We start from the raw sequence: 53,893 nt of genomic DNA on the forward strand, positions 1-53,893 counted from the left end.
AGGGTTCGGCGCTGGCGGCTCTCGAAGACTCCAACAAGGAGATTGGCGAGAACGCGGTTCGCAAGCTGATGGAAGAGGTTGACGCCTACATCCCGACGCCGGAGCGTCCGATCGACAAGCCGTTCCTGATGCCGATCGAAGACGTGTTCTCGATCTCGGGCCGCGGCACGGTCGTGACGGGGCGCGTCGAGCGCGGCATCGTCAAGGTCGGCGAGGAACTGGAAATCGTCGGCATCCGTCCGACGGCCAAGACGACTTGCACGGGCGTTGAGATGTTCCGCAAGCTGCTCGACCAGGGCCAGGCCGGCGACAACATCGGCGCGCTGCTGCGCGGCGTTGACCGTGAGGGCGTTGAGCGCGGCCAGGTTCTGGCCAAGCCGGGTTCGGTGAAGCCGCACAAGAAGTTCAAGGCGGAAGCCTACATCCTGACGAAGGAAGAGGGTGGCCGTCATACGCCGTTCTTCACGAACTACCGTCCGCAGTTCTACTTCCGCACGACGGACGTGACGGGCATCGTTTCGCTGCCGGCCGGCACCGAGATGGTGATGCCAGGCGACAACATCACCGTTGACGTCGAGCTGATCGTGCCGATCGCCATGGAAGAGAAGCTGCGCTTCGCTATCCGCGAAGGCGGCCGCACCGTCGGCGCCGGCATCGTCGCTTCCATCGTCGAGTAAGAAGAACAAGAGATCTGTCGCGGGCGGGAATACGCCCGCGCCGCGCCAGAACAAGGAATAGACGCATGAACGGACAGAATATCCGCATCCGACTTAAAGCGTTCGATCACCGCGTGCTCGATGCTTCGACGCGTGAAATCGTTTCGACGGCCAAGCGCACCGGCGCTAACGTCCGCGGCCCGATTCCGCTGCCGACCCGCATCGAGAAGTTCACGGTCAACCGTTCGCCGCACGTCGACAAGAAGAGCCGCGAACAGTTCGAGATGCGCACCCACAAGCGCCTGCTCGACATCGTGGACCCGACCCCGCAGACGGTTGATGCGCTGATGAAGCTCGATCTGGCCGCCGGCGTGGATGTCGAAATCAAGCTCTAAGAGCTGAACCATGAGCCGGCGGGGCAACCCGGCCCGCTCCTCTGAAGGAAGATGAACCGATGCGTTCAGGTGTAATTGCACAGAAGGTGGGAATGACCCGCATCTACAATGATGCCGGTGAGCATGTCCCCGTTACCGTTCTCCGCATGGAGAGCTGCCAGGTCGTCGCGCAGCGCACGCAGGAAAAGAATGGCTACACCGCCGTTCAGCTCGGCGTCGGGCTTGCCAAGGTCAAGAACACGTCGAAGGCCATGCGCGGTCATTTCGCCGCCGCCTCCGTGGAGCCCAAGGCCAAGGTTGCCGAGTTCCGCGTTTCGCCGGACAACCTGCTGGACGTCGGCGCAGAGCTGACCGTCGACCACTTCGTCGCCGGCCAGAAGGTCGACGTTACCGGCACTTCGACCGGTAAGGGTTTCCAGGGTGTCATCAAGCGCCACAACTTCGGTGGTGGTCGTGCGACCCACGGTAACTCGCTGTCGCACCGCGTGCACGGCTCGACCGGTCAGCGCCAGGACCCCGGCAAGGTGTTCAAGGGCAAGAAGATGGCCGGCCACATGGGTGCCACCCGCGTGACCACGCAGAACGTCGAGGTCGTTTCGACCGACGCCGATCGCGGCCTTATCCTCATTCGTGGCGCGGTTCCGGGCACCAAGGGCGCCTGGATCCTGGTTCGTGACGCCGCCAAGGTGGCGCTGCCTGCCAACGCGCCGAAGCCGGCCGCGATCCGCGCCGCCGCCAACAATCAGGCTCCGGCCACCGAGGGAGCGGAATAATGGACCTCAAGATCACCACTCTCGCCGGTAAGGACGCCGGCAAGGTGAAGCTCTCGGAAGAGATCTTCGGCCTTGAGCCGCGCGAGGATATCCTCGCTCGCGTCGTCCGCTGGCAGCTCGCCAAGAAGCAGCAGGGCACGCACCAGACCAAAGGTCGCGCCGACATCGCGCGCACCGGTGCGAAGATGTACAAGCAGAAGGGTACCGGCCGTGCCCGTCACTCTTCGGCACGTGCTCCGCAGTTCCGTGGCGGTGGTAAGGCCCATGGCCCGGTTGCCCGCAGCCATGAGCACGACCTGCCCAAGAAGGTCCGCGCGCTCGGTATCAAGCACGCGCTCTCGGCCAAGGCGAAGAGCTCGTCGCTCATCGTTGTCGACGATCTGAAGCTGGCCGAGGCCAAGACCAAGGCTCTGGTTGAGAACTTCGCGTCGCTCGGTCTGACCAACGCGCTGTTCATCGGCGGTGCGGAACTCGACCAGGGTTTCAAGCGGGCTGCTTCGAACATCCCGAACATCGACGTGCTGCCCATCCAGGGCATCAACGTCTACGACATTATGCGCCGCGGCACGCTGGTCCTTTCCAAGGCCGCCGTCGAGGCTCTCGAGGAGCGCTTCAAATGACCGACCTTCGTCATTACGACGTGATCGTCTCGCCGGCGATCACCGAAAAGTCGACCATGGCGTCCGAGCAGAACCAGGTGGTCTTCAACGTCGCCAAGAAGGCGTCGAAGCCGGAGATCAAGGCAGCAGTCGAGGCGCTGTTCGGCGTCAAGGTGACGGCTGTGAACACTCTGGTCCGCAAGGGCAAGGTGAAGCGCTTCCGCGGCACGATTGGCCGCCAGGGCGACGTCAAGCGAGCAGTGGTGACGCTGGCCGATGGCCAGTCGATCGACGTCGCGACGGGTCTCTGAGCTAGGCCGCGAGGACAACGACAATGGCACTGAAGAAATACAACCCGATAACGCCGAGCACCCGCCAGCTGGTCATCGTTGACCGCTCGGGCCTCCACAAGGGCAAGCCAGTCAAGGGCCTGACCGAGGGCCTGACCAAGTCGGGCGGCCGCAACAACTACGGTCGCATCACTGCCCGCTTCATCGGCGGTGGTCACAAGCGCACGTACCGCATCATCGACTTCAAGCGTCGCAAGTTCGACGTGGTCGGCACGGTCGAGCGCCTGGAATACGACCCGAACCGCACCGCCTTCATCGCCCTCATCAAGTATGAGGATGGCGAGCTGAACTACATCATCGCGCCGCAGCGCCTGCAGGCCGGTGACAAGGTTGTGGCTGGTGAATCGGTCGACGTGAAGCCTGGCAATGCGATGCCGCTCTCGGCCATGCCGGTGGGCACCATCGTGCACAACATCGAGCTGAAGCCCGGCAAGGGCGGCCAGGTTGCCCGTTCCGCTGGTGCATATGCCCAGCTCGTCGGTCGCGACCAGGGTATGGCGATCCTGCGCCTTAATTCGGGTGAGCAGCGCATCGTACACGGCTCTTGCTTTGCTACCGTCGGCGCCGTGTCGAACCCTGATCACGGCAACATCAACGACGGCAAGGCCGGTCGTTCGGTGTGGCGCGGCAAGCGTCCGCATAACCGCGGCGTTGCCATGAACCCGGTCGACCATCCGCATGGCGGTGGTGAAGGCCGTACCTCTGGTGGCCGTCATCCGGTCACCCCGTGGGGTAAGCCTACCAAGGGTAAGAAGACGCGGTCCAACAAGGCGACCGATAAGTTCATTGTGCGCTCGCGCCATCAGCGCAAGAGCTAAGAAGAGGTAACGCCAAGTGACTCGTTCGATTTGGAAAGGCCCCTTCGTCGACGGCTACCTTCTGAAGAAGGCAGACAAGGTTCGTGAAGGTGGTCGTAGTGAGGTGATCAAGATGTGGAGCCGCCGCTCCACCATCCTGCCGCAGTTTGTCGGCCTCACCTTCGGTGTCTACAACGGCCAGAAGCACGTCCCGGTCTCCGTGAACGAGGACATGGTCGGCCACAAGTTCGGTGAATTCGCTCCGACCCGGACCTATTACGGTCACGGCGCGGATAAGAAAGCGAAGAGGAAGTAAATCATGGGCAAGGCCAAAGCTCCGCGCAGGCTTGCTGATAACGAGGCTCGTGCCGTCCTGCGCACGATCCGTATCAGCCCGCAGAAGCTGAACCTGGTTGCTGCGTTGATCCGCGGCAAGAAGGTTGCGACTGCGCTCAACGATCTGGAATTCTCGCGCAAGCGGATTTCGGAGACCGTGAAGAAGACGCTGGAATCGGCGATCGCCAACGCGGAAAACAACCACGACCTCGATGTCGATGCGCTGATCGTGGCCGAGGCCTATGTCGGCAAGTCGATCGTCATGAAGCGTTTCCACGCTCGTGGTCGCGGTCGCGCCAGCCGTATCGAAAAGCCGTTTTCGCACCTCACGATCGTCGTGCGTGAGGTTGAAGAGAAAGGGGAGGCTGCATAATGGGCCAGAAAATCAATCCGATCGGTCTCCGTCTCGGCATCAACCGCACCTGGGATTCGCGCTGGTACGCGAACACCGGCGAGTACGGCAAGCTGCTGCACGAAGACCTGAAGATCCGCGAGTATCTTGAGAAGGAACTCAAGCAGGCCGCGATCTCCAAGATCGTCATCGAGCGTCCGCACAAGAAGTGCCGCGTGACCATTCACGCCGCTCGTCCAGGTCTGATCATCGGCAAGAAGGGCGCCGACATCGAAAAGCTGCGCAAGAAGCTGACCGAGATGACGCAGTCCGAGACGCATCTCAACATCGTTGAAGTGCGCAAGCCGGAGATCGACGCGACGCTGATCGCCCAGTCGATCGCCCAGCAGCTCGAGCGCCGCATTGCATTCCGTCGCGCCATGAAGCGCGCGGTGCAGTCGGCCATGCGTCTCGGTGCCGAGGGCATCCGCATCAACTGCGGTGGTCGTCTTGGCGGCGCCGAAATCGCCCGTATGGAATGGTATCGTGAAGGCCGCGTGCCGCTGCATACACTGCGCGCCGATGTCGACTACGGCACCGCTGAAGCTCAGACGGCTTATGGCATCTGCGGCGTCAAGGTATGGGTGTTCAAGGGCGAGATCCTGGAGCATGACCCGATGGCTTCGGAACGTCGTGCCACCGAAGGCGACCATTCGCAGGGCGGTGAGCGCTCCGAGCGCGGTCGTCGTCGCGAAAACGCCTGATAGGCAAGGGAATTTGGAGTTAGAACGATGCTGCAGCCAAAGCGCACAAAGTTCCGTAAGCAGTTCAAGGGCCGCATCCACGGCACCGCGAAGGGCGGCACCAATCTGGATTTCGGCGGCTTCGGACTGAAGGCGCTGGAGCCGAACCGCGTCACCGCGCGTGAGATCGAGGCGGCTCGCCGCGCGATCACCCGCGAGATGAAGCGCGCCGGCCGGGTCTGGATCCGTGTGTTCCCGGACGTTCCGGTGACCTCGAAGCCGACCGAAGTGCGCATGGGTAAAGGTAAGGGCGCGGTCGACTACTGGGCTTGCCGCGTCAAGCCGGGCCGCGTCATGTTCGAGATCGACGGTGTGTCGGAAGAGATCGCCCGCGAGGCTCTGCGCCTCGGTGCCGCCAAGCTCTCGGTTCGCACGCGCTTCGTGCAGCGCATTGCAGAATAAGAAAGGGCTAAGCGATGAAGGCCTCTGATGTACGTATGAAGACCGTCGACGAGCTCGACGCTGATCTTGCCGATCTGAAGAAGGAGCAGTTCAACCTGCGCTTTCAGAAGGCCACCGGCCAGCTCGAAAAGACCGCGCGCGTGAAGCAGGTCCGCAAGGACATCGCGCGCATCAAGACCATCGCTGCTGAAAAAGCAGCGGCCAAGAAGGCATAAGGACGAGAATCATGCCAAAGCGCATCCTGCAGGGCACCGTCGTCAGCGACAAGAACGAGAAGACGGTCGTCGTCAAGGTCGAGCGTCGCTTCACCCATCCGGTGATGAAGAAGACCGTGCGCATGTCGAAGAAGTACAAGGCGCATGACGAGAACAACACCCACAAGGTGGGCGACCAGGTGTCTATCCAGGAGTCGGCTCCGATCTCCAAGGATAAGCGCTGGGTCGTGATCGGTTCCGATCAGGCGTAACGAAACGAATTTTGGACAGACCGGGGAGGGGCTTTTAAGCCCGTCCCGATAGCGAAGAAGAAGGCGGCCAGTCATGATTCAGATGCAAACAAACCTCGACGTCGCGGACAACTCCGGCGCCCGTCGTGTCATGTGCATCAAGGTGCTGGGCGGTTCGAAGCGGAAGTATGCATCCGTTGGCGACATCATCGTGGTGTCGATCAAGGAAGCCATTCCGCGCGGCCGCGTGAAGAAGGGTGATGTGATGAAGGCGGTCGTGGTTCGCACGGCCAAGGACATCCGTCGTCCGGACGGCAGCGTGATCCGTTTCGACAAGAACGCAGCCGTTCTCGTCGATAACAAGAAAGAGCCGGTGGGCACCCGTATCTTCGGGCCGGTTCCGCGCGAACTTCGCGCGAAGAACCACATGAAGATCATCTCGCTCGCACCTGAAGTGCTGTAAGGAGCCGGAGAAATGCAAAAGATCCGTAAAGGCGACAAGGTCGTCGTGCTTTCCGGCAAGGATAAGGGCCGCTCCGGCGAAGTTCTGTCCGTTCAGCCGAAGGAAGACACCGCCATTGTTCGCGGTATCAACATCGTGGTCCGCCACCAGCGCCAGACCCAGGCCCAGCAGGGCGGTCTGATCCGCAAGGAAGCGCCGATCCATCTTTCGAACATCGCCGTTGCCGATCCCAAGGACGGCAAGCCGACCCGCGTCGGCTTCAAGCTCGAGAAGGACGGCAAGAAGGTACGAGTCGCCAAGCGCTCGGGAGAAGTCATCAATGGCTAAGGCAGCACAAACCGCGCAGAACACGCCGCGCCTGAAGCAGGTCTACAACGAGACCATCAAGAAGGCGCTGCTGGAGCAGTTCAAGTACGACAACGAGATGCAGATCCCGCGTCTCGACAAGATCGTGCTGAACATGGGTGTCGGCGAAGCTACCGCTGATTCCAAGAAGCCTTCCGTGGCTGCCGAGGACCTGGCGCTGATTGCCGGCCAGAAGCCGGTCGTCACCCGCGCCCGCAAGTCGATCGCCGGCTTCAAGGTTCGTGAGAACATGCCGATCGGCACCAAGGTGACGCTTCGCAAGGAGCGCATGTATGAATTCCTGGACCGCCTGGTCAACATCGCGCTGCCGCGCGTTCGCGACTTCCGCGGCCTGAATCCGAAGAGCTTCGATGGCCGCGGCAACTACGCCATGGGCATCAAGGAGCACATCGTGTTCCCGGAGATCAACTACGACAAGGTCGATCAGATCTGGGGCATGGACATCATCGTTTGTACGACTGCGAAGACGGACGACGAAGCCAGGGCGCTGCTCAAGGCTTTCAACTTCCCCTTCCGCCAGTAACGGCAGCGAGCAAAGGAAAAATCTGAAATGGCAAAGACCAGCTCAGTCGAGAAGAACAACCGGCGCCGCAAGCTTGTGGACCAGTACGCTGCCAAGCGTAAGGCCCTCAAGGAAATCGTCATGGATCAGTCCAAGCCGATGGACGAGCGCTTCCGCGCCCAGCTGAAGCTCTCGGCCCTGCCGCGCAACTCGGCCAAGATCCGTATCCGTAACCGCTGCGAAGTCACGGGCCGTCCGCGCGCCTTCTATCGCAAGCTCAAGGTCTCGCGTATCGCGCTTCGCGATCTTGGCAACAACGGCCAGATCCCTGGCCTGGTCAAGTCGAGCTGGTAAGGAGGACATGATATGTCATTGAGCGATCCTCTCGGCGATATGCTGACCCGCATCCGCAATGCCTATGGCCGTAAGAAGTCGACCGTGTCGACCCCGGCCTCGCGTCTGCGTGCCCGTGTTCTCGATGTGCTGAAGTCGGAAGGTTACATCCGCGACTACAGCCAGACCGACTTCGACAACGGCAAGTCGGAAATCGAGATCGAACTGAAGTACTTCGACGGCAATCCGGTCGTGCGCGACATCTCTCGCGTTTCGAAGCCGGGCCGCCGCGTCTACGTTTCGGCCAAGTCGATCCCGCAGGTCGCCAACGGCCTCGGCATCGCCATCCTTTCGACCCCGAAAGGCGTTATGGCCGATCACGAAGCACGCGAGCAGAACGTCGGCGGTGAAGTCCTCTGCCAGATCTTCTGATCGGCGAGTTGAGATAGGAAGGACGAGAGAAAATGTCTCGTATTGGTAAGAAACCCGTCTCCGTACCGGCCGGCGTGACCGCTTCTGTCAACGGCCAGACCGTGACGGCCAAGGGTCCGAAGGGCGAACTGAAGTTCGTGGTCAACGACGAAGTTCTGGTCAAGCTGGACGAAGGCCAGATCGCCGTCGAGCCGCGCGATCAGTCGAAGGACGCCCGCTCCAAGTGGGGCATGTCGCGTACTCAGATCGTCAATATCCTGACCGGCGTGAAGGACGGCTTCGAGAAGAAGCTCGAGATCACCGGCGTCGGTTACCGTGCTGCCATGCAGGGCAAGAACCTGCAGCTCGCGCTCGGCTTCTCGCACGACGTGGTCTATGAGACCCCGCAGGGCATCACGATCACTGTGCCGAAGCCGACCGAAATCACCGTTTCGGGCATCGACAAGCAGCAGGTCGGCCAGGTCGCGGCCGAGATCCGCGAATATCGCGGTCCTGAACCCTACAAGGGCAAGGGCGTGCGTTATGCTGGCGAGAAGATCGTCCGCAAGGAAGGCAAGAAGAAGTAATCGGCTCGGCCCTGAACGGATTGTTCGGACAGGGCCGGACCAGAGAAATGCAACGCCACGGGGTGTTGCCGCGGGAGGAGAGAAACCTACCGCACAGGGCAACCCCCGTCTTACAAGGCAGGAATCACGACTATGGCAACCAAGGAAGCCACTCTGCGCCGCTCGGCGCGTATCCGTCGCCAGATCAAGGCAGTCGCCAACGGTCGCCCGCGTCTTTCGGTGCACCGCACCTCGAAGAACATCTATGTTCAGGTGATCGACGACGCCAAGGGGCAGACCATTGCAGCCGCCTCGACCCTGGAGAAGGACTTCAAGGCCGGCAAGAAGACGGGTGCCGATACCGCGGCTGCCGCTGCCGTCGGCAAGCTGGTCGCCGAGCGTGCGATCAAGGCTGGCGTCAAGGACGTCGTCTTCGATCGTGGCTCGTACATCTATCATGGTCGCGTCAAGGCGCTGGCCGAAGCCGCCCGCGAAGGTGGCCTGAACTTCTAAGCCTGAGCCTTTCCGAATGCCGGCTTCAAAAAGGGGCTGACATTTCGGAACGGATCGTGCAGAAGGCGCAAGTTTTTCGCCGCCGGCGACCTCGAAAAGGGGCGCCGGCATTTCAGCAACCCGTGCTTCCGGAAAAGAACAAGGACTAGGATATGGCACAGGAACGTAGGGAAGGCGGCCGCGAACGTGGCCGTGACCGCGAAGAGCGCGACGACGGCATCGTCGACAAGCTCGTACACATCAACCGCGTCGCCAAGGTGGTCAAGGGTGGCCGTCGCTTCGGCTTCGCCGCGCTCGTCGTCGTCGGCGACCAGAAGGGCCGCGTCGGCTTCGGCCACGGCAAGGCGCGCGAAGTGCCTGAAGCGATCCGCAAGGCGACCGAATCGGCCAAGCGCGACATGATCTTCGTCCCGCTGCGTTCGGGCCGTACCTTGCACCACGATGTCGAGGGACGTTGGGGCGCCGGCAAGGTTCTGCTGCGCACCGCCAAGCAGGGTACCGGCATCATCGCAGGCGGCCCGATGCGCGCTGTCTTCGAAACGCTCGGCATGCACGACGTCGTCGCCAAGTCGATGGGCTCGTCGAACCCGTACAACATGGTTCGCGCCACCTTCGACGCCCTGAAGCGCCAGATGCATCCGAAGGATGTGGCTGCTGCGCGTGGCATCAAGTATTCGACCCTTCAGGCCCGCCGCGGCAATGCCGTTGCGGCTGATGAATAGTCGATAGCTTAGAGGGACCACCAACATGGCCAAGAAAGCTACCAAGACCGTCACCGTTGAGCAGATCGGTTCGCCGATCCGTCGGCCGAAGGAACAGCGCGCGACGCTGGTCGGCCTCGGCCTCAACAAGATGCACCGCAAGAGCACGCTCGAAGATACGCCTTCCGTGCGTGGCATGATCGCGGCCGTCCAGCATCTCGTCCGCGTTGTGGACGAGAAGTAAGCCGCAGGAGAACGACCATGAAACTCAACGAACTGCGTGACAAGGACGGCGCGACCAAGGCTCGCAAGCGTCTCGGACGCGGCATCGGCTCGGGCTCCGGCAAGACCGCCGGCCGCGGCGTGAAGGGTCAGAAGGCCCGTTCCGGCGTTGCCATCAACGGCTTCGAGGGTGGCCAGATGCCGCTCTACCGCCGTCTGCCGAAGCGTGGCTTCAACAACATCTTCGCCAAGAGCTTCGCTACCGTGTCGCTCGCCCGCATTCAGACGGCGATCGATGCGAAGAAGCTTGACGCCAAGGAAACCGTGACCGGTGAGGCACTCGTCAAGGCCGGCGTCATCCGCCGCCTCAAGGACGGCGTGCGCGTCCTCTCCGACGGCGAACTCAAGGCCAAGCTCACCTTCGACGTGGCCGGCGCTTCGAAAGCCGCCGTCGAGAAGATCGAGAAGGCCGGCGGTTCGGTGAAGCTGCCCGAAAAGGCATCTGCCGAATAATATCTCAGACAAGCGGCCGCGCTCGACGCGGCCGCTTGCATCTTGGCACCGCCGAGCCTATGTCCGGTGCTCGGTGATAGGCGCTGCCCGAAGCGGGCGCTCCCGCGTCATCTGGCGGAGAAATTTCCATGGCTTCGGCTGCTGAACAACTAGCATCCAATCTCAATTTCGCGGCCTTTGCCAAGGCCGAGGATCTCAAGAAGCGCATCTGGTTTACGATCGGCGCTCTCCTCGTCTATCGCCTTGGCACTTACATCCCGCTTCCAGGCATCGATCCGGCCGCTTTCTCGCAGGCCTTCCAGTCGCAGTCCAAGGGCGTGCTGGGCATGTTCAACATGTTCGCCGGCGGTGCCGTGCAGCGCATGGCGATTTTTGCGCTGGGCATCATGCCTTACATCTCCGCTTCCATCATCATGCAGCTGATGACCTCGGTCATTCCGTCGCTGGAAGCGCTGAAGAAGGAAGGCGAGCAGGGCCGCAAGATCATCAATCAGTATACCCGCTACGGCACCGTGCTGCTTGCCATCGTGCAGGCCTACGGCATTTCGGCGGGACTTGAGAACGGCAACGGCATCGTTACGGATCCGGGCATGTTCTTCCGCATCTCCACCGTTATCACCCTGGTGGGCGGCACAATGTTCCTGATGTGGCTGGGCGAGCAGATCACTGCCCGCGGCATCGGCAACGGCATCTCGCTGATCATCTTCGCCGGCATCGTCGCCGGCCTGCCAAGCGCCATTTCCGGCACGCTGGAACTCGGCCGCACCGGCGCGCTGTCGACACCGCTGATTCTAGCCATCATCGTGCTGGCCATCGTGGTCATCGCGCTGATCGTGTTCTTCGAACGTGCCCAGCGCCGGCTTCTGATCCAGTATCCGAAGCGTCAGGTCGGCAACCGCATGTTCCAGGGCGATACTTCGCATCTGCCGCTGAAGCTCAACACTTCAGGCGTCATTCCGCCGATCTTCGCCTCGTCACTGCTGCTGCTGCCGGCGACCGTCGCGGGCTTTTCGAGCACGACCAACCTGCCGGGCTGGGCGAACGCTCTCCTGGCCTCGCTCGGTCACGGCCAGCCGCTCTACATGGCGTTCTATGCTGCAATGATCGTGTTCTTCGCTTTCTTCTACACGGCGATCGTCTTCAACCCGAAAGACACCGCCGACCAGCTGAAGAAGCATTCCGGTTTTATTCCCGGTTATCGCCCAGGCGAGCGCACCGCCGAATATATCGACTATGTGCTCACCCGCATCACGGTGATCGGCGCCATCTATCTGGTTGTCATCTGCCTGTTGCCGGAGTTCCTGATTTCGGCCACTGGCGTACCGTTCTACCTTGGTGGCACTTCGCTTCTGATCGTTGTCAGTGTAACGCTCGACACCGTTGCGCAGATTCAGGGTCACCTGATCGCGCATCAGTACGAGGGTCTGATCAAGAAGTCGAAGCTGCGCGGAGGTAAGAGGGGTAGATGAGGTTGATATTGCTTGGCCCGCCTGGTGCGGGCAAGGGGACGCAAGCGCAGCGACTGGTCGAAAAACACGGCATTCCGCAACTCTCCACCGGAGATATGTTGCGTGCTGCGGTCAAAGCTGAAACACCGGTCGGTCTCAAGGCGAAAGCAGTCATGGATGCCGGTGAACTGGTGTCCGACGCTATCGTCAATGCGATCGTTGCCGAGCGCATCGATCAGGCTGATTGCGCCAAGGGGTTCATTCTTGACGGTTATCCGCGCACACTGGCCCAGGCGGATGCGGTGGAAACGATGCTGGCCGAGCGCAAGCTCAAGCTGGATGCCGTCATCGAACTCGTTGTCGACGACAAGGTTCTGGTCGGCCGAATCGTCAAGCGCGCGCAGGAAGCGGCGGCAGCCGGGCAGCCGGTGCGCAAGGACGACAACCCGGAAGTTTTTGAAGAGCGTCTGCGCGAATACTACAAGAAGACCGCACCGCTCATCGGCTACTACCATGCCAAGGGTATGCTGAAAGGCGTCGACGGCATGGCTGATATCGACGCCGTGACCGGGCAGATTGAAACCGTTCTGGCTGCTGCTGTCCAGAAATGAACAATTCAGCTTGACTGGGCCGGGCTGCTGGAGTATGGCGGCCCGTCTCCCTATCAGGCATGAGCTTTGCTTGTCCGTGAGGACAAGGCAGCCGCTTTGAACAGGAACTCCCGCAAGGGCCGGCCTCCACCGGACGCGGGTTCACGTAAAAAGCGCCGGTTCGACGTTGTCGTCCGGCCCAAATGGAGAAAGAGAAGTTATGGCCCGTATAGCCGGCGTCAATATTCCGACCAACAAGCGCGTCGTCATCGCGCTTCAGTATATTCACGGCATTGGCAAGAAGTTTGCCCAGGAGATCGTCGACAAAGTCGGCATCCCCGCCGAGCGCCGCGTCAACCAGTTGACCGACGCCGAAGTGCTGCAGATCCGCGAGGCGATCGACCGCGATTACCAGGTCGAGGGCGATCTGCGTCGCGAAGTTTCGATGAACATCAAGCGTCTGATGGACCTCGGCTGCTACCGCGGCCTGCGTCACCGTCGTTCGCTGCCGGTGCGCGGTCAGCGCACGCACACCAACGCCCGCACCCGCAAGGGCCCGGCGAAGGCGATTGCCGGCAAGAAGAAGTAATTGAGCGAATAGCGAATGGCGAATAGGGAAACCTACTCGCTATTCTCTATCCACTACTCGCTCCGGTGTAGCCGCTGGCATTACGGCGGTGTAGAGATCAACTGAAAGGACTACCATGGCCAAGGAAGCCGCACGCGTCCGTCGCCGCGAACGCAAGAATATTTCGTCGGGTGTCGCTCATGTCAACTCGACCTTCAACAACACCATGATCACCATTTCCGACGCGCAGGGCAACGCGATTGCCTGGTCGTCGGCTGGCGCCCAGGGCTTCAAGGGTTCGCGCAAGTCGACCCCGTTCGCTGCCCAGATGGCTGCCGAAGACGTTGCCAAGAAGGCGCAGGAACACGGCATGCGCATGCTCGAAGTCGAAGTTTGCGGTCCGGGCTCGGGTCGTGAATCGGCTCTTCGCGCGCTGCAGGCCGCCGGTTTCACCATCACCTCGATCCGTGATGTGACGCCGATCCCGCACAATGGCTGCCGCCCGCGCAAGAAGCGTCGCGTCTAACAGCTTTTTCGAACACCGTCGGGAACGCCTCGTGCGTTCCCGAATGGTTTCCAGGTCGCCCGCCACGATTGGATGGTGGTGGGGAAACGGAAGGACAGAAAATGATCCAGAAGAACTGGCAGGAACTGATCAAGCCCAACAAGATCGACTTCTCGTCGAAGGGCAAGACGCTGACGACGCTGGTCGCCGAGCCGCTTGAGCGCGGCTTTGGCCTGACCTTGGGCAACGCGCTGCGCCGCGTGCTGCTTTCGTCGCTGCGTGGCGCGGCCGTCACCGCCGTGCAGATCGACGGCGTTCTGCATGAATTCTCGTCCATCGGCGGTGTGCGCGAGGACGTGACCGACATCGTTCTCAACATCAAGGAAATCGCCATCAAGATGGAAGGCGATGGTCCCAAGCGCATGGTCGTGCGCAAGCAGGGCCCGGGTGCCGTCACCGCTGGCGACATCCAGACTGTGGGCGATGTCGAGATCCTGAACCCCGACCATGTCATCTGCACCCTCGACGAGGGCGCCGAGATCCGCATGGAGTTCACGGTCGACACCGGCAAGGGCTATGTCCCGGCCGAACGCAACCGTGCCGAAGACGCGCCGATTGGCCTTATCCCGGTCGATTCGCTCTATTCGCCGGTCAAGAAGGTCTCCTACAAGGTCGAGAACACCCGCCACGGCGAGGAGCTCGACAAGGACAAGCTGACCATGACGCTCGAGACCGACGGTTCGGTCACGGGTGAGGACGCAGTGGCTTTCGCCGCTCGCATCCTGCAGGATCAGCTGTCGCTGTTCGTCAACTTCGACGAGCCGCAGAAGGAGGTTGCGACCGAAGCCGTCACCGAACTCGCCTTCAACCCGTCGCTCCTCAAGAAGGTCGACGAACTGGAGCTTTCGGTGCGTTCGGCCAACTGCCTGAAGAACGACAACATCGTCTACATCGGCGACCTCATCCAGAAGACGGAAGCGGAAATGCTTCGCACGCCGAACTTCGGTCGCAAGTCGCTGAACGAGATCAAGGAAGTTCTGGCTGCGATGGGCCTGCACCTCGGTATGGAAGTACCGGACTGGCCGCCGGAAAACATCGAAGACCTCGCCAAGCGTTACGAAGACCAATATTGAGCATGAATTCCAAGGATCGGCGGCGTGAGCCGCTCGATCCGACGGTCATGCGGAAAACCATCAGAGGCCGTGGCCTCTTGAACAACTGAAGAAGGAAAAGAGCCATGCGCCACGGTTTCAAAGGCCGTCGCTTCGCCCGCAGCGTAAGCCACCGCAAGTCGATGTTCGCCAATCTCGCCGTGTCTCTGATCGAGCACGAGCAGATCGTCACCACCCTGCCGAAGGCGAAGGACCTGCGTCCGATCGTCGAGAAGCTGGTCACGCTCGGCAAGCGCGGCGACCTGCATGCCCGCCGTCAGGTCATTGCCCAGATCGGCAACGAGCCGGTCGTGAAGCGCCTGTTCGACACGATTGCGCCGCGCTATGCGGAACGCAACGGCGGCTACCTGCGCATCATGAAGGCAGGCTTCCGCAAGGGCGACAACGCCGCCATGGCGGTCATCGAGTTCGTCGACCGCGATACCTCGGCCAAGGGCGCTGCTGACCGCGCTCGCGTCGAGACGGAAGCGACCGAGACCGAAGCGGCCTAAGCCTTTCGGACTTTCTTGAAAGACATTCAGGGGCCCCGAGGGGTCCCTTTTTGTTGCGCAAATCCCACATGAGCTGCGGCCGACGCATCGGTGCGAAAATCGAAATCGATTTTTTTAAGCACGATGCGCGGTTTGAGAGCGTTAGAGCGTCCTTGTGTGAGGCGTGGCGCTCTAAGGGAAAGGTCGCAGAAATGCTCCCGAATATTCTTCGCGTCGTCGTGTTCCTCATCGGACTGATTACCGGCGGCACTGTCGTCGCCGAGGCCAAGGAGGCACCATCCATGTTGATCGAAGCGATCACCAGCGGTGACATTTCGGCACTGAAGGCCGCGATGACAGCGGACACAGACCTGGAACAACGCGACGGCAAGGGTCGCACGGCGCTGCTGATTGCCACCCATGCCGACAATGCCGAAGCGGCAAAGTTGCTCATCGAGGCGGGCGCCGACGTCAATGCCAAGGACGACATCCACGACACGCCGTTTCTTTATGCGGGTGCCGAGGGCAGAAACGACATCCTGAAGGCCATTCTCGCCTCCGGCAAGGCCAATCTGAAGGACACCAACCGCTTCGGCGGTACCGCCTTGATCCCTGCCGCGGATCATGGCTATCCGGAAACCGTCGCGATCCTGCTTGGGACCGATATCGACGTCGACCACGTCAACGATCTCGGCTGGACGGCGTTGATGGAGGCCGTGATCCTGGGGGACGGAGGTCCCGTGCAGCAGCAGATCGTCGACCTTCTGCTCAGTGCCGGCGCCAAGGATATCCCTGATCATGATGGCGTGAGCACGCTCGATCACGCCCGGCAGCGCGGTTACGATGCCATCGCTCAGAGGATTGCCGAGGGCGTACGCTGACTGTCGGGTCGGCCATCCCGACGAACGGGGATGGTCACCGAACCGTAGCCCGGCTGTCATCTGCCGGTCATGGCTTTCCAACAAAACGGTGAGGGCGGGTCTCGGGAGAGATCTATCACCGTTTGAAGGACCGACGACCATGACCACTCTCATCAGGCGTTCGCTGCTGGCTACGGCAGCGCTTTCCGCGCTTCTCATTTCCGGAACTGTTCACGGACAAGATGCCGCCGATGCCTACCTGCAGCGCGGCGCCAAGGGCGACATCACCCAGCGGGGTGGCGCACGGCGTCTGACCGGTGAGGCTACTGCAGAACTTCAGAAGTACATCCAGGGTGGCGAGGTGAAGAACGTCATTCTGCTCATCGGCGACGGCATGGGCGATTCCGAGATCACGGTGGCGCGCAACGTTGCCGAAGGCGCAGGAGGCTTCTTCAAAGGCATCGACGCTTTGCCTGTCACCGGCCAGTACACGCACTATTCGATCGACAAGAAGAGCGGCAAGCCAAGCTACGTCACCGATTCCGCAGCTTCGGGTTCGGCCTGGGCGACAGGCACCAAGTCCTACAACGGCGCCATCTCGGTCGACATCCAGGAGAAGCCGCACAAGACATTGATCGAACTCGCCAAGGCTGCCGGCATCGGCACCGGCAACGTGTCCACCGCCGAGATCCAGGATGCCACGCCGGCCGTGCAGGTTGCCCACGTCACGCAGCGCAAATGCTACGGCCCGGCTGCGACTGCTGAAAAGTGCCCGGCCAACGCACTGGAAAATGGCGGCCTCGGCTCGATCTCGGAGCAGTTGTTGAACACACGCGCCGATGTGGTGCTGGGTGGCGGCGCCAAGAGCTTCGGCGAAACGGCTAAGGCCGGCGACTGGAAAGACAAGACCCTGCTCGATCAGGCCAAGGAGCGCGGCTTCCAGCTTGTTACCAATGCCGACGAGCTCAAGGCCCTGACCGTGGCAAACAACGACAAGCCGGTGCTCGGCCTCTTCTCGGAAGGCAATATGCCGGTACGCTGGAAGGGGCCGAAGGCGACCCACCACGGCAACATCGATCAGCCGGCTGTGACCTGTGAGCCGAATGCCGAGCGCGCTGCCACCGTTCCGACACTGGCTGCAATGACGACCAAGGCGATCGATCTGCTCAAGACCAACGACAATGGCTTCTTCCTGCAGGTCGAGGGCGCTTCGATCGACAAGCAGGACCATGCAGCCAATCCGTGCGGCCAGATCGGCGAGACGGTCGATCTCGACGAAGCCGTGCAGGTCGCACTCGACTTTGCCAAGGCCGATGGCAAGACGCTGGTTATCGTCACCGCAGATCACGCCCACACCAGCCAGATCATCCCGAACGAGACCAAGTCACCGGGCCTCACGCAGGCACTCAACACCAAGGACGGCACGGTCCTCACCATCAACTACGGCACGTCGGAAGACGAGGAGGACCAGGAACACACCGGCGCGCAGCTGCGCGTCGCGGCCTTTGGTCCGCATGCGGCCAACTTCGCCGGCCTGACCGACCAGACCGACATGTTCTTCACGATCCGTGACGCGTTGAAGTTGGCTGATTGACAGGGCCTTGCCCTTTTCCCGCAATACGGGGAGAGGGCACTGACGGCACCTGTCGCAAAGCGCAGGCAGAATTGCGATCTTCGTAAATTTCAAGACGAAATGATTCTGGCTCAACGTGCTGGCGGTTTTCATGACGAAAACCGCCAGTTTTTTATGCCTGTGAGGATTTGGCCGGGTCGCCGAGAAGGCGCATTCGAAGGCATTTTGGCGGCCTTTTACCGAGCGGGGAAAATGGGTGAGGGCGACGCTGTTGGATTCCGCTTCCGCGCTTCCTACTTTGTCGGAAACCCTCTAGCCTCGCGCGCAATCAGAATCGTTAGCCAAGGCCCGCCATGCGCTGCCCCTATTGCCAGTCCGAAGACACGCAGGTGAAGGATTCGCGTCCTGCCGAAGATGGCGCTGCCATCCGCCGGCGCCGCGTTTGTCCCGACTGCGGCGGCCGCTTCACCACATTCGAACGTGTGCAGCTACGTGACCTCGTCGTCATCAAGAAATCCGGCCGCAAGGTGCCATTCGATCGTGACAAGCTGGCCCGCTCGGTCGAGACGGCGGTGCGCAAGCGCAATGTCGATCCCGACCGCATCGACCGCGCCGTCACCGGCATCGTGCGTCAGCTGGAAAGTTCGGGCGAAACAGAAATCCCGTCGGCGGAAGTTGGCCGTCTGGTGATGGATGCGCTGAAGTCGCTGGACGACGTCGCCTATGTCCGCTTCGCCTCGGTCTATCGCAATTTCCGCGAGGCCAAGGATTTCCACGAAGTGCTGGGCGAGCTGAAGGGCGACGAGGACGCTGGATAGGTCGTGATTTCGCATAGCAGTCCAGAACAGCAGGCTCTCGACCGCCGTTTCATGGCCGCGGCGATCCGGCTGTCGCGGCGCAACCTTGGCCGTACTGCCACCAATCCCTCCGTTGGCACCATTATCGTGCGCGACGATGGCGGTGGCCCGATGATCGTCGGTACCGGCGTCACCGCGGTCGGCGGACGCCCGCATGCAGAAACCGAGGCACTGGCCGAGGCTGGCCCGCTGGCCAAGGGCGCTACTGCTTATGTGACACTGGAACCCTGCGCCCACCATGGCCGCACGCCGCCTTGCGCGAATGCGCTGGCAGCCGCCGGCATCAGGCGGGTGGTCGGTTCCGCGAGCGATCCTGACCCGCGCGTGTCCGGCAAGGGCTATGCCATCCTGCGCGACGCCGGCGTCGAGGTCGTCGAGCGTGTTCTTGCCAAAGAGGCGGCCGAGCAGATGGCGGGGTACCTGATCCGCTCCCTCAGGAAGCGGCCGGAAGTGATTCTGAAACTTGCCCTTTCCGCCGACGGTATGATCGGCCGCAAGGGCGCTGGCCAGGTCTCGATCACCGGTGATGCCGCGCGCCGCGAGGTGCACCTGATCCGTGTGGAAGCGGATGCGGTTCTGATCGGCATCGGCACGGCACTTGAGGATGATCCTGCGCTTACTGTTCGCCTGCCGGGGCTGGAAGGACGTTCGCCAGCGCGAATCGTGCTCGATCGTCACATCCGTTTGCCTGAAACAGCCAAGCTGGTGGCCGAGGTGGATCGTGTGCCGCTCTACATCGCAGCCTGCGCCGAAGCCGATCCTCAGCGCAAGGCGGCGTTGGAGCGGCGCGGCGTGCGCTTCATCGGCACCGAAACGGTAGACGGCCGTATCGCCTTGCCGGAGCTGATGGAGGACTTGGCCGCGCTTGGCATGGCGAGTTTGCTGGTCGAAGGTGGTGCGGAAGTCGCAAGGGCTTTTCTCGACGAAGAACTGGTCGACCGTATCATCCTGTTCACCGGGCCGGAGGCAATCGGCGACGGCGGGATCGCTTCACCCATCGATGCCACCGGCATTCCGGCTAGCTTCCGCAAGTTGCGCGAGATCAGCTTCGGCGAGGATCACTGCGCCGAATGGGTAAGGGATATTTTCTGATGTTCACTGGCATTGTGACAGATATTGGCACCGTGGCTGCGGTGAGCCCCCGCAAGGAAGGCGTCGGTCTGCGCATCGACACCAGCTATGATCCTACCACCATCGACATCGGTGCCTCGATCTCCTGCGGCGGGGTATGCCTGACTGTGACCGCGCTGCCGGAGCAGGGCTCCAACGCCCGCTGGTTCGAAGTCGAGGCCTGGGAAGAGGCATTGAGGCTGACCACCGCGTCCGATTGGAAGGCCGGTAGCCGCATCAACCTGGAGCGCGCGCTGAAGATCGGTGATGAGCTGGGTGGCCACATCGTGTCCGGCCATGTCGACGGCACCGCACTGATTGTGGCACGCGAAGACGAGGGAGAGGCCGTGCGCTTCACGCTCGAGGCGCCGCGCGAACTGGCCAGATTCATCGCTCCAAAGGGTTCGGTTGCGCTGGACGGCACCTCGCTGACGGTGAACAAGGTGGAAGGCACACATTTCGACGTGCTTTTGATCCACCATTCGCTGCAGGTGACCACCTGGGCGGACCGGCAGGTTGGCGATCGCATCAACATCGAGATCGACACCATGGCGCGTTATGCGGCGCGGCTGGCGGAGGCTGCGAAAGAGGGACTTTAGGGCCACCTTAGGGGGCGCGATGTCTGAGTTCCGGTTTGAGGCGACGGTGGTTCATTGGCGGGGACCGTCTCCATTTTTCTTTGCGCCGGTACCGCCGCAGTGCGGTGACGAGATAAAACGGCTTTCGACGTTCGTGACCTACGGCTGGGGGATGATACCGGTCGAGGCAACGATCAACGGTGTCACGTTCTCGACATCGCTGTTCCCGAAGAACGAGAGCTACCTTTTGCCGCTGAAAGCGAAGGTGCGGCAAAAGCTCAACCTGACGGCAGGCGATACGATTTCCGTCGAGATGAGAGTTCAGCCGGCGCAGCGTTGATAGCCGGTGCGCGGCTCCATCGCCTTCAGATGGCCGTTCATGGATGCGGTTGCTTCGTGGCCCGTGGTCACGGATCTGGAATCGTACCGGCCAGCACCTGCGAATAGGCCGCCGCATCGATGTTGCCGCCTGACACCACGCAGACAACATTGCCCTTGATCTGGTCGCTGGCCAAGGCAACGGCCAGCGAGGCGGCGCCTGCGCCTTCCGCAACGACCTTCGCTTTCGAGAAGAGCAGCCGCATTGCATCCGTGATCTGGTCGAGGCTGACGGCAACAGCGCCGTCAATCAGTTCGCTCACCACTGGCCACAGCTGCGGCACGAGCGAAGGGCCGCCGATGCTCTTCACGAAGGACGGCTTCGTCTCGATCTCCACGATATTTCCCGCGGCAAGCGCTGCGGTGACGGGAGCGGCACTCTCGTCCTCGGCGGCAACAATCATTGCCTGCGGACGCAGCGCCTTGACCGCGCTGGCGACTCCGGTCGTCAGGCTGCCGCCGCCAAAGGGCATCACCACGACATCGATTTCGGGCAAATCCTCGACGATTTCCAGGCCGATGATGCCGTTCCCGCTCAGCACGGCCTGGTCCGTCACGGGATTGATCAGAAGTTCGTCGAGTTCAGGCTGCTCTGCCTCGACGATGTAGCGCCACCACGTTTCCATGGAGATGAAGCGCACGTCGCCGCCGAGCTTGCGCACGCCATCGATCTTGGTCTGCGGCGCTCCCGAATACATGTAGGCAGCCATCGGCACGCCGAGTCGGTTGGCAGCCCACGCCATGCCGTAGGCCATGTTACCGGAGCTTGCCGTCGCGACGCCGTCGCGCAAGTTTGCAATGTCGCGCGACAGCAGCGCATTCAGCGCTGGCCGCAGCTTGAAGGCACCGATGGGAGAGAGCGTTTCCAGCTTGAGGAATATGCGCCGATCCGGCAAGCCAAGATCGAGATGAACCAGTGGCGTGCGGGGCATGTAGCCGGCCAGCCGGCTTCGCGCCGTTTCGATCTCTTCCAGCCTGGGGCGTCGTGGACTTGTCGTCTCGAAGCTTCCCGATCCCGGTTTCATGCAACGTCCTCGTTCACCACGCGCTTCCACTATGGATTATATTTTATCCTTAAAGGAATCAAAGGTTCGACACGACCGATTGTGTCGAGGCGGTGGTGCCGGTAAACGCGGTGTGTCGGCAGGGCCCCTCAAACGTCGCTTGCGCCCGCCGCCGCTTCGGCCTAAGTCACCGACAATTCCGGAGACCTTCATGGCTGGCACATCCCAACACGGCAAGGCGTTCATTCGGCCAAAGAAAAACGCCCACCTTCTCATCATCGAGGCGCGGTTCCACGACGACCTCGCCGACGCGTTGCTTGACGGCGCGGTGAGCGCGCTCGACGAAGCGAGCGCGACCTACGACGTCGTGACTGTTCCCGGTTCACTTGAAATCCCGGGCGTCATCGCCTTCGCGCTCGACGGCATGGCCGAGGACGGCAGAATCTATGACGGCTTTGTTGCGCTCGGCACCGTCATCCGCGGCGACACCTATCATTTCGACATCGTGGCGAACGAGTCGAGCCGCGCGCTGATGGACCTCTCGGTGCAGGAATCGATCGCGATCGGCAATGGCATCCTGACCACCGAAAATGAAGAGCAGGCCTGGGTACGCGCCAAGAAGAGCGAAGGCGACAAAGGCGGTTTCGCTGCACGCGCGGCGCTGACCATGATCGCGCTCAAGGAAAAACTGGGGGCGCAATCGTGACCGAACCATCGGGTTCCGCCCCACGCCAGGCCAACAAACGCGGTGCCGCGCGCCTCGCGGCCGTGCAGGCGCTCTACCAGATGGATGTCGCGGGCTCCGGCCTGCTCGAAATCACAGCCGAATATGAGGCGTTCCGGCTTGGCAAGGAGGTCGACGGCGCTCTGTACCGCGAAGCCGACGCGCAGTGGTTCAGGGCCATCCTGGCTGGCGTGGTCGAGAACCAGAAGACGGTTGACCCGGTTATTCGCCAGTCCCTGACCGAGGATTGGCCGCTGTCGCGGCTGGATTCCACGCTGCGCGCCATCCTGCGTGCCGGCGTCTACGAGCTGATGAAGCGCGAGGATGTGCCCGTCGCGGTGATCGTCTCTGAGTATGTCGATATCGCCAAGGCTTTCTATTCCGAGGAAGAGCCGAAGCTGGTCAATGCGGTGCTTGATCGTGTTGCACGCCGTGTGCGCGGCGAGGGCAGGGGAAAGGACGCACGATGAGCGTTGTGACGGTCGCCGCGGAAAACGAGGCGCGCCGTACCGCCTTCATCTTGTCCGCTGCCCAGGCGGTGCTGGGGTCGGCTGGACCGATCTGCTTCGCACTCGGCGCGCTGGCCGGTGAATTTCTGCTGGGGCCCGACAAGTCGCTCGCCACCGCGCCACTCACCGGGTTCTCCCTTGGCCTGGCGGTGGGAGCATTGCCTTCGGCAGCACTGATCCGTCGGCTCGGTCACCGCGACGGCTTCCTTGTCGGCACCGGCGTGACGGCACTGGGCGGCTTGATTGCCACCCTGGCGCTGTTCCAGTCGAGTTTCTGGACATTCGTGTTCGGCCTGCTGGTCATCGGCGTGGGCGCTGCCTTCGTGCAGCAATTCCGCTTTGCAGCGGCCGACAACGCACCGCTGGAATTCAAGGCGCGCGCTATTTCCTTCGTTCTGGCGGGTGGCATCATCACCGCCATTCTTGGCCCGCAGGTTGTGATCTTCACCAAGGATCTGCTGGCGCCTGTCCCGTTTGCCGGCGCCTTCGCGTCGATCCTCGGCCTGTCGGCCTTAGGGGGCGCAATTCTGCTCTTCCTGCGTACGCGAGAGCCGTCCGAGGTTGGACACGCTGACACCCATGGTGGCAGGCCGCTGGCCGAGATTGTCAGCCAGCCGCGCTTCTTCATCGCGCTCTTATGTGCCGTCGGTTCCTATACGCTGATGACCTTCGTCATGACCGGGGCGCCGCTCGCCATGGTCGGCTGCGGCTTTTCTTCCGACCAGGCGACGCTCGGCATCTCTTGGCACGTCATGGCCATGTTCGGACCAAGCTTCTTCACTGGCCGTCTCATCCATCGTTTCGGCGCACCTGCGATTGTCGCGGTTGGCTTCGCACTGCTTATCGTCTGCGCCTTGGTTGCGTTGTCTGGTATTCAGCTATGGCAATTCTGGTCGGCGCTGATCCTGCTCGGTCTCGGTTGGAATTTCGGCTTCATCGGCGCCACCGCGATGGTCACTGAAAGCTATCGACCCGAGGAAAAGGGCACGATCCAGGGCTTCCACGACCTCATTCTGTTTGGTTCCGTGGCGTTTGCCTCGCTGATGTCGGGGGCGGTCTACAACGCCTGGGGCTGGGCGATGCTGGCTTGGGTCGTCTTTCCGGTTTCGCTCGTGTGCCTTGTGGCGCTCGGTGCGCTGCGCATAACGGCAGTGCGCCGAGCCGCCTGAGCCGCGCTTTTCATCCTCTGGATGATTTCCGGATGGATGAACTTCAATCTCCCAATGCATTGCGCGCGGCATAGAGCTCCGCGGTGAAGTCGGTGATGAGTGCCGAATTGATGCCGTCCGGTGGGCGTAGGATGAGCGCACGGAAATAGACGGCAGGTTCGAACGGCCTGGCCACGATGCCGGCGATCATGCCATCGGCGATGACGGACGGGTTGACCAGTCCGACGCCCATACCCTTCGCGGCGAGGATGGCGATGGTGAGGCCGTAGGGGGTTTCGATAAGGACGCGAGGCTTCACGCCGTGCTCGGCGAAGATCTTGTCCATGGCAAGCCGTACCGTGTCCTCGGGGGACAAAGCCAGAAAGCCCTCCTCGGCAAGGTCGGCGGGCGTGATGACGAGTTTGCGGGACAACCGGTGGTTCTTCGGCATGATGCAGACGGCACGCGGTGTGGTGAAGACGCTGTGCAGCACGCCGCTGGTATCCACTTCGTCGGCGGCGAGCCCGATGTCGAAACTGCCGGAAGCTACAAGATCACGCACGACATGGGAGGTGCGCACTTGATAGCTGATGCGCACCTGCGGATGTTTTTTCGAGAAGGCAACAATGGCGCGTGGCACCAGCCCGTGCCCCAACGCCGATAGGCTGGCAACGCGGATCGTTCCGGTACCAACTTCCTTGATCTGAGCAGCACGCAGCTTGAGCCGATCGAGCCCCACCAGATTGGCTTTCACCTCGGCGTGGAAAAGCTCGCCTTCGCGCGTTGGGACAAGCCTGCCGCGAATGCGATCGAACAGGCGAAAGCCGAGTTCGGCCTCCAGCTTGGCGAGCGAGCGGCTGATCGCCGGCTGCGAGGTGTCGAGCAGTGTCGCGGCTGCTCCTGCGCCGCCTGTGATCATGATCGCATTGAAGACGTCGACATCACGCAGGTTCATGGCAATCCATATCAAGAATGGATGAACTCTATCGTTCCGGTCATAGAAGGCAATGGGTGAGCCGATTAAGGTTTAGCCATGACCCGACAGGACGACACAGCCCATATTCATCCGCCGAAGCGTTCGCAGGAACCGTTCCAGGCGTTGGCCATGCCGGTGGAACGGGCCTCGACCGTTGTTTTTGACGATCTGGCGGCCTTCCAAAATCGCACCGAACGCCTGTACGACGGTTTCAGCTACGGGCTTTATGGCACGCCGACCAGCCGCCAGCTGGAGGATCATCTTGCCGCGCTGGAGGGTGCCAGCCGCGCGCTTGTCGTGCCCTCCGGCATGGCAGCCATAACGTTGGCGACGATGGCTACCTGTAAGGGCGGAGATCGTGTGCTGATGCCTGAGACCCTCTATGCACCAGCTCGCGACATGGCTTTGCGCTTTCTTGGACCACTGGGTATTGAAGCTCTCTCCTACGATCCTCGGCTTGATGCACGCCTTGGTGAATTGATCGACGAGAGAACGCGGTTGGTGTGGGTCGAGTCACCCGGCTCGGCCACTTTCGAAGTTCAGGATGTACCCGCAATCGTAGCTGAAGCTCACAAAGCTGGTGCACTCGTTGCCGCCGACAACACCTGGGCCTCGCATCTGCTGTTCAGGCCGCTCGATCACGACGTCGACATTTCCATGCAGGCGCTTTCCAAACATGCCGGTGGTCATGGCGATCTGTTGATGGGCTCGGTCGCGGTACGCGACGAAGCGCTCTTCAGGCGTCTGAAAGATGCCGCACGTTTCCTGGGCTATGGCGTTTCGCCCGAAGACTGTGCCCTGTGCGAGCGCGGCCTGATGACCATGCCGGTCCGCATGCGACAGGCCGATGCCACGGCACGGGAAATCCTGGCCTGGTTGGCATCCCGGTCTGAAGTCGTCCAGATACTGCATCCGTCTCAGCCCAAACACCCCGGCCATGCAGCCTGGAAGCGGAACTTCAGCGGTGCTGCAGGCGTATTTTCCTTCGTGTTGCGCCCTGATCTGGCGCCTTTTCAAGCGGAAGCACTCCGCCGCATGCGTCTCTTCAAGCTCGGCGCGAGCTGGGGTGGGGTGCATTCGCTGATCGCGGTCAACGATCCGCGCAAGGGCAGAGTCAGCCTGGATTGGTTGAAGCCCGGTCCAGTCTGGCGACTGTCGATCGGTCTCGAAACAGCAAGCGACCTTCTGATCGACCTTGCCCAAGCTTTCGATCTGTTTGCGGAGCAGCAACCGGGAACAGTGACGCCCGACAAAGCAGCTGAATGACAACAACAACGCAAGAACAAGGGGAATGAACATGGATGCAAACAGCTTCAAACGATTTGCCGCGATGGCCCTCGGTCTGGCTGGGCTTGTGGTGAGTGCACAAGGCGCCGGCGCGCAAAGCGTCGTCGGCAAGATCAAGGAACGCGACTATCTGAGCTGTGGCGCCAGCCAAGGTGTACCTGGGCTCTCACGGCCTGACGAGAAGGGTTACTATCGTGGTTTCGATTCCGACATCTGCCGCGCCTTCGCGGCTGCAATCCTCGGCGACAAGGAAAAGATCCGCTACGTGCCGCTGAATGCCGGCCAGCGTTTCCCGGCACTGCAGACCGGTGAGATCGATGTGCTATCGCGCACCTCCACCATCACCTACAGCCGTGACTCGGTGGTGCGCTTCGTGTGGATTACGCTCTACGACACTGATGGCGTCCTTGTGCGAAAGGCCGACAACATCACCGAACCAAAACTCCTGGACGGCAAGACGATCTGTCTGCAGAGCGGTGGCTCACTGACTGAAAAGGCCATCGAGGAAACCGAGGAGGAATTCGGGATCACCACCAAGAAAGTTTATTACGACACGACCGTCCAGGCTCGTGACGCTTTCTTTGGGGGACGCTGCGATTCCTATGTTACCGACGGCACAGCAGCTGCTGGCCAAAGGGCTTCAGTCGCTAAGAACCCTGACGATTACGACATTCTCAAGATCGGCAGTGCAGCCGAACCCAATGGCGTTGCCGTGGCGCGGGGCGATGACAAGCTCTTCGACATCGTGCGCTGGACGGTGAATGCCCTGCTGTGGGCGGAGCTCAACGGCATCACGTCGCAGAACATCGATGAAAAGCTCGCCTCAGGCGCGCCGGACATCACGCGTGTCCTGGGCGGCGAGGCCGGTTTCGGCAAGGCGATGGGGCTGGACGACAAGTGGGCCTACAACGTTATCAAGCAGGTGGGGAACTATGCCGAGATCTGGGACCGTAACCTCGGCAAGGACAGTCCATTGAAGGTCGACCGTGGCCTGAACAAGCTCTGGAAGGATGGCGGTCTCAACTATCCCTATCCTTGGGAGTGAACCTTGACACGAGGGGGGCGCACTTTCGCGCTCCCCCTGACTTCCAAACGGTTGAAACTGCGAGGCCCGCATGCTGAGCGATGCCAAGACCCGGTCAACGATCATTCAGGCTGCGCTGATGCTGGCTTTCGTTGCCTTCGTTGTCTTGCTGGTCGACACGACCTTCGACAATCTGAAGGCGAGGGGCATTCCGATCGGCTTCGATTTCCTAACGACACCATCTCGGATCGTCATTTCCGAGGCGATTCTCACCTACAAATCGCGTGATCCCTACTATTGGGCGATTGTCGTGGGACTAGCCAATACGGTTTTCATTTCCGTTCTGGTCATCCTCTTCTCGTCTGTGCTCGGTCTCATCGTTGGCGTCACCCGATTGAGCAGCAATCCTCTGGCAGCAGGCACTTGCCGGGTCTGGGTCGAACTGGCACGCAACTCACCGCCGATCGTGCTCCTCATCTTCCTGTATTCCTTGTGGTGGAAGGTGTTGCCGCCTGTTGGCGAGGCGCTCAACCCATTGCCGGGCGTTTATGCATCCATGCGCGGGTTCGTGGTGCCGGCTGTCAGCGTTGATATAGGCACGCCAGGCTTGGTGATCGTTTTGGCGGCTTTGGCGTTGTTGATCACAACACGGATCGCAACGCGTAAGGGCGTGTCATTGCCTTGGATGATGCCGATCGTCCTGGCTCTAGGAGGAGCAGGGCTTTGGTTCGCCGATGTGCGCTTTGCCGTCGACTGGCCGACCTTGGCGGGCTCGAACTTCAAGGGTGGTAAGGAACTCACGCCGGAGCTCAGCACGATCCTTGTCGGGTTGACCATCTACACCACCGGTTTCGTCGCGGAGATCGTGCGCGGCGGGATCCTGTCAGTCGGCCGCGGTCAGTGGGATGCCGGAAATTCGCTGGGCCTGCCGCGTGGCAAGATCTTGCGGCTTATCGTCATTCCGCAAATGCTGCGCGTGATCGTGCCTCCGCTCAACAGCCAGTACATCAACGTTGTCAAGAATTCGACATTGGCGATTGCGGTTGGCTATCCGGATTTCCTTGCGGTGATGAATACGATCATCAGCAAATCCAGCCATTCCATCGAGGGCGTGTTCATCATCCTCGGCGTCTATCTCGCCCTGAACCTCAGCCTGTCGAGCGCGGCCAACTGGTACAATCGCCGCATCGCCATCGTGGAGCGATAACCATGAAGGCCATATCTCTCCCCATGCCTGCAGACACCCAGCCGAGCCGTGCTCGCTTTACGGCCTTGCAACGCACCGGCAAGCTCCTGTTCGGAACGCCGCTCAACGCCGTGTTGACCGTAATCTTCGTCCTGTTGCTGGCCGCTATGGTGCCGCCGATACTGCGCTGGATGGTGATCGAGGCAGTCTGGTTCGATCCCGATCCCAATGCCTGCAGGACAGCAACGGGCGCTTGCTGGAGCTTCATCTATGCGAAGTCGGGACAGCTTCTGTTCGGCATCTATCCGGTCGACGAACGTTGGCGGCCGGCATTCGTCTGTCTGCTAATCCTGTCTCTGCTCGGCTGGTCCGTGCGGCCAGCGAGCTGGGCACCGCGAATGCTCGCGCTGTGGGTGGTCGCGTTCGCGATGATCTTCTGGCTGATGGGAGGCGGCTTCGGCCTTGTCGAGGTGCCAACCTCGTCTTGGGGTGGTTTGCCGGTAACATTAATCCTTACCGTCGTCGCCATCGGTACCGCCTTTCCGATCGGCATCCTGCTTGCTTTGGCCAGGCGCTCGACAATGCCAGCAGTCCGAATTGGCGCTGTTGCGCTCATCGAATCCGTGCGCGGTCTGCCGCTGCTTTCGATCCTGTTTGTTGCATCGATCATGATGCCTCTGTTCCTGCCGGAAGCGCTCCTGCCCGATAAGTTCGTGCGTGCGCTCGTGGCACTCACCATCTTTGCCGCAGCCTATCTCGCCGAGGTGATCCGCGGCGGCCTGCAAGCGATCTCGAAGGGCCAGTATGAGGCTGCGGCTGCACTTGGTCTGCCATTCTGGCGTACGCAATATCTCGTCATCCTGCCGCAAGCGATCAGGGTGGTGATCCCCGCGCTCGCCAACACCATCATCGTCATGATCAAGAACACCAGTCTGGTCTTGGTGGTAGGTCTCTTCGATCTGATCAGCTCAGGCAAGGCCGCACTCGCCGACCCGGAATGGCCATCGCCCGCCGCCGAAACCTTCCTCTTCATCGGCGCGATCTTCTTTGCGCTGTCCTTCTCCTTCGCCCGTTTTGCCGACTTCCTGGAGCGGCGCGGCCCGATTTCGCACTAGGAAACAACAAATGTCATTGACCGCTACTGCCATCAGTCAAGAACGGACCTTGGCTATTGTTGCCGAACCGGCGGCCGTCGAAATCGTCGGCATGCACAAGTGGTACGGCGAATTCCATGTGCTGAAGGACATCAACCTGAAGGTGATGCGCGGCGAGCGCATCGTCATCTGCGGTCCTTCGGGCTCCGGCAAGTCGACCATGATCCGCTGCATCAACCGGCTGGAGGAGCACCAGAAGGGCAAGATCATCGTCGACGGCAAGGAGCTGACCAACGACCTGAAGAAGATCGACGAGGTGCGCCGCGAGGTCGGCATGGTGTTCCAGCACTTCAACCTGTTCCCGCACCTGACCATCCTGGAGAACTGCACGCTGGCGCCGATCTGGGTGCGCAAGATCCCGAAGAAGCAGGCGGAAGAGGCCGCCATGCACTTCCTGAAGCGCGTCAAGATCCCCGAGCAGGCGCACAAATATCCAGGCCAGCTGTCGGGTGGCCAGCAGCAGCGGGTGGCGATCGCGCGTTCGCTGTGCATGAACCCGCGCATCATGCTGTTCGATGAGCCGACGTCTGCGCTGGATCCGGAAATGATCAAGGAAGTTCTGGAGACGATGGTGGGTCTTGCCGAAGAAGGCATGACGATGCTGTGCGTGACCCACGAGATGGGCTTCGCCCGCAAGGTCGCCAACCGCGTCATCTTCATGGATCAGGGCCAGATCGTGGAAGAGAACACGCCGGTCGAGTTCTTCGACCACCCGCGCCACGAGCGCACCAAGCTCTTCCTCAGCCAGATATTGGGCTGAGCCAGACGACTACACATCAAAATCGCAAGGTAAATCGCGCAGCGGCCAATTTCAGTGGGAACCGGCCGTAGGCAGCATACATGTGACGTGAATATTGATTGTCAGCATAGGCGGGAGTTGAACGCCTATTTGCGGATAAAAATATTGCGCTACCCCTCCATCTTATGAAACCGTATGCCCCGACTGCCCGTCTGGGTCGTGCGATAGCAAGGACCGTCATCGGTTTCATCAGAGGGATTTGCCGCCATGTCTTCAACCAGATTTTTAGCCGGTGCGTTCGTTGCGCTCGGCCTTTCGGTCGCTTCAGCGAATGCCGCCGACGTCGTCGTCTCCTCCAAGATCGATACCGAGGGCGGAGTGCTTGGCAACATCATCCAGTCGGTCTTGAACGCCAACGACATCAAGACTGTCGACCGCATCCAGCTTGGCGCCACCCCGGTGGTACGCAAGGCGATCATCGCCGGCGAAATCGACATCTATCCGGAATATACCGGCAATGCCGCCTTCTTCTTCGAGAAAGGCGACGATCCGCTCTGGAAGGATGCCGCAAAGGGCTATGCCGAGGCCAAGAAGCTTGACTACGACGCCAACAAGATCGTCTGGTTGACGCCATCACCGGCCAACAATACCTGGGCGATCGCACTGCGGAAGGATGTCGCCGACGCCAACAAGCTGGTTTCGTTCTCCGACTTCGGCAAATACGTATCGGGCGGCGGCAAGGTCGTGCTGGCCGCGTCTTCCGAGTTCGTCAATTCTGCGGCCGCCTTGCCGGCTTTCCAGACTACCTACGGCTTTACGCTGAAGCCGGACCAACTCATCACCCTATCGGGCGGCGATACGGCAGCGACCATTGCGGCCGCCGCCAACCAGACCAACGGCGCCAATGCGGCTATGGTCTATGGCACCGACGGCGGCATCCAGCCGTCCGGTCTTGTCGTGCTGACCGACGACAAGAATGTGCAGCCGGTCTATCAGCCGACCCCGATCATTCGCGAGGCTGTGCTGAAGGAAAACCCGAAAATCGAGGAAGTGCTCAAGCCGGTGTTCGAGAAGCTCGATCTCGTGACGCTGCAGGAACTCAACGGCCGCGTCCAGGTCGGCGGCGAGCCGGCAAAGGCGGTCGCGGAAGATTTCCTGAAGAAGAACGGCTTCCTCAAGTAGCGAGCGGTTCCGGCGCGCCTTCTGGGCGCGCCGAACCTGAAGGGCCAGGATCGTGGGCATTCGCTTCGACAAGCTGGGCGTGGTGATTGCCGCGATTGCCGCCTATGCGGCCTTTCTCGCGCCCTTCGCCACGTTTCGAGCCAATCGTATCGTGCCGGGCGAGGGACGTTTTATCCTCGACGCGCTTCCGGTCGTCAGCGGACCGTTGCTGCTGGCGCTTGTCATCGCAGCCATCGTCGTGGCGCTGTTGAAGACGCCCCTGGCCTTGCGTCTGATTGCAAGTGTTGTCCTGCTGGTGGCCCTCGCGCTGGCCATCGGCGCGGCTGGCAGCTTCCTCACGCCGCCCGGCAACACGTTCGCCCGGATTTCACCAGCCTCCGGCTTCTGGTTGCTGATTTTCGCCTTCACGCTGCTTCTGGCCGATGTACTGGCGCGGCTGGAGCTGTCGCCGTTTGTGCGCCTCGCCGTTCTTTTGGTTGCCGCGGTGGTGGTCGGCGCCCTTTTGGCATCCGGCGTGTGGGACAGCCTCTCCATTCTCAAGGAATACACAAACCGGGCTGATAGCTTCTGGGCCGAGGCGCGCAAGCATGTGACGCTGGCCCTGGGGTCGCTGGTGGCTGCCGTGGTCATCGGCTTGCCGCTCGGCATTCTCTGCCACAGGGTCGAGGCGCTGCGGGCAGGGGTGCTCAACGTGCTCAACATCATCCAGACCATTCCCTCGATCGCGCTGTTCGGCATGCTGATCGGTCCGCTTGGCTGGGTGGCACTGCATGTGCCAGGGGCGTCCGAGCTCGGCATCCGCGGCATCGGCACCGCGCCGGCTTTCGTCGCGCTGTTTCTCTATTCGCTGCTGCCGGTGGTCGCGAATACGGTGGTGGGCCTGGCCGGCGTGCCGAAGGCCGCCAACGAGGCGGCACGCGGAATGGGCATGACGGACCGACAACGCTTGTTCGGCGTCGAGTTCCCGCTTGCCTTCCCCGTGATCCTGACCGGCATCCGCATCGTTCTGGTGCAGAATATCGGCCTTGCCACCATTGCAGCCCTCATCGGCGGTGGCGGTTTCGGCGTCTTCGTCTTCCAGGGTGTCGGCCAGACGGCGATGGATCTTGTGTTGCTCGGCGCTGTGCCGACGGTCGCCCTGGCCTTCGTGGCGGGCATCGTGCTCGACGCCATCATCGAACTCACCGCAACAGCCAGGCGCAAGGAAGCGATCGCATGATCGAGATCGAACACATCACCAAGCGCTACGACAAGCAGACCGTGGTCAACGATGTGTCGATGGTGATTGAACCGCACACGATTGCGGCGATCGTCGGCACCTCTGGATCCGGCAAGACGACGCTGCTTCGCATGGTCAATCGGCTGGTGGAGCCGACAGCCGGCACGATCAAGCTGGATGGTGTCGACAACCATTCGCTGCCCGGCTACGAGCTGCGCCGTTCCATAGGCTACGCCATCCAAGGCCATGGTCTTTTCCCCCACCGCACCGTGGCGCAGAACATCGCCACGGTGCCGCTGCTGCTCGGTTGGGACAAGGAACGCATCGATGAGCGCGTCGACGAACTGCTGAAGCTTTTCCAGCTCGATCCTGCCGATTTCAGCCAGCGCTACCCGCACGAACTATCCGGCGGCCAGCAGCAGCGCGTCGGTGTCGCGCGTGCGCTCGCCGCCAAACCGAACGTGCTTTTGATGGACGAGCCGTTCGGCGCGCTCGATCCGATCATTCGAACCAAGGCGCAGGAGGATCTGCTCGCCATCCAGAAACATTTCGGCACCACCATCATCCTGGTCACGCACGACATGGAGGAGGCGGTGCATCTGGGCCACAAGATCGCCGTGATGGATGGCGGCAAGCTGGTGCAATACGCAAAACCCGCCGAGATTCTCGCAAAACCGGCCAGTTCCTTCGTCGAAACACTGGTCGGTTCATCCGAGCGGCCGTTTCGGCTGCTGTCGCTCGGTCGCGTCGGCGATGCGGTGGAGAAGGGCAGTGCAGAGGGCGAAGCCATTCCGGCAGACGCCAGCCAGCGCGATGCGCTGGCTGAACTGCTCTGGTCCGGCCGACCGGCGTTGCCGGTCAAAGGCGCCGACGGCAAGGCGCTCGGCCGCGTCACCGTCGACGGCCTGGTAAAACTCGCGGCGAGGCCGGCATGAAGACGTTCCTGCCGGCGGCATTGCGTGTGATCCTGCTGGTTTTCCTGGTGGCGTTCATCGTCAATCCAGCTTGGTTCGAGCCGCTGTTCAAGCCGCTGACAGAAAACAATGCGCCAGCGATTTACAATCAGGGCAGCCTGCTGTCGTTGACCCTGCAGCATCTGGGTACCGTGGCGGTGGCCACGATCGCGGCGATCATCGTCGCCATCGGCCTTGCCATCCTGGTGACCCGGCCCTTCGGCGCCGAGTTCCTGCCGCTGTCGCGCTCGCTGGTCAATATCGGCCAGACTTTCCCACCGGTGGCAGTGCTGGCATTGGCCGTACCTGCGGTCGGCTTCGGGGAAAAACCGACATTGATCGCGCTTTTCCTCTACGGGCTGCTGCCGATCTTCGAGAACGCGCTGACCGGACTCACAACGCTGCCCTCCAACATCGTGGAGGCGGCGCGAGGTGCCGGCATGACCAATCGCCAGAAGCTGCTCAGAGTGGAACTGCCGCTCAGCCTGCCGGTCATTCTGGCTGGCATCCGTCTATCGGTCGTGATCAGCCTGGCAACTGCCACCATAGGGTCCACCGTCGCAGCCAAGACGCTGGGCGAAGTCATCATCGCCGGATTGATCTCCAACAATCTTGCCTTCGTCGTCCAGGGTGGTCTCATCGTGGCTGGCCTTGCCGTCTTCATCTATGACGGACTGATGGCCCTGGAACGTGTCGCTGCAAGACGGATGGGCCAAGCTGCCCACTGATTATCGCCGGCCGATGGGGATTGCCGCTCAGCGCCTCGGAGAGGCCGCCGGATAGTCGAGGGTGATTTCCAAATTTGTGCTGTTTGCGGCAGCGACCCACCGACGCCGGATGATTGAAAAATCATGGCGCACGCCCTTGCCGGCCTCCAGCGATACAAGATCGCCGTTGGCACAGCCTTCCGGTAGCCGCAACAGATCGAGCGCTGTTGCCAGATCATGGTCTCTCACATGACGGTCCGCGCTTGCGGTCAGGACTATCGTCGTGGTGCGCATTGCGTGATCGGCGGGACTCGGTGATCCTGCTTTACCGTGACCAGAATCATCGAAAGCAGAAGGGGCTTTTGCCATGACGTCACGTCTTTCCAAGATCACCATGTGCCTGTGTCTGGCGGCCTTCGCCTTCCTCGTCGCCTTTGGCAACATCACCGACTATGGCTCGAACTTTGCCTTTGTCCAGCACGTGCTCTCCATGGATACAACCTTTCCGGGCAACGCGCTGATGTACCGCTCGATCACCAATCCCACCCTTTGGACTGCGGGTTATTGGCTGATCATCTTCGGCGAGGCGCTGACCTGCCTGCTGTTCCTGATCGCCGCATGGAATTTATGGAGCGCTCGCAGGGGGAGCGGCCAGGCATTCAACAGCGCCAAGAAATTCGCCATCATCGCCACCACCATGGGGTTCCTGGTCTGGTATTTCGGGTTCATGGTGATTGGCGGGGAGTGGTTTGCGATGTGGCAGTCACAGACTTGGAACGGGCAGGAGGCTGCCTTCAAGTTCTACATGACCATGCTTGTCGTTCTGATCTTCATCATGCAACCAGACGGCGATCTCCAGCAGTAATGGCGTAGTCGAACGCACTCGCCAATCTCGCCTGAATAGTCACGGCGTGGCGGGTGACATGCGGGTACGGCCCATAAGGGCGCGGTAAACTGTCGCAGGCAAATGCGGGCAAATGTCGCACGCCGGCTTGACGGTCGAGACCGTGGCTTTGCATAAATCGATCGAGGGGTCGGGATTCCGCTCGGGAATCTCGGTTCGAACGGCCTGGGGAGGAGGTCTGCCGGGCCATAGATCGAGGAATAATCCGCAAATGACCATGCTTTATGTCGTCATCCTCTGCGGCGTGCTTTCGGTCGTCTACGCCATCTGGGCTACACAGTCCGTGCTGGCGGCCGACCAGGGCAACGCGCGTATGCAGGAAATCGCCGCGGCCATCCGCGAGGGTGCGCAAGCCTATCTGGCGCGCCAATACACCACCATTGCCATCGTCGGGGTCGTCGTGTTCCTGCTGGCCTGGTGGCTGCTGTCGGGTACCGCCGCCATCGGCTTCCTGATCGGTGCCGTGCTTTCGGGCGCGGCAGGCTTCATAGGCATGCACGTTTCGGTGCGCGCCAATGTGCGCACGGCGCAGGCCGCGTCGAACAGCCTGGGTGCGGGCCTCGACATCGCCTTCAAGTCGGGCGCCATCACCGGCATGCTGGTTGCCGGTTTGGCGCTGCTCGGCGTCTCCGTCTACTACTGGGTACTGACCGGCCCGCTGGGCTTGGCACCCGGCGACCGTACCGTCATCGATTCGCTGGTGGCCCTGGGCTTCGGTGCCTCGCTGATCTCGATCTTCGCGCGTCTCGGCGGCGGCATCTTCACCAAGGGTGCCGATGTCGGCGGCGATCTCGTCGGCAAGGTGGAAGCCGGCATCCCGGAGGATGATCCGCGCAATCCTGCCACCATCGCCGACAATGTCGGTGACAATGTCGGCGACTGCGCCGGCATGGCTGCCGACCTGTTCGAAACCTACGCGGTGACCGTGGTTGCCACCATGGTGCTCGCAGCGATCTTCTTTGCCGGAACCGATGTGCTGTCGAGCATGATGCTTTATCCGCTGGTCATCTGCGGTGCCTGCATCATCACCTCTATCGTCGGCACCTTCTTCGTGAAGCTCGGCGCCAACAGCTCAATCATGGGTGCGCTCTACAAGGGCCTGATCGTCACCGGCATTCTGTCGATCGTCGGTCTTGGCGCTGCCACGTCGATGACCATAGGCTGGGGTCCGATCGGCACCGGTGCGCATGTCGTGACCGGCACGAACCTGTTCATCTGCGGCCTGATCGGCTTGCTGGTGACGGCGCTGATCGTGGTGATCACCGAATACTACACCGGCACCGACAAACGTCCGGTCAATTCGATCGCCCAGGCCTCGGTCACCGGCCATGGCACCAACGTCATCCAGGGGCTCGCGGTTTCGCTGGAATCGACGGCATTGCCAGCCATCGTCATCGTCGGCGGCATCATCGCCACCTTCCAGCTGGCAGGCCTGTTCGGCACGGCGATCGCCGTCACCACCATGCTCGGCCTTGCCGGCATGATCGTGGCGCTCGACGCCTTCGGTCCGGTCACCGACAATGCCGGCGGCATTGCCGAAATGTCCGGCTTGCCCAAGGAAGTGCGTCAATCCACCGACGCGCTCGACGCTGTCGGCAACACCACCAAGGCCGTGACCAAAGGCTACGCCATCGGTTCGGCCGGCCTCGGTGCTCTGGTGCTGTTCGCGGCCTATTCCAACGACCTGCAGTATTTCGCGGCCAATTCCGCGCAATACCCTTACTTCTCCGATCTCGGCACGGTCTCTTTCGACCTGTCGAATCCCTATGTCGTTGCGGGTCTGATCTTCGGCGGCCTGATCCCATATTTGTTCGGCGGCATCGCCATGACAGCGGTGGGACGCGCGGCGGGTTCGATCGTGGAAGAGGTGCGCCGCCAGTTTCGCGAGGATCCGGGCATCATGAAGGGCACGTCCAAGCCCAACTATGCGCGGGCAGTCGATCTTTTGACCCGGGCGGCGATCAAGGAAATGATCATTCCGTCACTGCTGCCGGTGTTGGCGCCGTTGATTGTCTATTACGGTGTTCTCCTGATCTCGGGCTCCAAGGCTTCGGCTTTTGCTGCCCTCGGCGCCTCGCTGCTCGGCGTCATCGTCAACGGTCTGTTCGTCGCCATTTCGATGACCTCGGGTGGTGGTGCCTGGGACAACGCCAAGAAGTCGTTCGAGGATGGCTTCACCGACAAGGACGGCGTCAAGCACCTGAAGGGCTCGGAGGCGCACAAAGCCTCCGTCACCGGCGATACGGTTGGCGATCCCTACAAGGACACCGCCGGTCCGGCCGTAAACCCTGCCATCAAGATCACCAACATCGTGGCGTTGCTGCTGCTGGCTGTACTGGCGCACAGCTAGTGCCTGTCGGCTGAACAAGAAACCCGCGGGAGCGATCCCGCGGGTTTTGCTTTTGAGGACTATCCTACAGGCTGCGCCAACCCGTTGTGAGGTTAGAGCGCGGCTGCCGGATTGGGCTTGAGCTTGCCGGCACCGGAGATGATCTGGCCGAGGAAGTTCTGGTCCTTGCCGCCGGTCGGCGTCGTGCGCGAAATGAAGTCGAACACCCGGCCGTCCTTCAGGCCGTAATTGGCAAGTCGGGCGACGCGGCCGTCCTGGCCGAAATAGACCGCCAGCACTTTCTGGTCGACGACGCTTGGATTTGCGAAGGCAACCGCGCGGCGGCGGGTCTGCGAGATGTAGTAGAAGACCTCGTTGTCGAAGGTCGCGGTGGTCGACGGCGTGCCGAGCGCCAGCAGCACCTGCTCGCGGCTCGAGCCGACGGGAACCGAATCCAATGTTTGCTGGTCGACGATGTAACCCTGGGTGAGGGTTTCGCCGGGGGTGAGATCCCCGAACATCTTCGACGAATTGCAGCCGGTCAGCGCCGCTGCGATGACAAGCATCGAGGCGACGGAAGCAGAACCTGCCAAGGCGGTCGACTTGAATTTCAATGCGCGCAACGACAACTCCATAGTCCGCTCTCGGGCACCGGCTTGCGCGAGGCGGCAAAACCGGTAAACCAGCTTAGCCGCCGATGCAACAATTGTGCCTTAACAAACAGGTCCCCGGGAGACCGTCCCCAATGTTTCAGCGCCTGTTCGGCCGCGAACGCCATGCCAACCGCGCTATTGTCGAGGCGCTGTACGGACAAATCGTGGCAGCGGCGCGGCAAACTTTCTTTTATTCGCACTGGAATGTGCCCGATACGCCACTCGGCCGTTTCGAGATGCTGTCGCTGCATATGTTCCTGTTCCAACACCGGCTGCATGGCGAGAGCGGCGTACCGGCTGAGCTCGCACAGACGCTGATCGACGAGTTCTTCACCGATGTCGACCATTCGCTGCGCGAACTCGGCATCAGTGACGTTGGTGTTCCGAAACGCATGAAGAAACTGGCCAAGATGTATTATGGCCGCACTGCCGCCTATGCCGATGCGCTGGACCGTGACGACAAAGGCGATCTCGCCACAGCCCTGTCCCGCAATGTCCGCCCCGATGTCGCGGAATGGCCGGAGGCGCCCGACATGGCTGCCTATGTGCTGCGTGCCAGGGAGGCGCTTGCCGCGCAGTCGTCGAAAGCGATCTGTCTCGGCGAGCTTGCCTTTCCGGCTGCCGCTGGTTGAAGGATGACTGCGATGAAACACCAAGAGGAACCACGGAGTTCGGTTTCGTTCGAGGCGCACGTCTCGCGCCTGCCGCAAAAGGGTATGCCGGTGCGCATCGAGGCCGATGCAGCCCAGCGCGAGGCCCTCGCCAGGGAGCATGAGCTTGTCTCCGTCGAACGCTATGTGGCGGATCTCGTGGTCACGCCATGGAAGCGCCACGGCGTGAAAGTGAAGGGCCGCGTCGAGGGCGATATCACCCAGGCCTGTGTGGTGACGCTGGAGCCGGTGACAGCTCATATCGACGAGGAAGTCGAGGGTCTGTTCCTGCCCGAGGATTCGAAACTGGGCCGCCAGGGGTTCGAGGGCGGCGGCGAGATATTGCTCGACGCCGATGGTCCCGACGGCCCGGAAACCTTTACCGGCGATACGATCGACGTCGGCGCACTGGCCGAGCAGTTCTTCGGCCTGGCGATCGATCCTTATCCGCGCAAACCCGGCGTGTCTCTGGAAGCTGCGCCGGAAGAGGCGGAACCCGAAAGTGAATTCCAGAAAAAGCTGAAATCCCTGCTCGGAAAATCCTGAAAGCCAGGGATCGACGACAAAAGCCGGTTGTGCGGTGACTCAAAACCGCTATTTTCGCCGGAAAGTCACGATGGTCCCAAGCCAACCCACGAGATGAACAACGCGTGATAAAAATCTCCATTGATGCCATGGGCGGCGACCACGGTCCCGGCGTGGTCATTCCGGCGCTCCAGACTGTCGCCACCCGCCGCCCGGACATCCGTTTCGTCATCTATGGCCGCGAAGAGATGGTGCGGCCGGAACTGGCGAAATTTCCCGGTCTTGCCGAGAAGAGTGAATTCTTCCATTGCGAGGTTGCCGTCCGTATGGACGACAAGCCAAGCCAGGCATTGCGCCATGGCCGCTGGAAATCCTCGATGTGGAAGGCGATCGAAGCGGTAAAGGCCAACTCCGCCGATGCCTGTGTGTCCGCCGGCAACACCGGCGCGCTGATGGCGATGTCGAAATTCTGCCTGCGCACGATGGCAACCATCGATCGGCCGGCGATCGCCGCCATCTGGCCGACAATGCGTGGCGAGAGCGTGGTGCTGGATGTCGGTGCCACGATCGGTGCGGACGCCCACCAACTGGTCGATTTCGCCATTCTTGGCACCGGCATGGCGCGTGCGGTTTTCGGTGTGGAGCGGCCGACTGTCGGCCTGCTCAATGTCGGCGTCGAGGAGATCAAGGGCCAGGAAGTGGTCAAGGAGGCCGGACGCATGCTGCGCGAGGCCAATATGAACTCGCTTGTCTATCATGGTTTCGTCGAGGGCGACGATATCGGCAAGGGCACCGTCGATGTCGTGGTGACGGAAGGCTTCGCCGGCAACATCGCGTTGAAGACGGCCGAGGGTACTGCACGCCAGATCGGCGGTTACCTGCGCGCGGCCATGGGCCGGACATTGATGGCACGGATCGGCTATCTGTTTGCGAAAGGCGCTTTCGACCTTTTGCGTGAAAAGATGGATGTCAGCCGTTCCAACGGCGGTGTCTTCCTCGGATTGGACGGCGTCGTGGTAAAAAGCCACGGCGGTGCCGATTCGGCAGGGTTTGCAGCGGCGGTGGAACTGGCCTACGACATGGTGCGCAACCGGTTGCTGGATCGCATCGAAGCGGATCTCGATCTGTTCCATGCCCGCAACCCGCAGTCTCCGGCACTCAGAAAGTCTGACGTCGCGGTCGACGAAGAAGGATAGAACAGCTTGATCAGATCAGTCGTGCGCGGCACGGGCCAGGCGTTGCCCCGCCGTATCATGAAGAATGCCGATTTCGAGGGCATGGTCGAAACGTCGGACGAGTGGATCGCCCAACGTACCGGCATCCGCCAGCGTCACATCGCTTCCGATGACGAAACGACGGCTTCCCTCGGCGAGGCAGCGGCGAGGGCGGCACTTGCCGATGCCGGTCTCACACCTGACGATATCGACCTGATCGTTCTTGCGACCTCTACTCCCAACAATACGTTTCCCGCGACCGCAGTCGAGATCCAGCAGCGGCTCGGCATGCGCCATGGCTATGCCTTCGACATGCAGGCGGTCTGCTCCGGCTTCGTCTATGCCGTCACCACTGCCGATGCGTATATCCGCGCAGGGCTGGCCAAGCGGGTGCTGGTGATCGGCTCGGAGACCTTCTCGCGCATTCTGGATTGGAACGACCGCTCGACCTGTGTTCTGTTCGGTGACGGTGCAGGCGCCATAGTGATGGAGACCACCGAAGCGGCGGGTACCATTGCCGATCGCGGTGTTCTGGCCGCCAGCCTTCGCTCCGACGGCACGCACAAGGAAAAGCTCTATGTCGATGGTGGTCCGTCGACCACCGGCACGGTCGGCCATCTCAGGATGGAAGGGCGCGAGGTGTTCAAACATGCCGTCGGCATGATCACCGACGTAATCGAAGCAACGTTCTCGCAGGCCGGCATCACAGCGGACGACCTCGACTGGTTCGTGCCGCACCAGGCCAACAAGCGCATCATCGACGCCTCCGCCAAGAAACTCGGCATCGCCGAAGAGAAGGTGGTGATCACCGTCGACAAGCATGGCAATACGTCCGCCGCCTCGGTTCCGCTGGCGCTTTCGATCGCTGCTGCCGATGGCCGCATCAAGCGTGGCGACCTCGTCCTTCTGGAAGCCATGGGGGGCGGATTCACCTGGGGTGCGGTTCTCATCAGATGGTGAGCGAACCGCACGGTTCGGTTCTTGACCTTGTCGAGTCAATTACTTAGGCTCCGCCCTCGTTTCGTCGATACATTTGAGCACAAGCTGATAGGACGGTCTGATGGGGGGAAAGACACTGACACGTGCTGACCTTGCTGAGGCCGTTTATCGCAAGGTTGGTTTGTCACGCACTGAGTCGGCCGAACTGGTCGAAGCGGTGCTGGACGAAATCTGCGAAGCCATCGTTCGCGGGGAGACAGTGAAGCTGTCCTCTTTCGCCACTTTCCATGTCCGTTCCAAGAACGAGCGCATCGGACGCAATCCAAAGACGGGCGAGGAAGTGCCGATCCTGCCGCGGCGGGTGATGACCTTCAAGGCCTCGAACGTGCTGAAGAGCCGCATCCTGCGCTCGCATCAGGCCGGCAAGACGAAGTCGGGCAAATAGGCAAGAGCCCGACTCTGCGGTTGAAAACCGTCTCCGACTTGATGCCAGGCTTGAATGTCAGGCGATAAATCGCTGAAATAGGTTTCGATTCGACGGGATAGTGTCGAATCTTCGGTTCGTTTGTTCTTTGCGCATTGGATTGACCAACGCATGTGACGACGCGTCCGATCCGATGCCCAGCGCGAGGATCCGCCCATGGACAAGAGCCCCGATGCTTTCCGCACCATTTCCGAGGTCGCCGAAGATCTTGATTTGCCTCAGCACGTCTTGAGGTTCTGGGAGACGCGTTTCAACCAGATCAAGCCGATGAAGCGCGGCGGCGGCCGCCGTTATTACCGGCCGCAGGACGTCGAGCTCATCAAGGGCATCCGCCATATGCTCTACGATCAGGGTTATACCATCAAGGGCGTGCAGAAGCTTCTGCGCGAGAACGGTAACCAGTTCCTGATCGCCATTGGCCATGGCGACGTTGCCGCCGTCGAGGCGATCGCGCAGCGTCGTCAAGCCGAAGAAGTGCCGCTGACGCCTGCGGCGCAGCCTCGCACCGATGACGAGATGCTGGTCGGCCAGCCAACTGCCAAGCCCAACCGCCGCTTCTTTGGTCTCGGCAAGGCCGACGACGAGGGGCCTGTGCAGGCAGGCTCCGGCAAGCTTTCACGTGACAACCGCGCATTGCTGCAGGAAGCGCTGTTCGATTTGCTCGAGTGCAAGCGCCTGCTCGACCAGGTGCGGTGACGGGAAAACCGAACGAAAAATGCCGACTGGCATGAGCCGCTGAGAATTCTCAGTTTTGTCTTCGCAAAATCGCTCGCGAAACAGGTTGACCGGCGAGAGCCTATCACGTACATCGCGACCGGTCCGGAGTGTAGCGCAGCCCGGTAGCGCACTTGACTGGGGGTCAAGGGGTCGTGGGTTCGAATCCCGCCACTCCGACCATTCTTCTCTAAAGCTTGATCCCGTTGATTGGTGGCCGTGAGGCGCTCACGCGTGCGCGTCTGCGAGCGGCTACGCTGCCGGCGCCAGAGACAGAAGCGATACGGATCGCATCGATGTGGCAGGCGCTGGCGAGGAGATCGCCGGGGTGGATTCGGTTGCTTCCATCCTGCTTGGCGGTGCGGAGCGCGGTGCTGGCAAGGTAATCAACCCGCGCTGATAGCGATATTCCAGCGCGATGCCTCCCCAGATCAGGCCGAGAAGCAGGTAGAAGTGGCGCCAGTGATCAGTGTCGATGACGCTGCCGAGCCCGATATGGCCGACATAGACGACGTAGGCGCACAGCACATAGGGTTGCCAGGGCCGGTTTCGCAGCAGCAGGCGGAAGCCGGCAACGATCGTCCACACCGTCAGGATGAGATAGGACACGAATCCCAGCCAGCCATAGTCCATCAGCGTCTTCAGCCAGATGTTGTGGGTGTCTTCGCCATAGATCTTGCCGAACACCAGCGCACCGATGCCGAACGGCTTTTCCAGCGCCAGCATGAAGCCGATGGCATAGCGGGCAAACCGGCCGAGCCGGGCGGTGTCGTAATCTTGCGCCAACTGAGCACGGGTGGTCAGCATTTCGGCCACGCCGGGGATCTGCAGCACGACGATCATCGCAATCATCAGCAGCACCAGTGCGGCAAGGGTCATGACCACTACGCGCAGCCGGAAGCGACCACTGGTGTTTTGCAGGAACACCAGCCCAGTCAGCAGGACGACGGCGACGCCGAACAGACCCCAGGCGCCGCGCGAAAAGGATAGAAAAATGCCGCCGACCACGATCAGCAGCGGCACCGCTATCAGCGGCATGCGCTGCACCGGTCCGGTCAGCAGCCGGTAGAGCAGGTAGATGCCGGGCAGCGCCAGGAAAGGGCCAAAGACGTTCGGATCCTGGAAGGCGCCGGCGGCACGCTCGTATTTGGTGAAGATTTCCGCACCCGGAAAAAGCTTGAAATAGCCGGCGATGCCGAGAACCGACGTGACAACTGCGGCTGTCACATAGGCCAGGAAGATCAGCCTGTAGAGATCGGGGCGACGTTCGACCACGGATGCGAAGAAAACGGCGGTGAAGGCCAGAAACAGTGAGACGGCCAGATAAAGCGGCGTCCATGACAGGTCCGCCATTTGCGTCATGGCGATCATGCCGCCAATATTCATCGTCACCAGCAGAATGAGCAGCGGCACCACGGGTCGCGAAATGTGCAGGCCGAACAACGCCCAGACGCCGATCAGCGCGGCCATGTAGAGCTCATAGGGCGCCGGCTCCTCGATGACGAAGCCGGAGAGCAGGATGCCGAGGATGATGGCACCCGACGACAGCAGCGCGATCAGCTTGGCGTTGACCGCTCCCGATGGCAATTCATGTGTCAGCGCGCTCAATAGGCGTTTTCCGTGTTGAGCAGGCGCACCGGCGTCAACAGCAGGATCTTCAGGTCGAACAGCATCGACCAGTTCTCAATGTAATAAAGATCATACTCGGTACGCATGCGGATCTTTTCGTTGGTGTCCATCTCGCCACGCCAGCCATTGATCTGCGCCCAGCCGGTCACGCCGGGCTTGACGCGGTGGCGGGCGAAATAACCATCGACCACTTCGTTATAGAGAAGGTTGTGCGACTGGGCGGCGACGGCGTGCGGTCGCGGACCGACCAGTGACAGCGTGCCGAACAGCGAATTGAAGAACTGCGGCAGCTCGTCGAGCGAGGTCTTGCGGATGAAGCGGCCGACGCGGGTCACGCGCGGGTCGTTCTTGGTCACGGTCTTCTTGGCGCTGGGGTCGGACTTGTCCGCATACATGGAGCGGAATTTGTAGACCACGATCTCCTCATTGTTGAAACCATGGCGTGTCTGCTTGAAGAGCACAGGCCCTTTGCTGTCCAGCTTGATGGCAATCGCCGTCGCCAGCATGATCGGCGAGAAGGCGATGATGCAGAGGACCGAAAAGACGATATCGAAGGCACGCTTGGCGACCGAATCCCAGTCGTTGATCGGCTTGTCGAAAATATCGAGCATCGGCACCGAGCCGATGTAGGAGTAGGAGCGCGGCCTGAATTGCAACTGGTTGGTATGCGCTGAAAGACGGATGTCCACCGGCAGCACCCAGAGTTTCTTCAAAAGCTGCAGCACGCGTGCTTCCGCAGAGATGGGAAGTGACACGATCAGCATGTCGATCCGGGCGACACGGGCGAATTCGAGCAGTTCCGCGATGGTGCCGAGTTTGGGATAGCCGGCAACCACCGGCGGCGACCGGCTGTCGTCGCGGTCGTCGAAGATGCCGCAGATGCGGATATCGTTGTCGGGTTGTTTTTCGATGGAGCGGATAAGCGTTTCTGCGGCTTTGCCGCCGCCCACGATGACGGCGCGGCGCTCCATGCGCCCGTTGCGCGCCCAGAGGCGCAAAAGGCGTGCCGTAACCAGCCGCATGAGGAAGGTGAGCGCGAAGCCGACAATGAACCATGTGCCGAACAGAAGTCGCGAATAATCCTCGGATATCTTGAGGAAGAACGCGGCGACGGCGAGGGCGGCGAAGGTGCCAGCCCAGATCGACAACAAGCGGCCGAAATTGGAAACAGGCCTGAGCAGCCGGGGAACCTGATAGCAGTCGGCAATTTCGAGAAGCACGATCGCAAGCAGCGAGGCGGAAGCAAAGGTCAGCGTGTATTGCCAGGCGAGATTCCGGAAAAAGCCTTCGTAGAAGACGTAGAGGGTCAGGCCAGACAGGAACAGCAGCGAAAATTCGATCAGGCGCAGCGTGCCGATGACCATCACCGGAGACATGGTGTCGCTGCGGTACTGAGCGGCCACCTGGCGGGCAAGTTCGCTCAAACCGCCAGGGGACGCCTTGTCCGCGGCCGGATTTTCGAACTTGCGCACCGCATCGGCTGAAAAGCGGCTCGCCGGATCGCTTTTGTTCATGGAATAGTCCCCAAGCTGGCTCTCTCTAGCACAGGAGAGCTAATATTCCCTTCCCGGAACCTTTTAAGTTCAAACTTTCAGACGGGTGCCGCCGCTGGCATGCTAGCAGAATGCCGGAGGCTTGTCGCGAAAGCACGAATCAGTTCGGGCTCATGAATGGGCCTGCTTGGGCAGTGCGTCGGCGAGGGCCGGCACGCTGTTGTTTTGGTAGAGATGCGTCGCCTTGTCAGCCTGCAACGACGCCACGCGCTCGCAGTGCCTTCATCACCCGGTCGTGCGGTAATGCTGGGCTGCGGTGGCCATCGCGGCCGATCATCTCGGCATTGGCGACCAGCGCGTTGACGACGGCTTCCTCGGTCGCCTGCACGACCGCGGTATAGAAATCGTCCATGCGGCCCCAGGGAATGAAATCCATGTGGCTGTAGGTGCCGGCGTCGGGCTCACCTCTCGGGAAACGGCCGTTCAGCGCATCGCGATTGCCGGTTGAGAAGGCCAGGAAGATATCGCCCGAGAAATGCGAGCCGGCCGTGCCGGTGCGCGCGAGCCCCAGCGGCACACGCCGGGCGAGTGCCTTGCATTGGCCGGGCAGGAGAGGGGCATCGGTGGCGACGATGCCGATGCAGGAGCCGGCGCCGGCCGGCAGGCTGGCCGCGAAGCTTTCCATCGGGTTGTCGTCCGCAAGTTCCATGCCCAACGGCACGCCGGCAATGGTCAACTCGTTGCGGGACCCGAAATTGGTCTGCAGGAAGACACCGACCGTATAGTCACGATGGCCGTAGTTGACGATGCGCGAAGCGGTGCCGTTGCCGCCCTTGAAAGCATAACAGTTCATGCCGGTGCCGCCGCCGACCGAGCCTTCTTCGATCGGGCCGTTCGTCGCTGCGTCGAGCGCAGCGACGGCATGGCTGCTGGTCACATGTGGCCCGTTGATGTCGTTCAAGTAGCCGTCCCAAGTTTCCGCTGCCACCGGCAGCATCCACTGGCTGGCCACTTCCGGCTTGTTGCGCACCATCCAGTCGATTGTGCCGCGATGGCAAGGGCCGATGGCGTGGGTGTTGGAGATCAGGATCGGCATGTTGAGTGCGCCGGCTTCTTCCAGCCATGACACGCCGGTCATTTCGCCGTTGCCGTTGAAGGAATGATAGCCGGCGGCGATCGCCTGGCCGGCGCCTTCGCGTCCGAGCGGCAGAATGGCGGTGACGCCCGTGCGCACCGGCCCCTTGCCGATTTCCATCTTGCCGTCGCCTGAAACCAGTGTGGTGTAGCCGACCTCGACCGTTGGCACGTCGGTGATCGCATTGAAGCGGCCCGGATTGCCGGTGAAGGGAATGCCGAGCGCCCGGCCGCGCGGTTTGCCAGCGGGCGTGACATGCGAGGTCTCACTCATACGATTTGTCCTTGAGTTCGGTTGTTCAGAAACGATCAGGAAAGGCGGCAACCTGTCGCCGTCTCGGCGTAGGCTGTGAGGATGCGAAGGGCAGTCGGATAGTCGACCGCCGGCACGACGTTCAGAAGGTGGAGGCCGAGGCCGTCCTCGAGAACGACGAGGCTGCGCGCCAGCGTGTCGCTGGTATCGGCAAGCTTGAACGTGCCGGTGATGGCACCCGCTTCCAGGATGCCGACATAGATGGCGACCTGCCGCTCGAACAGAGTGATGTGGCGCGCAGCATAGGCGGCATCGGAGCGGGCATAGGCACCTAGCTCCATCAGCAGTCGGCAGAGCCGGTCGCCGGGATCTTCCGGAATCCCGGTGCGGATCATGGCCCTAAGACGTTCGCGCGGGTCCGAGATCTGCGCGATCGCCACGGCTCTGACCGTGCAGAACCGCTCCACGGCCTGTTTCTGCACATCATCCAGAAGATCCTTCAGGCCCGGATAGTAATAAAGCGCGGCGCTTGAACTCATGCCCGCCTCGTTGGCGACGGCGCGGAGCGTTACGCCGGTGAGGCCATGCTTGGCGATCATCGTTTCGGCCGCATTGATAAGAGTAAGCCGGCGTTCGGCTTGGGCGACGGGTCGGCTCATGTTTCCTCCTGAACGATGTTCAAATTAAAATCGATGTCATGAGCATTGCAAGTGGCTTTGATGGAAGTTTGTTGACGAAATGTCGACTCAAGCGTAGCGTTTTGATGGGAACGTTATTTTAATCATATCAAAATGGGAGGGCTTGATGCCATCACAGGATTCGCCGTCAAGCGGAGGGCTTGACCGCGCACTCAACGGACTGGGCACGCTGATGATCGTGTTGTCGGCGGTGACGCCGGCATCGTCGGTTTTCATCATCGTACCCGGTGTCATCGCACTGGCTGGCACGGGCTCGTTCCTGTCATTCCTCTTCGCCGCCATCATTGGCCTGTTCATGGCCTTCGTTTATGCCGAATTGTCTTCGGCCTATCCGACCGCCGGTGGCGAATACACCATGATCGGTCGCACGCTTGGCCGCTTCTGGGGGTTTGTCACGCTGGTGCTCGTTTTCGTCTCCATCGTGCTCATCATTGCGGTGGTGGCGCTGGGCGTCGGCACCTATCTGGGCGTGCTGTTGCCCAATCTCAGCGCGCAATGGGTCGGCGTGGCCACGATCGTCCTGGCTGGCATCGTGGCGGCACTGCGCATAAAGCTCAACGCCTTCGTTACCGGCATCTTCCTCGGCATCGAGATGCTGGCCCTGCTGATCTTGGTCGTGCTCGGCTTCATCAACATCGAACGACCGCTTTCCAGCCTGTTCACCTCGCCGCAGATCCTCGATGCCGCGACGAACTCGCTGGTGCCGGCCTCGACCGGACTGATCCTGGCTGCCACGGCCGTCGCCATCTTCGCCTATAACGGCTATGGCGCTGCCGCCTATTTCGGCGAGGAAACGCAGGACGCCAAGCGCAGCATCGGCAAGGTCGTGTTGTGGGCGCTGGTCATCACGGTCGCAGCGGAACTGATCCCGCTTACCGCCGTGCTGCTCGGCTCGCCCGATCTCACCGCGCTGCTCGCGGCGCCCGCCAAGATCGAGTATTTCCTCGATGCCCGGGGCGGTCATACGCTTACCGTTCTGGTCAGCCTGGCGATTGCCGTCGCCATATTCAACGCAGTGATCGCCATCGTGCTGCAGGCATCACGTCTTCTGTTCTCCTCCGGCCGCGACAAGACCTGGTTCGGGCCGATCAACAACGCGGTTGCTTCCGTGCACGGCACCTATGCCTCGCCCTGGGTTGCCACCATCGTGGTTTCGGTTCTCGCAGCCATTGCATGCTTCATCGACCTGAATCTGTTGCTGGTGGTCTCGGGTACCTCATTGGTCGTCATCTATGCGCTGCTGTGCCTGGGCGCGGTTGCCGGTCGCCGCAACGGCGCTACCGCGGAAGGGCATTACCGCATGCCGTTGTTCCCGCTGCCGCCAATCCTCGCCTTCGTGGCGCTGGTCTATGTCGCCTATCAGAATTGGCTCGATGCGGCTTTCGGACGGCCAAGCCTGATGGCGACGCTGGCGATCGTGGCCGTGGCGGCAATCTATTATGTGGTGTTCCTGGCGCGGCGCGCGGACTGGACGCTGCATGCGCCGGAAGAAATCGAAGAGATTGCCGGATAAGTCGTCCTCCTTCGACAAATCCAGCAATAACCCCGGCCGCAAGGCCGGGGTCTTTTTTTGCTTTCGGCCCAGCACTCGGTCTGCCGATGACCAGTCTGAGTTAGTAGAAGGCTGGTTGGCGGGCAGGGCGTGGCGTTTTTGCATCGCCACCTCGCCATAGAAAAACCCCGGCCGAACGACCGGGGTTCTTTTATCCAGCGATGAGAACCGCTTAGACCGAGTAGTACATGTCGAACTCGACCGGATGTGGGGTCATTTCGAACCGCATCACCTCGGCCATCTTGAGTTCGATGAAGGCGTCGATCTGGTCGTCGTCGAAAACGCCACCAGCCTTCAGGAAGCCGCGATCCTTATCGAGGCTCTGCAGGGCCTCACGCAAGCTGCCGCACACGGTCGGGATCTTCTTCAGTTCCTTTGGCGGCAGGTCGTACAGATCCTTGTCCATTGGCTGGCCAGGGTGGATCTTGTTCTTGATGCCGTCGAGGCCGGCCATCAACAGCGCCGCGAAGCCGAGATAGGGGTTCGCGCCCGGATCGGGGAAACGAACCTCGACGCGCTTCGACTTCGGCGAGTTGCCGAACGGAATGCGGCAAGACGCCGAACGGTTGCGTGCCGAATAGGCGAGCAGAACCGGAGCTTCGTAGCCCGGCACCAGGCGCTTGTAGGAGTTGGTGAGCGGATTGGTGAAGGCATTCACCGCCTTGGCGTGCTTGATCACGCCGCCGATGAAGTACAGGCAGTTCTCCGACAGGCCGGCATACTCATTGCCCGCGAAAGTCGGCTTGCCGTTCTTCCAGATCGACATGTGCACGTGCATGCCCGAGCCGTTGTCGCCGAAGATCGGCTTCGGCATGAAGGTGGCCGTCTTGCCGTAGGCGTTGGCGACCTGGTGCACGACATACTTGTAGAGCAACATCTTGTCCGCGTTGCGCACCAGCGTGTCGAACTTGATGCCGAGTTCGTGCTGGGCGGCAGCCACCTCGTGGTGATGCTTTTCGACGCGCACGCCCATGTCGGTCAGCACGGTGAGCATTTCCGAACGCATGTCCTGGCACGAGTCGATCGGCGGAACCGGGAAGTAGCCGCCCTTGACGCGGGGGCGGTGGCCAAGGTTGCCGGTCTCATAGTCGGTGTCGTCGTTGGACGGCAGTTCCGAGGAGTCCAGCTTGAAGCCGGTGTTGTACGGATCGGCCTTGTACTTGACGTCGTCGAACACGAAGAATTCGGCTTCCGGGCCAACAAAGATGGTGTCGCCGATGCCTTCGGCCTTCATGTAGGCCTCAGCCTTCTTGGCGGTGCCGCGCGGGTCACGGTTGTAAGCCTCGCCGGAGACCGGGTCGAGGATGTCGCACAGGATGACCATGGTCGACTGAGCGAAGAACGGATCCATGTGGACCGTGTCGGTGTCCGGCATCAGCACCATGTCGGACTCGTTGATCGCCTTCCAGCCGCCGATCGAGGAGCCGTCGAACATGACGCCGTCGGCGAACATTTCCTCTTCGACCTCGGCGACGTCCATGGTGACGTGCTGGAGCTTGCCCTTCGGGTCGGTGAAGCGCAGGTCGACGAATTTTACGTCGTTATCCTTGATCTGCTTCAAGATGTCTTTGGCTGTCGTCATGTCTCTTTCCTGTGTGATGACGTTGAAACTTGAAAACTAAAATGGTGGGGCGGAGCGTCAGATTGCGTCCGGCCCGGTCTCGCCGGTGCGGATACGTACAACTTCCTCGATATTGGAGACGAAGATCTTGCCGTCGCCGATGCGCCCCGTTTGAGCGGCCTTTCGAATCGCCTCGATGGCGACTTCGACGGACTCGTCGCCGAGCACGACCTCGATCTTCACCTTGGGCAGGAAGTCGACGACATATTCGGCGCCGCGATAAAGTTCGGTGTGGCCCTTCTGCCGGCCGAAGCCCTTGGCTTCGGTGACGGTGATGCCTTGCAGGCCGGCTTCCTGAAGCGCTTCCTTCACTTCATCCAGTTTGAAAGGCTTGATGATCGCTTCGATCTTTTTCATGTCGATATAGGGCCTCCACTGCCGGTAAAACGGGTTGTCGGTCCCGCTCGCGCATCCTTCAAGCATGAAGCGTGCCAATTGCCGTGATGGGGTAGCTCGGCGGTGAATTTTCTTTGGGATCTCATGGCGGGAACGGTTTTGCGGCACTGCTTTGGTCATGAGCAACCCGTATTGCCAAAGCGCGAGGCAGCGAACTTTCAATGCTTTGCCTAATCTTTGTGCAACGTGCACATAAATTGGATGTTTGCCTCCTATCCCAAACTGTTCGAATGTCCATGCGGGCGCCAATGGGAGATGTCACATGAACCTCGAATTGCTCACGCCCGCCGAAATGGCTGAGGCAGATCGGCTGGCGATCGCCACAGGACCGTTCGACGGCATCGGGTTGATGCGCAATGCCGGCGGGGCCGTTGCCGCCGTGGCGCTGGAGCGTTTTCCGGACGCGAAGCGCGTTCATGTGCTGGCCGGGCCGGGCAACAATGGCGGCGACGGCTATGTGGCGGCGAAGATCCTGCATGAAAGCGGCATCGCCGTTTCACTCTGGGCATCGGGCGCTCCACGCGATGGTACCGATGCGGCGATAGCAGCTGCCGAATGTCCCGTACCAGAGCGGCCTCTTGCCGATTTCGACGCCGAAGCCGGTGAACTCATAATCGACGCGCTTTATGGCGCCGGCCTGTCGAAGCCGCTGGTCGATGCCGCTGCGCGCGCGGTCGCCCTTGTTGCGACCAAGCGCTTGCCGGTCATCGCTGTCGACTTGCCGTCCGGTGTGTCGGGCGAAAGTGGCAAGGTGTTGGGCGATGCTTTTCGTGCGACACTCACCGTCACCTTCGCACGCAAGAAACCCGGCCATCTGCTCATGCCGGGCCGAGAGCTGTGCGGCGAGCTGATCGTCGCCGACATCGGCATCTCCCCAGATGTCATTGAATCCCTTGCCGTAATCACGTCCGAGAATCAGCCGTCCCTGTGGCGACGGGCCTTTCCTTCCCCCGCGGTCGATACACATAAATACCGTCGTGGCCATGTCGGCATCTTTTCCGGCGGTCCGACCTCAACGGGTGCGGCACGACTCTCCGCCTTGGCGGCGGCGCGCGCCGGAGCAGGGGCCGTGACAGTGTTCTCTCCAGGCAATGCTCTCGCGGTCAATGCCATGCATCTGACCTCGATCATGCTGCGCAAGGTCGATGATGTCGCCGAGCTTGCGGCGGTCTTGGGCGAAGGGCGTTCCTCGGCCTTCGTGCTGGGCCCAGGCTTCGGCGTCGGCGAAAAAGCTCGTGATTTCGCGCTGGCCATATTGGCAGCCGGCGGCCGCTTGGCTGAGGCCGGCGCAAAGGGGATCGTCCTCGACGCCGACGGCATCACCGCCTTTCGCGACGCGCCGCAATGGCTGTTCGAAGCGGCCGCCCGTCCCGAGGCTCCAGCGCTGGTGCTGACCCCACACGAAGGTGAGTTTGCGCGTCTGTTTTCCGACATTGCTGGAAATGACGACCTGTCGAAGCTCGGCAAGGCGCGCGCGGCGGCCGCGGCGGCACATGCGGTCGTCATCTACAAGGGCGCCGATACGGTCATTGCTGCGCCTGACGGCCGCGCCGCGATCAACGCCAACGGCGCACCCTGGCTGGCAACGGCTGGCTCCGGCGACGTGCTGGCCGGCATTGTCGCGGGATTGATCGCGCAGCGCATGCCGGCCTTCGAGGCTGCTTGCGCTGGCGTGTGGCTGCACGCCGAAGCCGGCAGTCGCTTCGGTCTGGGGTTGATCGCTGAGGATTTGCCGGCTGCTCTGCCGCCGGTGATCAAGTCGCTTTCCGGGCAAGATTCCGTGAGCGGTTCGCAGCATTAGCTGCGATCGACCGCCAGGTTCGGATTGCGATCCCTGATCGTCCGCTGTCCAGTCACCACGAGTATGACCGATGCCAGCAGACCGAATGCTCCGGCACAGGCGACCGCCAGGGAAAAACCCTGGCCTATGGCTTCGGCGAGCAGCGATCGGAACAATTCGGGCGCCATATCGAGGCCAGCGGGCATCGCGTGCTGCCTGACCGCGATTGTCGCGAAGCCAATTGTATCGGCTGTATTCGTGCTCGACAGATAGTCCGTCATTGAGGAGATGGCGCGCGCGCTCATCAGCGTGCCGAGCAGCGCGATGCCGATCGTCATTCCTCCCTGGCGAAGGGCATTCATCGTGGCCGAGGCTGTTCCGCTTCTTTCTCGTGGTGCGGCCGCCATGGCTGCTGCACCGGTGGAGGGCACGGCAAGACCCATGCCTATGCCCAGGATCGCGAAAACAACCGCAACGATCGAGTAGGGGGTACCCGGCGTAAACAGCGCCATCGCCAGCATCGAACC

General features: G+C 61.4%; 67 protein-coding genes and 1 tRNA gene (2 of these 68 cut by a window edge). 57 read left to right on the top strand and 11 right to left on the bottom strand.

Translation table 11 applies throughout. The features are described 5' to 3' along the window. The 34 genes from tuf to ACFWXH_RS05590 form a co-directional block, all read left to right on the top strand. On the top strand, positions 1-677 hold the 3' portion of the coding sequence (gene tuf, locus ACFWXH_RS05425; RefSeq protein ID WP_054311475.1) for an elongation factor Tu. It extends 499 nt beyond the left edge of the window; 677 of the gene's 1,176 nt are visible here — the last part of the coding sequence; its start codon lies beyond the left edge, outside the window; it ends in the stop codon at positions 675-677. A 65-nt stretch (positions 678-742) separates the two neighbouring features. Next, complete coding sequence (rpsJ, locus tag ACFWXH_RS05430) at positions 743-1,051, top strand: 30S ribosomal protein S10 (RefSeq protein ID WP_006205468.1); 309 nt, start codon at positions 743-745, stop codon at positions 1,049-1,051. 59 nt (positions 1,052-1,110) lie between these two features. Beyond that, on the top strand, positions 1,111-1,824 hold the full coding sequence (gene rplC, locus ACFWXH_RS05435; RefSeq protein WP_379118173.1) for a 50S ribosomal protein L3: 714 nt from the start codon (positions 1,111-1,113) through the stop codon (positions 1,822-1,824). Then, positions 1,824-2,444, top strand: a complete 621-nt coding sequence (gene rplD, locus ACFWXH_RS05440) for a 50S ribosomal protein L4 (protein ID WP_054311477.1) — start codon at positions 1,824-1,826, stop codon at positions 2,442-2,444. Before rplC ends, rplD begins: the two co-directional genes overlap by 1 nt. Continuing rightward, positions 2,441-2,734, top strand: coding sequence for a 50S ribosomal protein L23 (locus ACFWXH_RS05445; RefSeq protein ID WP_054311478.1), 294 nt, complete (start codon positions 2,441-2,443; stop codon positions 2,732-2,734). The genes rplD and ACFWXH_RS05445 overlap by 4 nt, the downstream gene beginning before the upstream one ends. A gap of 23 nt (positions 2,735-2,757) precedes the next feature. Further along, entirely contained in the window at positions 2,758-3,591 is an 834-nt protein-coding gene (gene rplB, locus ACFWXH_RS05450) for a 50S ribosomal protein L2 (RefSeq protein ID WP_054311479.1), read from the top strand. A gap of 16 nt (positions 3,592-3,607) precedes the next feature. After that, positions 3,608-3,886, top strand: a complete 279-nt coding sequence (gene rpsS / locus ACFWXH_RS05455) for a 30S ribosomal protein S19 (protein WP_054311480.1) — start codon at positions 3,608-3,610, stop codon at positions 3,884-3,886. Positions 3,887-3,889: 3 nt separating this feature from the next. Next, positions 3,890-4,279, top strand: coding sequence for a 50S ribosomal protein L22 (gene rplV, locus ACFWXH_RS05460; protein ID WP_054311481.1), 390 nt, complete (start codon positions 3,890-3,892; stop codon positions 4,277-4,279). Next, positions 4,279-5,001, top strand: a complete 723-nt coding sequence (gene rpsC, locus ACFWXH_RS05465) for a 30S ribosomal protein S3 (protein WP_054311482.1) — start codon at positions 4,279-4,281, stop codon at positions 4,999-5,001. The genes rplV and rpsC overlap by 1 nt, the downstream gene beginning before the upstream one ends. A gap of 27 nt (positions 5,002-5,028) precedes the next feature. Next, positions 5,029-5,442 (top strand): 50S ribosomal protein L16, encoded by a 414-nt coding sequence (gene rplP, locus ACFWXH_RS05470; protein ID WP_054311483.1) that lies wholly within the window; start codon positions 5,029-5,031, stop codon positions 5,440-5,442. 14 nt (positions 5,443-5,456) lie between these two features. Next, the gene (rpmC, locus tag ACFWXH_RS05475) at positions 5,457-5,657 is read left to right on the top strand and encodes a 50S ribosomal protein L29 (protein ID WP_054311484.1); all 201 of its coding nucleotides are present in this window, start codon (positions 5,457-5,459) and stop codon (positions 5,655-5,657) included. A gap of 11 nt (positions 5,658-5,668) precedes the next feature. Further along, positions 5,669-5,908, top strand: coding sequence for a 30S ribosomal protein S17 (gene rpsQ, locus ACFWXH_RS05480; RefSeq protein ID WP_054311485.1), 240 nt, complete (start codon positions 5,669-5,671; stop codon positions 5,906-5,908). A gap of 73 nt (positions 5,909-5,981) precedes the next feature. Beyond that, positions 5,982-6,350, top strand: coding sequence for a 50S ribosomal protein L14 (rplN, locus tag ACFWXH_RS05485; protein WP_024924768.1), 369 nt, complete (start codon positions 5,982-5,984; stop codon positions 6,348-6,350). Positions 6,351-6,362: 12 nt separating this feature from the next. Continuing rightward, complete coding sequence (rplX, locus tag ACFWXH_RS05490; protein WP_054311486.1) at positions 6,363-6,677, top strand: 50S ribosomal protein L24; 315 nt, start codon at positions 6,363-6,365, stop codon at positions 6,675-6,677. Beyond that, on the top strand, positions 6,670-7,239 hold the full coding sequence (gene rplE / locus ACFWXH_RS05495; RefSeq protein ID WP_054311487.1) for a 50S ribosomal protein L5: 570 nt from the start codon (positions 6,670-6,672) through the stop codon (positions 7,237-7,239). Before rplX ends, rplE begins: the two co-directional genes overlap by 8 nt. Before the next feature lie 27 nt (positions 7,240-7,266). Beyond that, entirely contained in the window at positions 7,267-7,572 is a 306-nt protein-coding gene (rpsN, locus tag ACFWXH_RS05500) for a 30S ribosomal protein S14 (RefSeq protein WP_054311488.1), read from the top strand. Positions 7,573-7,584: 12 nt separating this feature from the next. Continuing rightward, positions 7,585-7,983, top strand: coding sequence for a 30S ribosomal protein S8 (gene rpsH / locus ACFWXH_RS05505; RefSeq protein WP_054311489.1), 399 nt, complete (start codon positions 7,585-7,587; stop codon positions 7,981-7,983). A gap of 32 nt (positions 7,984-8,015) precedes the next feature. Then, positions 8,016-8,549 (top strand): 50S ribosomal protein L6, encoded by a 534-nt coding sequence (rplF, locus tag ACFWXH_RS05510; protein ID WP_054311490.1) that lies wholly within the window; start codon positions 8,016-8,018, stop codon positions 8,547-8,549. A gap of 132 nt (positions 8,550-8,681) precedes the next feature. Continuing rightward, positions 8,682-9,041, top strand: a complete 360-nt coding sequence (gene rplR / locus ACFWXH_RS05515) for a 50S ribosomal protein L18 (RefSeq protein ID WP_054311491.1) — start codon at positions 8,682-8,684, stop codon at positions 9,039-9,041. 152 nt (positions 9,042-9,193) lie between these two features. Then, on the top strand, positions 9,194-9,763 hold the full coding sequence (rpsE, locus tag ACFWXH_RS05520) for a 30S ribosomal protein S5 (RefSeq protein ID WP_054311492.1): 570 nt from the start codon (positions 9,194-9,196) through the stop codon (positions 9,761-9,763). A 25-nt stretch (positions 9,764-9,788) separates the two neighbouring features. After that, the gene (gene rpmD / locus ACFWXH_RS05525) at positions 9,789-9,986 is read left to right on the top strand and encodes a 50S ribosomal protein L30 (RefSeq protein WP_054311493.1); all 198 of its coding nucleotides are present in this window, start codon (positions 9,789-9,791) and stop codon (positions 9,984-9,986) included. A 17-nt stretch (positions 9,987-10,003) separates the two neighbouring features. Continuing rightward, positions 10,004-10,477 carry a 50S ribosomal protein L15 gene (gene rplO / locus ACFWXH_RS05530; RefSeq protein ID WP_054311494.1) on the top strand — a complete coding sequence of 158 codons (474 nt, stop codon included), beginning with the start codon at positions 10,004-10,006 and terminating at the stop codon, positions 10,475-10,477. Between the two features lie 128 nt (positions 10,478-10,605). After that, positions 10,606-11,946, top strand: coding sequence for a preprotein translocase subunit SecY (secY, locus tag ACFWXH_RS05535; protein ID WP_054311495.1), 1,341 nt, complete (start codon positions 10,606-10,608; stop codon positions 11,944-11,946). After that, entirely contained in the window at positions 11,943-12,536 is a 594-nt protein-coding gene (locus tag ACFWXH_RS05540; RefSeq protein WP_054311496.1) for an adenylate kinase, read from the top strand. The genes secY and ACFWXH_RS05540 overlap by 4 nt, the downstream gene beginning before the upstream one ends. A gap of 199 nt (positions 12,537-12,735) precedes the next feature. Further along, the gene (gene rpsM / locus ACFWXH_RS05545; protein ID WP_054311497.1) at positions 12,736-13,104 is read left to right on the top strand and encodes a 30S ribosomal protein S13; all 369 of its coding nucleotides are present in this window, start codon (positions 12,736-12,738) and stop codon (positions 13,102-13,104) included. Between the two features lie 115 nt (positions 13,105-13,219). After that, the gene (rpsK, locus tag ACFWXH_RS05550) at positions 13,220-13,609 is read left to right on the top strand and encodes a 30S ribosomal protein S11 (protein WP_024924781.1); all 390 of its coding nucleotides are present in this window, start codon (positions 13,220-13,222) and stop codon (positions 13,607-13,609) included. A 101-nt stretch (positions 13,610-13,710) separates the two neighbouring features. Then, positions 13,711-14,721, top strand: a complete 1,011-nt coding sequence (locus ACFWXH_RS05555; protein ID WP_054311498.1) for a DNA-directed RNA polymerase subunit alpha — start codon at positions 13,711-13,713, stop codon at positions 14,719-14,721. Positions 14,722-14,825: 104 nt separating this feature from the next. Next, the gene (gene rplQ, locus ACFWXH_RS05560; protein ID WP_054311499.1) at positions 14,826-15,251 is read left to right on the top strand and encodes a 50S ribosomal protein L17; all 426 of its coding nucleotides are present in this window, start codon (positions 14,826-14,828) and stop codon (positions 15,249-15,251) included. A 191-nt stretch (positions 15,252-15,442) separates the two neighbouring features. Beyond that, complete coding sequence (locus tag ACFWXH_RS05565) at positions 15,443-16,111, top strand: ankyrin repeat domain-containing protein (RefSeq protein WP_379118182.1); 669 nt, start codon at positions 15,443-15,445, stop codon at positions 16,109-16,111. A 139-nt stretch (positions 16,112-16,250) separates the two neighbouring features. Continuing rightward, positions 16,251-17,684 carry an alkaline phosphatase gene (phoA, locus tag ACFWXH_RS05570; RefSeq protein WP_379118184.1) on the top strand — a complete coding sequence of 478 codons (1,434 nt, stop codon included), beginning with the start codon at positions 16,251-16,253 and terminating at the stop codon, positions 17,682-17,684. A gap of 332 nt (positions 17,685-18,016) precedes the next feature. Continuing rightward, the gene (gene nrdR / locus ACFWXH_RS05575) at positions 18,017-18,481 is read left to right on the top strand and encodes a transcriptional regulator NrdR (protein WP_379118186.1); all 465 of its coding nucleotides are present in this window, start codon (positions 18,017-18,019) and stop codon (positions 18,479-18,481) included. Positions 18,482-18,532: 51 nt separating this feature from the next. After that, the gene (gene ribD, locus ACFWXH_RS05580) at positions 18,533-19,612 is read left to right on the top strand and encodes a bifunctional diaminohydroxyphosphoribosylaminopyrimidine deaminase/5-amino-6-(5-phosphoribosylamino)uracil reductase RibD (RefSeq protein ID WP_379118972.1); all 1,080 of its coding nucleotides are present in this window, start codon (positions 18,533-18,535) and stop codon (positions 19,610-19,612) included. Further along, positions 19,612-20,229, top strand: coding sequence for a riboflavin synthase (locus ACFWXH_RS05585; RefSeq protein ID WP_379118188.1), 618 nt, complete (start codon positions 19,612-19,614; stop codon positions 20,227-20,229). The genes ribD and ACFWXH_RS05585 overlap by 1 nt, the downstream gene beginning before the upstream one ends. Before the next feature lie 19 nt (positions 20,230-20,248). Beyond that, complete coding sequence (locus tag ACFWXH_RS05590; protein WP_379118191.1) at positions 20,249-20,548, top strand: DUF1905 domain-containing protein; 300 nt, start codon at positions 20,249-20,251, stop codon at positions 20,546-20,548. A 67-nt stretch (positions 20,549-20,615) separates the two neighbouring features. On the opposite strand, the gene ACFWXH_RS05595 is transcribed toward ACFWXH_RS05590, so the two are convergent. Then, on the bottom strand, positions 20,616-21,611 hold the full coding sequence (locus tag ACFWXH_RS05595) for a pyridoxal-phosphate dependent enzyme (protein ID WP_379118193.1): 996 nt from the start codon (positions 21,609-21,611) through the stop codon (positions 20,616-20,618). A 190-nt stretch (positions 21,612-21,801) separates the two neighbouring features. On the opposite strand from ACFWXH_RS05595, the gene ribH reads away from it, so the two are divergent. The 3 genes from ribH to ACFWXH_RS05610 are packed head-to-tail and all read left to right on the top strand — an operon-like array spanning position 21,802 to position 23,992. Continuing rightward, the gene (gene ribH / locus ACFWXH_RS05600; protein WP_379118195.1) at positions 21,802-22,296 is read left to right on the top strand and encodes a 6,7-dimethyl-8-ribityllumazine synthase; all 495 of its coding nucleotides are present in this window, start codon (positions 21,802-21,804) and stop codon (positions 22,294-22,296) included. Further along, complete coding sequence (gene nusB / locus ACFWXH_RS05605; protein WP_379118197.1) at positions 22,293-22,784, top strand: transcription antitermination factor NusB; 492 nt, start codon at positions 22,293-22,295, stop codon at positions 22,782-22,784. The genes ribH and nusB overlap by 4 nt, the downstream gene beginning before the upstream one ends. Continuing rightward, complete coding sequence (locus ACFWXH_RS05610) at positions 22,781-23,992, top strand: MFS transporter (protein ID WP_379118199.1); 1,212 nt, start codon at positions 22,781-22,783, stop codon at positions 23,990-23,992. Before nusB ends, ACFWXH_RS05610 begins: the two co-directional genes overlap by 4 nt. A gap of 43 nt (positions 23,993-24,035) precedes the next feature. Here the strand turns inward: ACFWXH_RS05610 and ACFWXH_RS05615 are convergent, their stop codons facing one another. Next, positions 24,036-24,926 (bottom strand): LysR substrate-binding domain-containing protein, encoded by an 891-nt coding sequence (locus tag ACFWXH_RS05615; RefSeq protein ID WP_379118201.1) that lies wholly within the window; start codon positions 24,924-24,926, stop codon positions 24,036-24,038. Positions 24,927-25,004: 78 nt separating this feature from the next. Between ACFWXH_RS05615 and ACFWXH_RS05620 the strand changes: the two genes are divergently transcribed. The 9 genes from ACFWXH_RS05620 (at position 25,005) to ACFWXH_RS05660 (ending at position 34,419) form a co-directional block, all read left to right on the top strand. Further along, positions 25,005-26,213, top strand: coding sequence for a trans-sulfuration enzyme family protein (locus ACFWXH_RS05620; RefSeq protein ID WP_379118203.1), 1,209 nt, complete (start codon positions 25,005-25,007; stop codon positions 26,211-26,213). Between the two features lie 25 nt (positions 26,214-26,238). After that, positions 26,239-27,279: a transporter substrate-binding domain-containing protein gene (locus ACFWXH_RS05625; protein ID WP_379118205.1), complete on the top strand. Its 1,041-nt coding sequence runs from the start codon at positions 26,239-26,241 to the stop codon at positions 27,277-27,279. A 70-nt stretch (positions 27,280-27,349) separates the two neighbouring features. Further along, positions 27,350-28,465 carry an amino acid ABC transporter permease gene (locus ACFWXH_RS05630; RefSeq protein WP_379118207.1) on the top strand — a complete coding sequence of 372 codons (1,116 nt, stop codon included), beginning with the start codon at positions 27,350-27,352 and terminating at the stop codon, positions 28,463-28,465. Between the two features lie 2 nt (positions 28,466-28,467). Next, positions 28,468-29,559: an amino acid ABC transporter permease gene (locus ACFWXH_RS05635; protein ID WP_379118209.1), complete on the top strand. Its 1,092-nt coding sequence runs from the start codon at positions 28,468-28,470 to the stop codon at positions 29,557-29,559. 10 nt (positions 29,560-29,569) lie between these two features. Continuing rightward, complete coding sequence (locus ACFWXH_RS05640; RefSeq protein WP_379118211.1) at positions 29,570-30,358, top strand: amino acid ABC transporter ATP-binding protein; 789 nt, start codon at positions 29,570-29,572, stop codon at positions 30,356-30,358. A 246-nt stretch (positions 30,359-30,604) separates the two neighbouring features. Then, positions 30,605-31,519, top strand: a complete 915-nt coding sequence (locus ACFWXH_RS05645; protein WP_379118213.1) for an ABC transporter substrate-binding protein — start codon at positions 30,605-30,607, stop codon at positions 31,517-31,519. Positions 31,520-31,571: 52 nt separating this feature from the next. Continuing rightward, positions 31,572-32,738: an ABC transporter permease gene (locus tag ACFWXH_RS05650; RefSeq protein ID WP_379118215.1), complete on the top strand. Its 1,167-nt coding sequence runs from the start codon at positions 31,572-31,574 to the stop codon at positions 32,736-32,738. Then, positions 32,735-33,673, top strand: a complete 939-nt coding sequence (locus ACFWXH_RS05655; protein ID WP_379118217.1) for an ABC transporter ATP-binding protein — start codon at positions 32,735-32,737, stop codon at positions 33,671-33,673. Before ACFWXH_RS05650 ends, ACFWXH_RS05655 begins: the two co-directional genes overlap by 4 nt. After that, entirely contained in the window at positions 33,670-34,419 is a 750-nt protein-coding gene (locus ACFWXH_RS05660) for an ABC transporter permease (RefSeq protein WP_379118219.1), read from the top strand. Before ACFWXH_RS05655 ends, ACFWXH_RS05660 begins: the two co-directional genes overlap by 4 nt. A gap of 27 nt (positions 34,420-34,446) precedes the next feature. On the opposite strand, the gene ACFWXH_RS05665 is transcribed toward ACFWXH_RS05660, so the two are convergent. Continuing rightward, positions 34,447-34,767, bottom strand: coding sequence for a hypothetical protein (locus ACFWXH_RS05665; protein WP_379118221.1), 321 nt, complete (start codon positions 34,765-34,767; stop codon positions 34,447-34,449). On the opposite strand from ACFWXH_RS05665, the gene ACFWXH_RS05670 reads away from it, so the two are divergent. Together ACFWXH_RS05670 and ACFWXH_RS05675 are read left to right on the top strand one after the other, a co-directional pair. Beyond that, positions 34,766-35,263, top strand: a complete 498-nt coding sequence (locus tag ACFWXH_RS05670) for a DUF2165 family protein (protein ID WP_379118223.1) — start codon at positions 34,766-34,768, stop codon at positions 35,261-35,263. The genes ACFWXH_RS05665 and ACFWXH_RS05670 overlap by 2 nt on opposite strands. 250 nt (positions 35,264-35,513) lie before the next feature. Next, positions 35,514-37,652 carry a sodium-translocating pyrophosphatase gene (locus tag ACFWXH_RS05675; protein WP_379118225.1) on the top strand — a complete coding sequence of 713 codons (2,139 nt, stop codon included), beginning with the start codon at positions 35,514-35,516 and terminating at the stop codon, positions 37,650-37,652. Between the two features lie 92 nt (positions 37,653-37,744). Here the strand turns inward: ACFWXH_RS05675 and ACFWXH_RS05680 are convergent, their stop codons facing one another. Beyond that, complete coding sequence (locus ACFWXH_RS05680; protein WP_054311596.1) at positions 37,745-38,254, bottom strand: outer membrane protein assembly factor BamE; 510 nt, start codon at positions 38,252-38,254, stop codon at positions 37,745-37,747. Between the two features lie 122 nt (positions 38,255-38,376). Between ACFWXH_RS05680 and ACFWXH_RS05685 the strand changes: the two genes are divergently transcribed. From ACFWXH_RS05685 to ACFWXH_RS05715, 7 genes are all read left to right on the top strand, one after another. Then, positions 38,377-38,916, top strand: a complete 540-nt coding sequence (locus ACFWXH_RS05685; protein WP_379118227.1) for a ubiquinol-cytochrome C chaperone family protein — start codon at positions 38,377-38,379, stop codon at positions 38,914-38,916. Positions 38,917-38,928: 12 nt separating this feature from the next. Next, complete coding sequence (locus tag ACFWXH_RS05690; protein WP_379118229.1) at positions 38,929-39,480, top strand: YceD family protein; 552 nt, start codon at positions 38,929-38,931, stop codon at positions 39,478-39,480. Positions 39,481-39,584: 104 nt separating this feature from the next. Then, the gene (gene plsX / locus ACFWXH_RS05695) at positions 39,585-40,655 is read left to right on the top strand and encodes a phosphate acyltransferase PlsX (RefSeq protein ID WP_054311516.1); all 1,071 of its coding nucleotides are present in this window, start codon (positions 39,585-39,587) and stop codon (positions 40,653-40,655) included. A 6-nt stretch (positions 40,656-40,661) separates the two neighbouring features. Next, positions 40,662-41,633: a beta-ketoacyl-ACP synthase III gene (locus ACFWXH_RS05700; RefSeq protein WP_379118232.1), complete on the top strand. Its 972-nt coding sequence runs from the start codon at positions 40,662-40,664 to the stop codon at positions 41,631-41,633. Between the two features lie 100 nt (positions 41,634-41,733). Next, a complete protein-coding gene (locus tag ACFWXH_RS05705; RefSeq protein WP_054311518.1) occupies positions 41,734-42,057 on the top strand; it encodes an integration host factor subunit alpha in 324 nt (107 codons plus the stop codon). Positions 42,058-42,252: 195 nt separating this feature from the next. After that, positions 42,253-42,792, top strand: a complete 540-nt coding sequence (locus tag ACFWXH_RS05710; protein ID WP_101934524.1) for a MerR family transcriptional regulator — start codon at positions 42,253-42,255, stop codon at positions 42,790-42,792. A gap of 124 nt (positions 42,793-42,916) precedes the next feature. Continuing rightward, positions 42,917-42,993: transfer RNA gene (locus ACFWXH_RS05715), tRNA-Pro, on the top strand. Positions 42,994-43,062: 69 nt separating this feature from the next. Here ACFWXH_RS05715 and ACFWXH_RS05720 read toward each other — a convergent pair. The 4 genes from ACFWXH_RS05720 to ACFWXH_RS05735 form a co-directional block, all read right to left on the bottom strand. Further along, entirely contained in the window at positions 43,063-44,418 is a 1,356-nt protein-coding gene (locus ACFWXH_RS05720) for an O-antigen ligase family protein (RefSeq protein WP_379118235.1), read from the bottom strand. Further along, positions 44,415-45,953, bottom strand: a complete 1,539-nt coding sequence (locus ACFWXH_RS05725) for an undecaprenyl-phosphate glucose phosphotransferase (protein WP_379118237.1) — start codon at positions 45,951-45,953, stop codon at positions 44,415-44,417. The genes ACFWXH_RS05720 and ACFWXH_RS05725 overlap by 4 nt, the downstream gene beginning before the upstream one ends. A gap of 226 nt (positions 45,954-46,179) precedes the next feature. After that, complete coding sequence (locus ACFWXH_RS05730; protein WP_379118239.1) at positions 46,180-47,340, bottom strand: P1 family peptidase; 1,161 nt, start codon at positions 47,338-47,340, stop codon at positions 46,180-46,182. 35 nt (positions 47,341-47,375) lie between these two features. Further along, positions 47,376-47,978 (bottom strand): TetR/AcrR family transcriptional regulator, encoded by a 603-nt coding sequence (locus ACFWXH_RS05735; RefSeq protein WP_379118241.1) that lies wholly within the window; start codon positions 47,976-47,978, stop codon positions 47,376-47,378. 145 nt (positions 47,979-48,123) lie between these two features. Between ACFWXH_RS05735 and ACFWXH_RS05740 the strand changes: the two genes are divergently transcribed. Continuing rightward, positions 48,124-49,530, top strand: a complete 1,407-nt coding sequence (locus ACFWXH_RS05740) for an APC family permease (RefSeq protein WP_379118243.1) — start codon at positions 48,124-48,126, stop codon at positions 49,528-49,530. A gap of 211 nt (positions 49,531-49,741) precedes the next feature. Here ACFWXH_RS05740 and glnA read toward each other — a convergent pair whose 3' ends face one another. Then, positions 49,742-51,151: a type I glutamate--ammonia ligase gene (gene glnA / locus ACFWXH_RS05745; protein WP_379118245.1), complete on the bottom strand. Its 1,410-nt coding sequence runs from the start codon at positions 51,149-51,151 to the stop codon at positions 49,742-49,744. Between the two features lie 57 nt (positions 51,152-51,208). Beyond that, on the bottom strand, positions 51,209-51,547 hold the full coding sequence (locus tag ACFWXH_RS05750; protein ID WP_054311525.1) for a P-II family nitrogen regulator: 339 nt from the start codon (positions 51,545-51,547) through the stop codon (positions 51,209-51,211). A 301-nt stretch (positions 51,548-51,848) separates the two neighbouring features. Here ACFWXH_RS05750 and ACFWXH_RS05755 point away from each other — a divergent pair, with 301 nt between their 5' ends. Further along, positions 51,849-53,387: an NAD(P)H-hydrate dehydratase gene (locus ACFWXH_RS05755; protein ID WP_379118247.1), complete on the top strand. Its 1,539-nt coding sequence runs from the start codon at positions 51,849-51,851 to the stop codon at positions 53,385-53,387. Here the strand turns inward: ACFWXH_RS05755 and ACFWXH_RS05760 are convergent. Further along, a protein-coding gene (locus ACFWXH_RS05760; protein WP_379118249.1) for an MFS transporter crosses the window boundary here: on the bottom strand, positions 53,384-53,893 show its end. 1,014 nt of this gene lie beyond the right edge of the window; the window shows 510 of its 1,524 coding nt (coding positions 1,015-1,524); the start codon falls outside the window, past its right edge; its stop codon occupies positions 53,384-53,386. The genes ACFWXH_RS05755 and ACFWXH_RS05760 overlap by 4 nt on opposite strands.

The sequence above is a fragment of the Mesorhizobium sp. NPDC059054 genome (assembly GCF_042739215.1).
Lineage (GTDB): Bacteria > Pseudomonadota > Alphaproteobacteria > Rhizobiales > Rhizobiaceae > Mesorhizobium.

Bases quoted from the DNA above. Each gene is read 5' to 3' on its own strand.
- rpsJ (WP_006205468.1), top strand. From the start codon at position 743: ATGAACGGACAGAATATCCGCATCCGACTTAAAGCGTTCGATCACCGC.
- rplC (WP_379118173.1), top strand. From the start codon at position 1,111: ATGCGTTCAGGTGTAATTGCACAGAAGGTGGGAATGACCCGCATCTAC.
- rplD (WP_054311477.1), top strand. From the start codon at position 1,824: ATGGACCTCAAGATCACCACTCTCGCCGGTAAGGACGCCGGCAAGGTG.
- ACFWXH_RS05445 (WP_054311478.1), top strand. From the start codon at position 2,441: ATGACCGACCTTCGTCATTACGACGTGATCGTCTCGCCGGCGATCACC.
- rplB (WP_054311479.1), top strand. From the start codon at position 2,758: ATGGCACTGAAGAAATACAACCCGATAACGCCGAGCACCCGCCAGCTG.
- rplV (WP_054311481.1), top strand. From the start codon at position 3,890: ATGGGCAAGGCCAAAGCTCCGCGCAGGCTTGCTGATAACGAGGCTCGT.
- rpsC (WP_054311482.1), top strand. From the start codon at position 4,279: ATGGGCCAGAAAATCAATCCGATCGGTCTCCGTCTCGGCATCAACCGC.
- rplP (WP_054311483.1), top strand. From the start codon at position 5,029: ATGCTGCAGCCAAAGCGCACAAAGTTCCGTAAGCAGTTCAAGGGCCGC.
- rpmC (WP_054311484.1), top strand. From the start codon at position 5,457: ATGAAGGCCTCTGATGTACGTATGAAGACCGTCGACGAGCTCGACGCT.
- rpsQ (WP_054311485.1), top strand. From the start codon at position 5,669: ATGCCAAAGCGCATCCTGCAGGGCACCGTCGTCAGCGACAAGAACGAG.
- rplN (WP_024924768.1), top strand. From the start codon at position 5,982: ATGATTCAGATGCAAACAAACCTCGACGTCGCGGACAACTCCGGCGCC.
- rplX (WP_054311486.1), top strand. From the start codon at position 6,363: ATGCAAAAGATCCGTAAAGGCGACAAGGTCGTCGTGCTTTCCGGCAAG.
- rplE (WP_054311487.1), top strand. From the start codon at position 6,670: ATGGCTAAGGCAGCACAAACCGCGCAGAACACGCCGCGCCTGAAGCAG.
- rpsN (WP_054311488.1), top strand. From the start codon at position 7,267: ATGGCAAAGACCAGCTCAGTCGAGAAGAACAACCGGCGCCGCAAGCTT.
- rpsH (WP_054311489.1), top strand. From the start codon at position 7,585: ATGTCATTGAGCGATCCTCTCGGCGATATGCTGACCCGCATCCGCAAT.
- rplF (WP_054311490.1), top strand. From the start codon at position 8,016: ATGTCTCGTATTGGTAAGAAACCCGTCTCCGTACCGGCCGGCGTGACC.
- rplR (WP_054311491.1), top strand. From the start codon at position 8,682: ATGGCAACCAAGGAAGCCACTCTGCGCCGCTCGGCGCGTATCCGTCGC.
- rpsE (WP_054311492.1), top strand. From the start codon at position 9,194: ATGGCACAGGAACGTAGGGAAGGCGGCCGCGAACGTGGCCGTGACCGC.
- rpmD (WP_054311493.1), top strand. From the start codon at position 9,789: ATGGCCAAGAAAGCTACCAAGACCGTCACCGTTGAGCAGATCGGTTCG.
- rplO (WP_054311494.1), top strand. From the start codon at position 10,004: ATGAAACTCAACGAACTGCGTGACAAGGACGGCGCGACCAAGGCTCGC.
- secY (WP_054311495.1), top strand. From the start codon at position 10,606: ATGGCTTCGGCTGCTGAACAACTAGCATCCAATCTCAATTTCGCGGCC.
- ACFWXH_RS05540 (WP_054311496.1), top strand. From the start codon at position 11,943: ATGAGGTTGATATTGCTTGGCCCGCCTGGTGCGGGCAAGGGGACGCAA.
- rpsM (WP_054311497.1), top strand. From the start codon at position 12,736: ATGGCCCGTATAGCCGGCGTCAATATTCCGACCAACAAGCGCGTCGTC.
- rpsK (WP_024924781.1), top strand. From the start codon at position 13,220: ATGGCCAAGGAAGCCGCACGCGTCCGTCGCCGCGAACGCAAGAATATT.
- ACFWXH_RS05555 (WP_054311498.1), top strand. From the start codon at position 13,711: ATGATCCAGAAGAACTGGCAGGAACTGATCAAGCCCAACAAGATCGAC.
- rplQ (WP_054311499.1), top strand. From the start codon at position 14,826: ATGCGCCACGGTTTCAAAGGCCGTCGCTTCGCCCGCAGCGTAAGCCAC.
- ACFWXH_RS05565 (WP_379118182.1), top strand. From the start codon at position 15,443: ATGCTCCCGAATATTCTTCGCGTCGTCGTGTTCCTCATCGGACTGATT.
- phoA (WP_379118184.1), top strand. From the start codon at position 16,251: ATGACCACTCTCATCAGGCGTTCGCTGCTGGCTACGGCAGCGCTTTCC.
- nrdR (WP_379118186.1), top strand. From the start codon at position 18,017: ATGCGCTGCCCCTATTGCCAGTCCGAAGACACGCAGGTGAAGGATTCG.
- ribD (WP_379118972.1), top strand. From the start codon at position 18,533: ATGGCCGCGGCGATCCGGCTGTCGCGGCGCAACCTTGGCCGTACTGCC.
- ACFWXH_RS05585 (WP_379118188.1), top strand. From the start codon at position 19,612: ATGTTCACTGGCATTGTGACAGATATTGGCACCGTGGCTGCGGTGAGC.
- ACFWXH_RS05590 (WP_379118191.1), top strand. From the start codon at position 20,249: ATGTCTGAGTTCCGGTTTGAGGCGACGGTGGTTCATTGGCGGGGACCG.
- ACFWXH_RS05595 (WP_379118193.1), bottom strand. From the start codon at position 21,611: ATGAAACCGGGATCGGGAAGCTTCGAGACGACAAGTCCACGACGCCCC.
- ribH (WP_379118195.1), top strand. From the start codon at position 21,802: ATGGCTGGCACATCCCAACACGGCAAGGCGTTCATTCGGCCAAAGAAA.
- ACFWXH_RS05610 (WP_379118199.1), top strand. From the start codon at position 22,781: ATGAGCGTTGTGACGGTCGCCGCGGAAAACGAGGCGCGCCGTACCGCC.
- ACFWXH_RS05615 (WP_379118201.1), bottom strand. From the start codon at position 24,926: ATGAACCTGCGTGATGTCGACGTCTTCAATGCGATCATGATCACAGGC.
- ACFWXH_RS05620 (WP_379118203.1), top strand. From the start codon at position 25,005: ATGACCCGACAGGACGACACAGCCCATATTCATCCGCCGAAGCGTTCG.
- ACFWXH_RS05625 (WP_379118205.1), top strand. From the start codon at position 26,239: ATGAACATGGATGCAAACAGCTTCAAACGATTTGCCGCGATGGCCCTC.
- ACFWXH_RS05630 (WP_379118207.1), top strand. From the start codon at position 27,350: ATGCTGAGCGATGCCAAGACCCGGTCAACGATCATTCAGGCTGCGCTG.
- ACFWXH_RS05635 (WP_379118209.1), top strand. From the start codon at position 28,468: ATGAAGGCCATATCTCTCCCCATGCCTGCAGACACCCAGCCGAGCCGT.
- ACFWXH_RS05640 (WP_379118211.1), top strand. From the start codon at position 29,570: ATGTCATTGACCGCTACTGCCATCAGTCAAGAACGGACCTTGGCTATT.
- ACFWXH_RS05645 (WP_379118213.1), top strand. From the start codon at position 30,605: ATGTCTTCAACCAGATTTTTAGCCGGTGCGTTCGTTGCGCTCGGCCTT.
- ACFWXH_RS05655 (WP_379118217.1), top strand. From the start codon at position 32,735: ATGATCGAGATCGAACACATCACCAAGCGCTACGACAAGCAGACCGTG.
- ACFWXH_RS05660 (WP_379118219.1), top strand. From the start codon at position 33,670: ATGAAGACGTTCCTGCCGGCGGCATTGCGTGTGATCCTGCTGGTTTTC.
- ACFWXH_RS05670 (WP_379118223.1), top strand. From the start codon at position 34,766: ATGACGTCACGTCTTTCCAAGATCACCATGTGCCTGTGTCTGGCGGCC.
- ACFWXH_RS05665 (WP_379118221.1), bottom strand. From the start codon at position 34,767: ATGGCAAAAGCCCCTTCTGCTTTCGATGATTCTGGTCACGGTAAAGCA.
- ACFWXH_RS05675 (WP_379118225.1), top strand. From the start codon at position 35,514: ATGACCATGCTTTATGTCGTCATCCTCTGCGGCGTGCTTTCGGTCGTC.
- ACFWXH_RS05685 (WP_379118227.1), top strand. From the start codon at position 38,377: ATGTTTCAGCGCCTGTTCGGCCGCGAACGCCATGCCAACCGCGCTATT.
- ACFWXH_RS05690 (WP_379118229.1), top strand. From the start codon at position 38,929: ATGAAACACCAAGAGGAACCACGGAGTTCGGTTTCGTTCGAGGCGCAC.
- ACFWXH_RS05705 (WP_054311518.1), top strand. From the start codon at position 41,734: ATGGGGGGAAAGACACTGACACGTGCTGACCTTGCTGAGGCCGTTTAT.
- ACFWXH_RS05710 (WP_101934524.1), top strand. From the start codon at position 42,253: ATGGACAAGAGCCCCGATGCTTTCCGCACCATTTCCGAGGTCGCCGAA.
- ACFWXH_RS05725 (WP_379118237.1), bottom strand. From the start codon at position 45,953: ATGAACAAAAGCGATCCGGCGAGCCGCTTTTCAGCCGATGCGGTGCGC.
- ACFWXH_RS05730 (WP_379118239.1), bottom strand. From the start codon at position 47,340: ATGAGTGAGACCTCGCATGTCACGCCCGCTGGCAAACCGCGCGGCCGG.
- ACFWXH_RS05735 (WP_379118241.1), bottom strand. From the start codon at position 47,978: ATGAGCCGACCCGTCGCCCAAGCCGAACGCCGGCTTACTCTTATCAAT.
- ACFWXH_RS05740 (WP_379118243.1), top strand. From the start codon at position 48,124: ATGCCATCACAGGATTCGCCGTCAAGCGGAGGGCTTGACCGCGCACTC.
- glnA (WP_379118245.1), bottom strand. From the start codon at position 51,151: ATGACGACAGCCAAAGACATCTTGAAGCAGATCAAGGATAACGACGTA.
- ACFWXH_RS05750 (WP_054311525.1), bottom strand. From the start codon at position 51,547: ATGAAAAAGATCGAAGCGATCATCAAGCCTTTCAAACTGGATGAAGTG.
- ACFWXH_RS05755 (WP_379118247.1), top strand. From the start codon at position 51,849: ATGAACCTCGAATTGCTCACGCCCGCCGAAATGGCTGAGGCAGATCGG.